Genomic DNA, 55,379 nt, shown 5'->3' with positions numbered 1-55,379 from the left:
TCATTTCATCCCCTGTTGTCCTCTGTTTTTTCATGCGGAGACGGACTCCTGGCGTTGTGCGGCCAATGCGCCGGCCGCACGCCGTAGGTTGTAGGCGCAGCAGGCCAGCACGATGTGCACCTGATTGCGCTCGAAGTTGAAGAAGCGCATCCGCCGGAGACCATAATGCTCCTTGAACACGGCGTACGGACGCTCGACGGCGGCGCGCACCTTGGCGATTAGTTTGTTGCGCAGCTTCTGCCGCGGCGGCAGTTCGGGATGATGCTTGTTGGGCCGATGCATCAGGCGGTCCTTGATGCCAGCTTCTTTAAGACGCGCGTGCCGGGCATGCGTGTAGTAGGCCTGATCGCCATAGACCGCGGCCTCATCGCCGCAGAACAGACGATCCGCTGGCTCGGTATCGGTGATTGAGGCGTCCGTCACATGGACGCGACGAATGAGGGTGTGACCTGCATCCACGCCCGTGTGGATTTTATAGCCGAACACGCTCTTTTTGCCTTTCCGGCCCCAGCGAGCATCGCGATCCGCAGATGGTTTGGGTGGCGTATCCTCGCCATCCTTGCGTGCCTTGCGGGGCGGAGTGGCTCGTGCCGCGATTAACGAGGCGTCGACCAGCGTTCCCTGCTTGAGGATCAGCTTCTTGGCCTCCAACTGCCGATTGATCTCAGTGAAGATCTTCTCGATCAGACCGTCCTTGGCGAGTTCCTGCCGAAACCGCCACAATGTCGTGTGATCCGGGGTCTGATCGTGCAGGCTCAGACCAACAAAGCGGCGGAACGACAACCGGTCTGCAATGGCCGCTTCCAGCGCGGGATCAGACAGATTGTGCCAGATCCCGGCGAGCAAGCAGCGAAGCAAGACTTCCGCCGGATAGCTGCTGTTGCCGGCACCATCGCCGCCCCGCTTGCCAAGCAGCGAGCGCAGCGGCGCCCAATCCACAACAGCCTCCACCTCATCCAGGATGCTGCTTCGCGGTGCCCGAACCAGGCCATCCGCCAAGCTCATCTGACCGACATTGCGCTCAACCATGGCTCCCCTCGCTAGAATCAGCCATGATTCAAAGAATCACGTGCAGCCGATTGTGCAAAGCCCTCACAAGGGGAGAGGGTAAGAACCGCGTCCGGGACACGAGAGTTGGCTACAACCCCGCCTTCGCGATCGCATCCGCAAACGAGCGGTCGACCACCTCCGTCGCATCGAGCTTCTGCTTGATCAAGCCCCAGCGGAAATAGAGATCGATCGTGCTCTGCTCGTCCGCGACCACGCCGTCGTCGATCGGAGCGATCCGGATCTTTGCGCGCGACAGCCAGTTCTGCGGGACGGCTGTCGGGATGTTCATCAGCTTGCCCCAGGTCTCGGCATAGCCATTCACGTTCGTCAGCGACCATGCGCGTGCCACCGTGAGGCGGCGGATGAAGTCCGTCAGCTCCGCGCGCTTGTCGCGGATCGCATCCGGCCGCGCCACCTGAAAACTCAAGCCCGGTGTCAGGCCCTCCGAGGTGATGATGCGGCGTGATTTGAACAGCACCTCCTCCTGGCTCACATAGGGCTCCCAGGTCGACCAGGCATCGACCGAGCCTTGCGTGTAGGCGATCTTGGCATCCGACGGCGCCAGGAATGCGAGCTGCACGTCGTTCGCACTCCAGCCATTCTTCTCCAGCGCTGCGAGGATCAACTGATGGCCGATTGAACCGCGGCCGGTCGCGATCTTCTTGCCGCGCAGATCGGCGAAGCTTTTGATCGGCGAATTCTCCGGCACGAGAATGGCAAGCCCCTCGCCCGTCTGCCGGATCGCGGCAATCGCCTTCACAGGCGCTCCGGAGGCGGCAGCGAAGGTGAAGGGCGCATCGCCAACGAGCCCGGTCTCGATGGCGCCGGCGCTCAGCGCCTCCAGCAGCGGCGCGGCGGCGGGAAACTCCTTCCACTCGATCTTGTAGGGGACGTCCTTCAATACGCCCGCCGCTTCCATCACGGCCTGCGAATTGCCCTTCTGGTCGCCGACCCGGAGGGTGGTTTGCGCCGCCGCCAGCTCGAACGAGCCGAACAGCAGCGCACCGGCCAGCATGAGGCGGATCATTCCGCCGCCTCGCCGCGTGCGACCTGGCGCTCGGCAATGAGCTTGCGCGTCAGCGGGATCAGCTCACGGCCATATTCGATGGCGTCGGGAAGCGGATCGAAGCCGCGGATCAGGAAGTGGCTGACGCCGAGATCGTAATAGTCGGCGAAGACCTCGGCGACCTGCTCGGGCGTTCCGACCAGCGCGGTGGTGTTGCTGTTGGCGCCGGTGAGCTTTGCGATCTCGGTCCACAGCCGCTTGTCGATGCGCGTGCCCTGGTCGGCCAGCGCCAGCAACCGCTTGGCGCCGTCGGTCGCGTGATTGGGCCGGCGATAGCCGGTCTGGTCCTGGAGCGCGGTGGCCTGCTCCAGAATCGTCTCGGCCTTCTGCCAGGCCTTCTCCTCGGTGTCGGCAAGGATCGGCCGCACCGACAGGCTGAAGCGCGGGCTTGGCCGCCCGTGCTTCGCGGCCGCCGCACGCACGCGCGCGGTGACGTCGCGCACCTGGGCGTAGGATTCGCCCCACAGCGCAAACGTGTCGGCATGCTTGCCCGAGACCTCGATTGCGGCATCGGAGCCGCCGCCGACGAAGGTGTAGATGCCCCCCTTCTGGAGCGGCTTCACCTGCGAGAAGCCGTTCTCGACGTTGTAGTACTTGCCGCTGTAGTTGAACGGCTTCTCGCTGGTCCATTCCAGCCGCACCACATCGAGGAATTCGCTGGTTCGGGCGTAACGCTCGTCCTTGTCGTCGAGCGTGTTGCCATCCTGGCGCAGCTCGATCGCATTGCCACCGGTGATGACGTGCAGCGAGACGCGGCCGCCATAGAATTGGTCAAGCGTGGCAAGCTGACGTGCCAGCAGCGTCGGCGCGGTAAAGCCCGGGCGCTGCGCGATCATCACCTTGAGCTTCTTGGTGATGGTCAGCACATGCTGGGCGACCTGGAGCGCATCCGGCGTGGTCGAATGGAACGCCAGCAGCGCACGGTCGAAACCGGCAAGCTCGTGCGCCTTCGCGACCGTCTCGATATAGGCCGGATCGAGCACCGGACCCTGGCGCACGATAGTCTCTGAAGCGTTGCTGTTCGCGATAAAGCCGATGAACTCGACCGACATGATCGTCTCCCTGATTGTTTGGCGAAAACCTAAAGGCCCAATGCGGCACGGCCGAGGCCGATACGGGTGGAATCGTCCTGCGGCGTGTGCACGCGGCCGCACAGAACGTCGCGATAGTGCCGCTCCAGCGGATTGGTGCGGCTGAGGCCGTGATTGCCGGTGAGCGACAGTGCGTCCTCGACCACGGCAACGGCATTGTTGGTCACGGTCAGCTTGACGGCATTGGATTCGCCCGTGGACAGTTCGACACCATCGTCGAAATCGCCAGCGAAGGAATCAAGCAACCGCGCACTGACTGCGAGACGGGCCTCGATGGCGCCAAGAATCTCCTGCGCGCGCGGCAAGGTCGCGAGCGGCGCGCCGAGGCTGGCGGGAACGCGCTGCTTCAGGAAGGTGACCAGCCAGTCGCGCGCAGCTCGCGCGACACCGTCATAGATCGCCGCAACGAAAACCGTGTGGACGGTCGCCTGTGTAACGTCGCGTGCACTCCAATCCGCGGGCTTGCGAACATCCACCTCGGCGTCGAGCGGGATGACGACGTCGTCGAAGATGACGTCATGACTGCCGCTGGCGCGCAGGCCGTGATGGTCCCAGGTCTCGACGATGCGCGTGCCCGGCAGGACCGCCGGCACCAGGAACTGGCCGACCCGCGGCTCAGCCTCGTCGGTCCGCGCCCAGACCAGATACCATTTCAGGATCGGCGAGCCCGTCGAATAGATCTTGTGGCCGGTCAGGCGCCAGCCGGTCTCGGTGCGCCGCGCGATCGTCGCCGGCAGGCCGCCGCGCGCGGGCGAGCCGAGCTCAGGCTCGACGCGCAGCGCGTTGACGAGGGCAAGGCCCTCGACCGTCTCGCGCGCAAGCTTGCGTGACAGACGTAGCGGCCAGGTCGGGCTCCGCCCCATCACCAGATGGTTGATGTAGTGCATCGACAGCACCAGCGCGGTCGACGGATCAGCCTTACCAATGATGCCGAGGACGCGCGCGGTATATCTTGCGTCGGCGCCTGCTCCCCCATGGGCCGCCGGCACCGTCAGCGACAGCAGGCTTGCTTCCGAGAGCTCCCGAAAATTCTCGAAGGGGAAGCTGCCGGAGCGGTCGTGTTCCGCTGCGCGCGCAGCGAAGGTTTCCGCCAGCGCCTCGGCGCGCGCGATGTAGTCGGGTTCGCTATGGGCTGTGCGCCCTTTGGCTATGGACGTTACCATGTGACATCTAATCCCAGAAGGCCGAGGATCTGGCGGCGCAGATCCGCAAGATATGGATCGCCGCGATGGCGCGGATAGGGCCGATCGACACGGATGTCGGCCTTGACCCGTGCCGGGCGGTCGCTGAAGACAATGACGCGGTTGGCGAGCACGAGCGCCTCCTCGGCATCATGCGTCACCAGCAACGTGGTAAAGCCCTTGCGCTGCCACAGCGAGACGAGCTCGGCCTGCATGGTGATGCGGGTGAGCGAGTCGAGCTTGCCGAGCGGCTCGTCAAGGATCAGGATTTTGGGATCATTGACCAGCGCGCGGGCCAGCGCGACGCGCTGCGCCATGCCGCCGGAAAGCTGGTGCGGATAGGCATTGCGGAAATCCGCCAGCCCGACGAGGTCCAGCGCGGCATCGACGCGGTGACGCTGGCTCTTCAAAATGCCCTGAGCTTCCAGCCCCAGCGCGACGTTGTCCCAGACCGAGCGCCAGGGAAACAGCGTCGGATCCTGGAACACGACGACGCGCGAAGGATGCGGACTTTTGATGCGGACCTCGTCCTCGCGCAGTGCTCCCGCCCTGGGTTTGTCGAGACCTGCGACGAGCCGCAGCAACGTCGACTTGCCGCAGCCGGAAGGGCCGAGCAGCGCGACGAATTCGCCGGGCTCGACCGAGATGCTGACGTCGCTGAGCACCGGCAGCTCGGCGCCGTCGATGTCGAAGGCGTGGCTCACCTGCTCGATGTCGAGCGCGGCGCCGGCGGCCGAATGCGTGACGGCTTCGGCGAGAGCTGCTTCTACCATTTCACGGTCCCCTTCTGCCAGACCAGCAGGCGGTCGCGGATCGCGAACAGCAGCGTGATCGCGCCGGAGCAGAGCAGCGACATCACGATCAGCGCCGCATACATGTTGGCGTAGGCGGCCCAGCCCTGCGCCCATTGCAGGTACCAGCCGAGCCCAGCCTTGACGCCGATCATTTCGGCAACGACGAGCACAGCGAAGGACGAGCCGAGGCCCATGAACAGGCCGACGAAGACATGCGGCAGTGCGGCGGGGATCGCGACCTTCAGCACCAGGAAGGAGGGCTTTGCACCCAGGGTGCGCGCGACGTCGTAATAGGCGCTGCTGACGCTCGCTACGCCCGACCAGGTCAGCACCGTGACAGGAAAACCGGTCGCGAGTGCGATCAGGAAGGTCGAGGCGCTCCAGCTCGACGGAAACGTGAAGAAAGCGATCGGCAGCCAGGCGGTCGCCGGCAGCGGGCCGATGAAGCGCAGCACTGGATGCACCCAATAGCCGACCGCGCGCGACCAGCCGATCGAGACGCCGGTCAAAAAGCCGACCGCAGCGCCGATGAGATAACCGCCGAGCTGAAGCTTGACCGAGGCAAAGACGCTGTCGAGCAGCTTTGGCAGATCGTCGGTATAGACCTCGATGATCGACTGTGGCGGCGGAAAGAATGGCAGCGGCAGCCAGGCGAACTTTGCGGTCGCGAGCTCCCACAGCGTCAGGAAGGCGCCGAGCGCGACGAGCCAGGCTGCGCGCTGGCGCAAGGCACGGCCTGCCGATCCCAGATAATCGGCGCCGACGGTTCCGAACAGGGCGACCGCAGCAACGATGAAGGCGGCAATACCGAGCGAATGCGTGCGCGACCAGTCGCCGACATCCTCCCACAGCAGACACGACAGGCCGAAGGCGATCCAGGCGATGCTCGCGGCAACGCCCGCGCCGGACTCTCGCACCCACGCAAGCAAGGGCGCGCGCGAGACCCGCGGCGCGCCCGACGCGAGGCCGTCAGACAGCGAATACGTCGACATAGATGCGCTCCGCGAATTTGGCGGTATCGGTGCTCTGCTTGAAAACCTGAACGCTCTTCAGATCATCGGCATAGGCCTTGAGCTCGCGCTTCAGCACCTCGCCCGTGGGATGATGGTGGTGCGTGTGATAGCGCACCATGCCTTCGATATCGGCAAGCGATGCCGCTTTCGGCGCGTAGGGCTGGAACGATTTTGCCGCCACCGCCGGGTTCTGCGAGGTGAACATCGCAGCGTCGAGCAGCGCCTGCGTGAGAGCGCGCGCGACCTGCGGCTCCTCGCGCACCAGGCTGCCACGGAGACCCACGATGCAGCAGCTCTTGTCGCGGTAGTCTCCGTCGAGGTTGGAGGCGACCTCCTTGTACTGGGCATCCTTCAGCCAGAGATAGGCCAGTGGATCGGACGACAGGAAGGCCTGCACCTCGCCCTTCTGGACCGCGACATCGAGCAAATTGCCGGGATAGGCGCGCCAGTCGACATCCTTGTTCGGATCGATGCCGAGTTTCGCCAATTGGATCGAGAAGAAGTTCTTGTCGGGACCGGCGAGGTCGCCGACCGCGACGATCTTGCCCTTGAGATCGGCAAGCTTGCTCACGCCGGAATCAGCGCGCGACAGCACGCGCATGCAGCCGCCATGGGTGCCGGCAGCGATCTTGACGTCAAAGCCCTGCTCCAGCGGCTTCAACCAGCGCAGCGCCATGCCGAGCCCGGCGTCGCTTTTTCCCGTCGCGATCGCCTCGAGCAACTGGTCGGTCGAGCCGGAGTAGTTGACGAGCTCGACGTCGAGATTCTGCTTCTGGAAGAAGCCGTGCTCGATGGCGACCGGCAGCGGCGCGAGGCAGACCGCGCCAGCGTTCCACGACAATTTCAGCTTGCGCGGCGCACCGGTAAGCGCGGGGGCATCGGAGGCCGTCTGGCACAGCGGGAATTCCGAGAGATCGATGCCGGGCGCGACCGCGCGAGGCGCAAAAGCCTGCGCGCCCAATGCGCCGAGCGGCGCGGCGAAGGCCGCCGCAAGCCCGGCCTGGAGCAGATGGCGCCGGTCGAGGCGGGATCCGCCGTGCTTGTTGTCGTTGCTCATCGGTCCCTGCTCCTGCGCTGGCACAGCTTCGCTGTCTGCGCAACGCCCCGCGTTGCGCATGTTCCGTGCGGAGCTGCGGTGAGAGAAAAATCTTGCTGTCGGCGATCACGCGCCGCTTGATGCGATGCGCAAATCATGCGGCGCGCTGGCCGCATCGTCAATGAAATGGAATTTCGAATGTGATGCGCGGCGAAGTCATTCTCTCCACCGGTACGCTCGGGAACGATGAAACGATTTTCGCCGCCGCTTTGGCTGGTTCTCCCAGCCACGACTCCGTCACCTGCACTATTTTCGCGCAATTTCGCGCGCGTGCACGGCACGTTCTCGAAAGTGGCCATTCGTTGAAACGTCCTTGCTCGTCGTGCGCGCAATACGGATGGCCATTTCATTGACTGCGCATCGCGCACTCATAGACTTGATCATCCAGCTGCATCGTTCGCTCACGCACCGTGAGCAACGCAACATGACGGATCATATGAGCATCAACTCCCACGACTATCCCATCACACGCAGGCTTGCGGTCTCGCTCTTCGCCGCGGCCGTGACCTTGTCGACAGCGGCCGCATCGTTCGCGGCCGACACGGTCGTGCTGCGCGTCGGCGACCAGAAGGGTGGCAACCGCTCGCTGCTCGATATCTCAGGTTATGCGAAGGACCTGCCCTACAAGATCGAATGGTCGGAATTCCCCGCCGCAGCGCCCATCCTGGAAGCGCTCAACGCCGGTGCGCTCGACGTCGGCTATACCGGCGATCTCTCCTTCCTGTCGGTCTACGCGGCCGGTGCGCCGATCAAGGCGATCGGCGGCACCAAGTCGGATGCGAAGACGCAGGCGATCCTGGTGCGCCAGGATTCGCCGATCAAATCTGCCGCCGACCTCAAGGGAAAACGTCTCGCCGGCACCCGCGGCGGCTGGGGTCAGTTCCTGATCGATGCGACGCTTGAGAAAGCGCAGATCAAGCTGGAGGATGCGACCTTTGCGCCGCTGGGTCCGGTCGACGCCAAGATCGCGCTGGTCGCCGGCTCGATCGACGCGTGGGCGGTGTGGGAGCCCTACGTCTCGTTCGCGACTTTGAAAGACAAGGCGCGGGTCATCGCCGATGGCGAGGGCCTGACGCCGACCATCACCTTCATCGTCGCCTCCGACAATGCCATCGCCACCAAGCGCGCGGCGGTGCAGGACCTGTTGCAGCGGCTGAACAAGGCGCGGCTCTGGTCGCTGGATCATCTCGGCGAATACGCCAAGAGCACGGCCGAGCTGACCAAGCTGCCCGAGGACGTGTTGCTGTCGGCCTACACGGCACAGCGCACCAGCCCGATCGTGATCGATGAGAACGTGGTGAAGGAAGTCCAGGAGGCCTCGGACCGCTCGACGCGCTACGGCATCCTGACGAAGAAGCTCGACGTCAGCCAGGCCGTGGACCGCAGTTTCACCGCCGCGGCGGCCGGATCGAACTAAACGGAGGCGGCGAGATGAGCGGGCTCCGTCTCAAGGCCGGCCCGCTGCATCTCGCTGCGATCGTGCTCGCGCATTTCGCCTGCATGAGCCTGATCGTCTGGCTATCTCTCTAGTCGGTTGCCGCCGATCTCAGGCATCGAAACCGGTATCCGTGTGCTCGTCCACACTCACACCCCTTCGCAATCCATTGATCCTGATCAATGGTCTGCCATGGGAAGCGTGAGCCGATGACCTCTCACTCTGAAGACGGGAGGTTAAAATGAAACATTGCAGGCCCGGAATGCTGATACTGGCCGCGTTGGTTGCCGCTCTTGGGCTATCAGGCTCATTTGAACGCTCATCCACCGACGGCCTCTCGCTGTCGATCAGCAGCGCAGAAGCCAGGGTCGGACGGCCCTTGACACCCGTCAGCGTGGCCGGCGTTGCGCGGCGCACCACGCGGCGCGCCGTTGTCGGTGGCGCGGCCGTCGGTGCGGCGGCTGTGGGCACATGCGCTCGCGTCTACGTCAACGGAGCCTATGTCTGTCGGTGACGAACCAGCGGGCTTGCCGGACAGCCGGCAAGCCCGAAAGTCTCGAATTTGCGTGCAGCGCACAAGACGCCCGGATCTGCCTTAATTGTGATCAGCCGGCGATGCCTCCACTACGCCGATGTGACACCGGTACGACGGCGCCAGAGGGCTGAGCGCGGCGGCAAAGCGTTAAGCTTCCTGCGCGTTCGCAACCAACAAGCATCTTCCCGATTTACCATTGGTACCGTTACTATCGGTTCCAATGATGCGCGGCCGAAAGGCTTTTCGCGAAAGCCGCTTTTCGCGAAAGTCTTGGCATGTGCCAAAGTGTGGGAGGATGACATGAGTGCCGCCGGAAATGAGCCGCTTGCCCGCCAGGCGCTGGCGTTCGTCCTCGCCGGCGGACGCGGCAGCCGGCTGCTGGAGCTGACCGACCGGCGCGCCAAGCCAGCGGTCTATTTCGGCGGCAAATCCCGCATCATCGATTTCGCACTGTCGAACGCGGTGAACTCCGGCATCCGACGCATCGCGGTCGCGACCCAGTACAAGGCGCACAGCCTGATCCGGCATCTTCAGATGGGTTGGAACTTCTTCCGCCCCGAGCGCAACGAGAGTTTTGACATCCTGCCCGCGAGCCAGCGCGTGTCGGAGAGCATGTGGTATGTCGGCACGGCGGATGCGATCTACCAGAACATCGACATCATCGAGTCGCACAACGCCCGCTTCATCGTGGTGCTCGCCGGCGACCACATCTACAAGATGGATTACGAGGTGATGCTGCGGCAGCATGTCGACAGCGGCGCCGACGTCACGGTCGGCTGCCTGGAAATGCCGCGCGCGGAATCGTCCGGCTTCGGCATCATGCATATCGACGAGAACGGCTGGATCCAGGAGTTCCTGGAAAAGCCGGCCGATCCGCCGCCGATGCCGGGCAAGCCGGACGTCTCGCTCGCCAGCATGGGTATCTACGTGTTCGACACGAAATTCCTGTTCGACCAGCTCAAGCGCGACGCCGAGGACCCGCACTCCAATCACGATTTTGGTAAGGACATCATTCCCTACATCGTCAAGAACGGCCGCGCCATCGCGCATCAGTTCTCGACCTCCTGCGTGCGGACCGGTACCGAACCGCGCTCCTACTGGCGCGATGTCGGAACGGTCGATGCGTATTGGGCCGCCAACATCGACCTCACCGACGTGGTGCCGGAGCTCGATTTGTTCGACCGCGCCTGGCCGATCTGGTCTTATTCCGAGATCACGCCGCCCGCGAAATTCGTCCATGACGAGGAGAGCCGGCGCGGTTACGCCGTGAGCTCGCTGGTCTCGGGCGGCTGCATCATCTCGGGTGCCTCGCTGCGCCGTTCGCTGCTGTTCACCGGCGTGCGCATCAACTCCTACGCCAGTGTCGAGAACGCCGTGATCATGCCCTACGTGAACGTCGGGCGCGGCGCCCGGCTGAAGAATGTCGTAATCGACCGCGGCATCGAAATCCCCGAGGGGCTTGTCGTTGGTGAGGATCCCGAGCTCGACGCCAAACGCTTCCGCACCACCGAGCAGGGAATCTCGCTCATCACCCAGCCGATGATCGACAGGCTGAATACATGACGCCTGTTCGCGTCCTCGCGGTCGCTTCCGAAGTCTATCCCATTATCAAGACCGGCGGCCTTGCGGATGTCGCCGGCGCGCTGCCGATTGCGCTGAAGGCGCATGGGGTCGAGATGCGCACGCTGATGCCGGGCTATCCCGACGTGATGCGGCTGCTCTCAGGCGCGGAGGAGATCCGGCGCTGGCCGGATTATTTCGGTGGCCCGGGCCGCCTGCTCGCGGGCGCGCGCGACGGGCTCGATCTGTTCGTCCTGGACGTGCCGCATCTCTACGAGCGACCCGGCAACCCCTACGTCACCGCTGATGGCGTCGACTGGCCCGACAATGGCGTGCGCTTCGCAGCGCTGTCGCGCATCGCCGCCGATATCGGCCACGGCCTTGTCCCCGCCTTCGTGCCCGATGTCGTGCACGCTCATGATTGGCAGGCGGGGCTCGCGCCGGCCTATCTGCACTATGACAACCGCCCGCGACCCGGCACCGTGATGACCATTCACAACATGGCCTATCAGGGCAAGTTTTCGCGCGAGCTGGTCGGTTCGATCGGCCTGCCCTGGGACTCCTTCAACGTCGATGGCGTCGAATATTTCGGCGGCATCAGCTTCCTGAAAGCCGGGCTGCAACTCGCCGATCGCATCACCACGGTATCACCGACCTATGCGCGGGAGATCCAGAGCGACGAGGGTGGCATGGGGTTCGGTGGCCTCCTGCGCGAGCGCGCAAGCGTGCTGAGCGGCATCCTCAACGGCATCGACATCTCGGTCTGGAATCCGCACACCGATCCGCACATCGCCTATCGCTTCAGCGCCGAGGAGCTGCCATTCCGTTCGGCCAACAAGGCAGCGCTGCAACAACGGCTCGGCCTCGATCCGCGACCGGATGCGCTCCTGCTCGGCGTCATCAGCCGTCTGTCGTGGCAGAAGGGGCTCGATCTCCTGCTCAAGGCGATGCCCACCATCCTCGGCGATGGAATGCAACTGGCCCTGCTCGGCAGTGGCGATGCTGAGTTACAGGATCGCTACCAGGGGACCGCACGCGGGCATCCGGGCCGGATCGCGGCCGTGATCGGCTATGACGAGGCGCTCGCGCATCTGATTCAGGCCGGCTCCGATGCGCTTCTGGTGCCGTCGCGGTTCGAGCCGTGCGGCCTGACCCAGCTCTGCGCGCTGCGCTATGGCGCTGTGCCGATCGTGTCGCGCGTCGGGGGTCTCGCGGATACCGTTACCGACGCCGCGACGGGCTTCACGTTCGGACCGGTCACATCCGAAAATCTCTCGGCGGCGCTGGCACGCGCGAGCTTGGCCTTCCATGACAAGCCGGCATGGCGACAATTGCAGCTGGCTGGCCTCGCGACCGACGTCTCCTGGCGCAACCGGGCGGGCGAGTACGCCACGCTCTATCGCGACCTCGTGGCATCCCGCCGCACGGCGTGACCACCATAGAATCCATGCTATTGAGCCCGCATGGAACCCTTCGCGATCAAGCTGATCGGCTTTGCAGCCGCCACCTGCACCACCGTCGCTTATGCGCCGCAAGTCATCAAAGTCTGGAAGACCCGCTCGGCGCGCGACATTTCGCTCGGCATGTTCCTGATCATGGTGCTGGGCCTGGCGCTCTGGCTCATCTACGGCCTGCTTTCAGGTGATGCGCCTCTCGTCGCCGCCAACGCCGTCACCATGCTGCTCGCCGGCGGCATTCTGGTGATGAAGCTGCGATACGGCTGAGACTCTTCACCCAAACACGTACGACGCCATCGCGACGCTTGCGACCTCATCGACGAAAACGCGTGTGCCGACATCGCTGCCGGCAGCACCGGCCGCCACCATCAGCGGCAGCAGATGGTCCTCGCGCGGATGGGCGAGACGCGCGCTCGGCGCGTTCTGCCAATCGACAAGCATCGCGTTGCGGCGCGCCGCATCCGGCGCACCGATGGCATCGTTCAGATAGGCCTCGAAATCATACGAGACCGGCTTGGACTCGGCGCGCCCGAAACCGCGCATATTGTGATAGGTGAGCCCGCTGCCGACGATCAAAATGCCTTCATCGCGCAGCGAGGCGACCGCCTGCCCGACCCGAATGTGCTCGGCCGCATCATAAGTCGACTTCAGCGACAACAGCACGATCGGCATGTCGGCATTCGGATACATCAGGCCGAGCGGCACGAAGGTGCCGTGATCAAAGCCCTGGTTGGGATCTTCCCGACAATCGAAGCCTGCGCGCGTGAGCAACGCCTTCACCTCGGCGGCGAGCTCGGGCTTTCCCGGCGCCGGATATTTGAGGTGATAGGTGTGCTCGGGGAAACCGTAATAGTCGTACACCATCGGCGGATGCGCCGAGGTCGACACGGTGAATGCCTCGGCCTCCCAGTGGCCGGTGATGACGAGCACCGCCTTCGGCTTCTCGGTGAGAAGCTGCGGCAGCCGGCCGAACTCCGCGGCGGTCTTGGCATATTGCACCCGCCTGTCCTCCATGAACGGCCAGGGGCCACCGCCGTGGGACAGGAAGAAGGTCGGTAATCGCGTCATGGATGTCGGCTCGCCGGTTTCGCAACATGCGCGTGTAACAGTCGCGCAATCGGTGGCGAGCATAGGCAAACCCGTATGGTTAGCAAGTCGTTAACGATTTGCCTCCCACAATCAAGCGTGGCCGAAGGAATCGGCCAGAAGACAAGCGAGTCGTTGAGATGAAGAAGTTTGCGCTGGGGGACGTCGTCAACAGTGACAAGGGCCGCCGCGGCGTCGTTCGTGCCGCCTACAGGTCGAAAGAAGGCCTGCAGTTCTATGCCGTCGAGAAGGACGGCGCGATGGACTATCTGGAGGAAGACCGGCTGAGCCCGGCGCCCCGCGTCGAACTCGCGGCTTAAATCCAACTCATTTTTTGCTCTCACGCGCGAGCCGGTCCAGACGCTCTACCCAAGGGTCGTCGCCACTCGTGATGTGATCATTCGCGATCAGCAACAGGCGGTCGCGGTCTGCGGCCGCGTCCCAATGCGGCAACTCGGCGCCGTTGGGATCGCCGCTCCTGGCAAAGTTGATCCAATAGGCACGCAAGCGGTTTGCGACCTCGCGATCCCGCCGCGAGAAGATGCCCGCACCGGGCACGCCTTCCACACCGAAGATGAATTGCAACTCCCGCCCGTCCCCCCCGTCGGGATTGCCGCGCCGGGCTTCCGGCACATAGGCAAAGCGATAGCGGAAGGTCGGCGCGCCGGTTGCGGCATGAAGCCGGGCCAGCAATCGCGCCGGCTCGGAGAAGACCTTGTCCGTGTAGAAACTGGCCGCGAGGTCTGACAGCCTTGCGGCGTCGGGATAGAGCCTGCGCAGCTCGTCGATGCTCTCGCCTGAGGACGACAGCTCGTTCTTGATCTCCAACTCGCCGTCAAAGCGTGTCTCATCGTCATTCGAGCCGATGATCATGGGAATGCGGCTCTCGTGTCCTGCGGCAAATCCCGCAGCGATGTCTTCCGTCACCAGGCTTCCATCTACCGCCGGCGCAAAACTGCGCGGCCCTTTTTCCAGTAGACGTTGTTCAGCGGCAAGCAGCCGCGCCGGTTCGGCTGCGCGCAAATCTGCCCCCTGACCGAACGCTGCGACGAACTGCCGACCCGCGGCGTCTGCCTCTTGTGACGGAGGCAGGCGCGCCCGACCAGGCACCGATTGCAGAATGGCCTTCTGAAACAGATCGCGCGATTGCGCGCACAGCATCAACAGCGCGATCGAAGTCGCGCCAGCGCCATTGCCGAACAGGGTGACGTTGTTGGGGTCGCCGCCGAAGGCCGCGATGTTGTCGTGCACCCAATGCAGGGCCGCGATCTGGTCCATCAGGCCGTAATTGCCGGAGCCGCCTTCCGACAGTGCGGGATGCGTGAGCCAGCCGAACGCGCCCAGGCGATAATTCATCGTCACAACGATGAGGCCGGCCTGCGCGAGCTTTGCACCGTCGAACAGCGGATCGTTCGCAGTGCCCGTGACGAAATCGCCGCCGTGGATGAACACCATCACCGGCAACGGGCCGTCGACGCCGAACGGACGAAACACGTTGAGCGTCAGGCAGTCCTCGCTCGCGCCCCGCAGCGATGGCTGGAGGCACGGCGCACCGTAGTCGTAGACGGTGCGCATCTCCGAACTCTCGGGCATCGCCTGCGGCGGACGCCAGCGGAGTGCGCCGACCGGCGGCGCCGCATAGGCAAGCCCTTTGAAGGAGGCCACCTCGCCTTCGACGGCGCCGAGCATCTGGCCCTCGCGCGTCAAGGCGAACGGGAACTGGCCGACCGGTTGGGCCACGGCCACATCGGCGCAGCAAAGGACGACGGAAACCGCAATAAGCGCAAGCAGGGATCGCATCTTCGGGGATCTCGATGCGCGGAAAGGTTCCCCGGGAGGTTACGTCTGCGGCCAGCGGCGAAGCAAGCTTCCCGATTGCGGACCTAGCCGCCCTTGGCAATAATCTCCGCCAGCGCGTGCCGCGCGATGATGCCGAGTTCTCCGAGCGTGGAATGGCCGGATCGCGCCGCCTCGATCAGGCGCTCGGCGATGAACCGGCGGCTGTCGTGATCGCCGCCATGCGGCAATTGCCGGCACGTCTCCTCCAGGACGACGTCCATGTTGGCTTTGGTCCGCTCACTCAACTCTGTCATGACGCCCGGTCGGTACGCGTGGCTAGTAACCGCAAGCATACACAGACGGATCGTACATGATTAGCCCGGGCAATCACGGCCATTGTGCATCGCGATGCGTGCATTGAAGCAACCTTCGCGCGGCCACGATGACGCCGCAAACGGCTACCGAGGATTGCACTTGTTCTGATGACAAGCCGAGCCTGCAGCGCTAGCCTGCCGGCAAAATAAAATACACGGGAGGAATACCATGCCTGACGCAATGGTCGCCGCACGTGAGTCCAAAGCGGCGAGTGGAACAGCTCAACAAGTCGATGTTGCCGTGGTCGGCGCCGGATTTGCCGGCCTCTATCTTCTCCATCGCCTGCGCAAGGCCGGCCTCTCGGCCGTCGGTCTCGACGAAGCTGGCGATGTCGGCGGCACCTGGTACTGGAACCGCTACCCGGGCGCGCGTTGCGATATCCAGACCATCGACTACAGCTATACGTTCGATCCGGAACTCGACACAACCTGGACCTGGTCGGAGAAATACGCGGCCCAGCCCGAGATCCTGCGCTATCTCGGCTTTGTCGCGGATCGCTATGATCTGCGCCGCGACATCCGCTTCAAGACCAAGGTCACCGAAGCCAAATGGGACGAGAAGGCCGAGCGCTGGCAGCTGACTACCGACAACGGTGCACCGGTCTCCTGCCGCCACTACATCATGGCCACCGGCTGCCTCTCCGCACCGAAGCCGCCGGAGATCGACGGCGTCAAGGATTTCAAGGGCGAGGTGTATTTCACCGGACGCTGGCCGCATGGCGGCGTCAATCTCGCGGGAAAACGCGTCGCCGTGATCGGCACCGGCTCGTCGGCCATTCAGTCGATCCCGTTGATCGCAGCACAGGCCGCGCATCTGACCGTGTTCCAGCGCACGCCGAATTTCGCGTTGCCCGCGCACAACGGCCCCTCTCCGTCCGATCGCATGGATCTATTCCAGAGCGACCGCGCGGCCTATCGCGAACAGGCACGCCAATCGATGACCGGCGTGCCATATCCGCAGCAGACGGTGGTAAGCTGGCAATTGAGCGATGCCGAACGCCGCGAGCGCTTCGAACGCGCCTGGGCCGCCGGCGACCTCGTCCACATCCTGACCCAGCTCTGGGCCGACCAGGGCGTCGATTTCGACGGCAATGCACTGATCGGCGAGCTGATCCGCGAGAAGATTAGCGCTGCCGTGAAGGATCCGGAGACGGCGGCAGCACTGATGCCGCATGATCATCCGTTCGGCGCAAAGCGTCCCTGCCTCGATACCAACTACTACGCGACCTATAATCGGCCGAACGTCACGCTGGTCAATCTGCGGCAGGAGCCGATCAAGACGATCACCGCAGGTAGCATCACCACCGGCAAGCGCAGCGTCGATGTCGACGTGATCGTGTTCGCGACCGGCTTCGACGCCATGACCGGCGCGATCCGCGCCGTGCATCCGATCACCGGACGTGGCGGCAAGTCGCTGACCGACGTATGGGCGCAGGGGCCGCAGAGCTATCTCGGGCTGACGGTCGAAGGCTTCCCGAACTTCTTCATGATCACCGGGCCCGGCAGCCCGTCGGTGCTGTCGAACATGGCGGTGTCGATCGAGCAGCATGTCGACTGGGTCGTGGATCGCCTCAAAGCATTGCGTGATGCCGGCTTCACCACGATCGAGCCGACCGAGACGGCGCAGGCCGGCTGGGGCCGGCACATGACCGACTGCTCGATGGTGACGCTGCATCGGCTCGCCAACACCTGGTACACGGGCGCCAACGTGCCCGGCAAGGTGCAAGGCCTGATGCCCTACACCGGCGGCGTCGGCCCCTATCGCAGCATCTGCGACGAGGTCACGAGCCGTGGCATGCTCGGCTTCAGGCTCACCGGCCCCGACGGCGCTGCGCAGTGCAATGACGGCGAGGTAGTGCAGCTGCAACCCGATGTGCGGCTGGTGCTGAACCTGCTCGCGTCGCTGAACCTGCCGCCGATCGAGTCGATGGGCGCGCAAGGCGCGTGCGCCTTCGTCAACGAGTTCAACAAGGGCCGCCCTGCGGGACGGCCGATCGGCGACATCGTCGACGGCACGCTGCCGGGCACCGACGGACCGCTTCCCTATCGTGTCTACAAGCCCGCAGCACCGGGGCCGCATCCGGTCGTGGTCTATTTCCACGGCGGCGGCTGGGTGCTCGGCGACGAACAGTCCGACGAGCCGTTCTGCCGCGACATGGTACGGCGGACCGGCATGATCTTCGTCAGCATCGGCTATCGCCATGCGCCGGAGCATCGCTTCCCGACGGCGGCCGAGGACGGCTATGCGGCAACGCGCTGGATCGCCGAGCACGCAGCCGAGCTCGGCGGCCAGCCGGGCCCGGTGCTGGTGGCGGGCTGGAGTGCAGGCGGCAATATCGCCGCCGTCACCTGCCAGCTCGCGCGCGACCGCGGCGGCCCGGAGATCGCCGGCCAGCTCCTGCTCTGCCCGGTGACCGACTGCAGCTTCGATCGTCCCTCCTACAACGACAATGCGACCGGCTATTTCCTGACGCGTTCGCTGATGTACTGGTTCTGGGACCTCTACTGCTCACCGGCCGACCGCACCGATCCGCGCGTCTCGCCGCTGCGCGGCAAGGTGGCGGGCCTGCCGCCCGCCTTCGTGGTGACCTGCGAGTTCGATCCCTTGCGCGACGAGGGCATCGCCTATGCCGAGGCGATGGCAGCCGCGGGCGTCCCGGTCGAGCAGCTCAAGGCGCGCGGGCATTTCCACTCGTCCTTTGCCATGGTCGACGTGGTGATCACCGGCGTCCAGGGCCGGACCCAGATGGCCGAAGCCCTGCGCCGCTTTGCCGGGCTTCCGCCGGGGGTCCGGCATGGCGACGAGAACAGCCATGGGCATGCCAGCCCGGGGCACAGGATCGCGGCAGCCGCAAGCTGAGGCGCACACATCGCCGGGGAACTATTTCCCGGCCGATGCGTTGTCGCTGCGTGGCATTGAGATGCAGCGATTGGTGTGGGCCCCGGCACGCAAGCCTTGCGTGCTGGGGTTCTTTTTGCGTGAGGCGGGGACGATGGGTGGCGTATCGGTTGATTCAAAGGTCGATTTCAGCGTGCTCGCCGTGCTGCATAAATGGCCATCGCTAGCAAACCAGCGAAGGCCGGAGCGGGAATCCTACCAGGTGAGCCAAGGCACGCTCGACCAGTGCATCTCGGCTTTCATGGAGAAGCCGGCGGCAACCCGGCATCTCTATGAGATCCACACGGCGCCGCAGCCGCCGCTGGTCACGGACATCTTGTCGGCCGAGCACGTCACCGAGCTGTCACGGCTGCGGGAATTCCTCTGAAGGCGTCCGCGCGACAAGCTTCTCACTTGCTTCTTATGACTTGCCAGGAACCTTCTTCCAGTTGTTCCCGTTATCGGGGATCGGAAGCCAAGAATCCAAAGAAGGCGTGAGTGCCTGAGATGCTTGAAGCCAGTGTGTCTCGTCCGACCGTGCCCTATGGCGCAGATCAGACCCTGTTCGTGGTGATCGATCGCCGCGACAAGGGAACTGAAATCCGCGTCGAGCGCAGCGACCTCGAGGCCACGATCGGCGAGCTCGTCGCCGGTTGCTTCAACGACCCCATCAAGGTGATCTCCTTCAACACGCTCGAACACTGGATGAAGGATATCTCGACCGAGATCGCCGGCGAAATTCGCGCGCGTTGCGATATCGATGGCATCCGGCTTCCGGACTACCTCAGCGACTTCGTCGAGAGCCACACCTGATCGCGCATCGTCTTCACCGATACGCTTCAATAACGCAGGCAACAAAAAAGCGCCGCTTCCGCGGCGCTTTTCGTGTGGCAACAATATTTGTTTGAGCATGATCTTACCGGAAAACCGCTCCGCACTCTTCCGGATCATGCATCTAGTGATGCCAGAACAATGCCAGCAGCAGAACGATCGGCAGCGGCACGCCAGGCAACCAAAGCAAAGCACCTCGTCCAAAACCCATGACGTCCTCCTCTTCAATCCTATTCATGACGCAGGAGAAGAGAAGAAGTTCCGCGCTTTGAGGCGAGGGCGAATGCGTTCAGAGCATGGATCGATCGCAGGCGTTACGCGCGCCGCCTGCCGGCGATGACCTCGATCTCGCGGCGGCGTTCGCCCGCGAAGGTCAGGAGCTGTTCGATCGTCCGCGTATCCGTGATCCGTTTGGCGAGCCGCTCGGCGCGTGCGGCCTGATCTTCGAGATACTGGATCGTGTTCAAGCGCCGCCTCCCCAAAAGCTCCGAATTTGGAGCCGCGATTTGTTTGGACAGCCATGGTGCGCGAGAAGCGGCTAACAGCCGGTTAAGCGCGACGCTTCGACGTCGATCGATCGCGCCTTATCGCACGACGTCGAGCCTGACATTGGCGACGCCCCTGTCGACCATGCCGAGCGCCTCGGCCGCGGAAGGAGAGATGTCGACCACGCGCCCACGAACATAGGGCCCGCGATCGTTGACCCTGACGGTCACGAAGCGGCCGGAGGAGACATCGGTGACGCGCAGCTTTGTGCCGAACGGCAGCGTGGGATGGGCCGCGGTCAATTCGTTCTTGTCGAACTTCTCGCCGCTCGCGGTCTCCGTATCCGAATAGAAGCTGGCAACGCCCTGCGACGCTGTCTGCCTGGCACTCGCTGCATCGTCAGACGGACGCGGCCTGTGGATCGGACGCGGATGCAGCGCCGCCACCCTGTGCGGACGCTCGATCGCGGTTTGCCTCGTGGTCGGAGCAAGATCGGCTTTCTGGCGGCCGGCCGGCGATTGCGCGCACGCCGCAAGCGATGCAGCACCAACGGCGACGAGCAGCAACCGACACGAGGATGTCAGCGAAATCCGGGCAGTTTCGGCATTTGCAAAGCGAGACATGATGCGCCCTCCGAACAACCCTGAGTTTCGGTGGGCAATCGGGGCAGAACCTTGGCTGAAGGAAAGCGGCCTTGCGGCCACCATCGTTTCGCGCCGGCTGTGGCGATTCCACCACAGTTGATGTTCTGAATCGGGACAGATTCGCGAAAAATCAGCTCGATACGATGCGCCAGAGGATCGGGCGCGTCTCCGGCCGGGCCTCGCCGGTCTCGGCGTCGCCCCTCAGAAGCCGCACCAGCTCACGCCGGTAGAGCAACCGCCAGCCGGTTTTCAGGCCGGCGAGAAAGTCGAGCTCCCGTTGTGTCAGTGCGCACATCATGGACCCGATCCGGTTGCGAGGGCCGCGTCGTCAACCGACGAGGCCCCCCATCGCTTTGACGTCCGCGCTGCCGGGGAAGACCGTCTCAGCAAGAATCTTTTCCTCGACGCGCAGATGATCCCTCAGCAGGCCCTTCAGCACGGCGCGCAAATCGGTGGTCGGCTTGAGATCGCGGTCCTCGAACAGCTGCGCCGACTTCAGTCCCGGCCAGTCCGCGATCACACGACCGCCCGCGAGCGCGCCGCCGATGAGGAAGGCGACTGTGCCGGTGCCGTGGTCGGTGCCTTGCGTGCCGTTGATGCGCGCGGTGCGGCCGAACTCGGTGACGACGGCGACGACCGTCTCGCCCCACACCTCACCCATGTTGCGTTCGATCGCGGCAAAGGCGCCGTCGAGCGCACCGAGCAGATTGTAGAGCTGGCCCGAGGCAGCACCTTCGGCGATGTGCGTGTCCCAGCCGACAAAACCCATGGCGCCGACACGCGGGCCGTCAGGCTTGGCAAGATAGCGCGCCGCGGTGCCGGCGGCTTCGGCGAAGTAGGCGCGCACACGCTCGATGCCGGGCGGCATCAATGTCGGATCGTCCGACATCGGATCGCCGGTGCCGGGCGCGCCGCCGAGCGAAGCGAGCTTCATCCGCGCCTGGAGCACGGTCGCGAGCTTCGGATCGGTGTGCTGGTAGAGATCGAGCAGGCGGTTCTGCGTGTCCTCGCTCGCCGGCAGCAATTTCTGCGGCACCCATGTCATCACCGGTGCCGAGCCGCGCACCACCAGCGGCGTCACCGAGCCGATGCCGAGCGCGCGGCTGCCGCGCGGGTCGACGCGGCCGCCCGATTCCAGCGCGAGCAGCGCACGGTTGAGCCATCCCGAACTGGTGGCGCCGGGCCTGGTGAACCCGCTCTCCAGAACGTCCTGGCCGTCGAAATGCGAGCGCTCGCGATAGGGCGTCGCGGTGGCGTGGACGATCGAGGCCTTGCCGCTCTTGTAGAGCCGGTGCAGGTTCGGCATCGCCGGATTGAGCGCAAAGAACGCATCGAGCGGCAGCGCGGGCGGCTTGCCGTCCAGCGCCAGCGCGCGATCGCCGCGCAGCGAAATCCAGTCGGGATCGCCGACGGGTGCGACCGCACCAAGACCGTCGAGCGCGCCGCGCAGGACGACGACGAGCAGACGCGGATCGCGCCCTTCGGCCCGCGCAAGCCGCGGCATCTGGCTCCATGCGAACAGCGCACCGGAACCAACCAGAAGCTCGCGCCGCGTGGGCAGATGATTGACGAAGCCCATGCTCACCTCCTCTGAAAATCTGCCGACATGAACAACAACGCCAGCGCCTGCTGCCGGCTCTCGGCGCGGCCGACGGCTTGCTTCACCTCGGGCGCGATCTCGGATGCGAAGACGTCCTCGATGATCGCTTGCGGATCGGCTGTGGCCGCCACACGCTCGGAAAAATTATTGGCGAGGTCGAGCCGCCGGCCCACGCCGTCGATCCAGCTTGCCTCGTCATCTGGATAGCCCTTGGGCGCCGACGGGCGCCACAGCCCCTCGCCGAGAAGATCCTGGCCTGCGGTGAAGCGTGTGGGATCGACGTCCTTGATGCCGGTCGCGCGCACCATGCCGACGACCCATTCGCCCGGACGCTTGAGCTTTGACGGCGGCCCGCGCCAGGCCTCGTCCGACGAGACCATCGTGATCGCGACCTGCTTGAGATCGCCCTCGGTGTCGCGGAAGGTCTTTGCCATCTGCTCGACCAGTGCCGGCGGCGGCTCGTCGGCCACGAAATGCCGTGCGAGCTTGGTCGCGACATGGGTCGCGGTCGCCGGATGTGCGGCGAGATCGCGCAGCACGGCGCGGCCCTGCTCGGCGTCCTCCTGCTCGTAGCGTTTGCCGAGCACAGTCTGCCCGCCGGGCTCGTGGAGCCGCGGGTTGAAGGTGAATTCGCCGCCGTGCTCGGGATTATCTCCGGGCGGAACCAGCGTCCATCCCGTCAACACATTGGCGAAGCTGATCACGTCGTCCTGGGTATAGCCGGTGCGAACACCCAGCGTGTGCAATTCCATGATCTCGCGCGCGATGTTTTCGTTGAGGCCGCGGCTGCGGTTGATGCCGGCGATCGAGTTCGCGCCCATCGAGCCGAGATTGTCGAGATAGAACAGCATCGCCGGATGGCCCTCGACGGCCAGAAGCAGATCGACGAAATGGCCGAGCGCATTGGCGCGAACGGCCTCGCGCTCATAAGCACCCGACATGCTCTGGATCTTGTAGGCCGAGATGCAGAAATGGTTGGACCAGAACCACACCAGCCGCTCGGCGAAGCCGATGTCGGCGCCGAGCGCGGCTTCCGTGCGCAGCTTGGCTTCCTGCAAATAGATCGGACGTCCGGGATCGGGGACAGCCTCGGCGGCCTGCTTGGCCGCCATTTCGGCCGCGTCTTTCTCGGTGCCTGAACTCTGCACCTGCCCTTGCGTTTGATCTTCCGACATGACCGGCGCCGCAGCCACCTGCTGCTTCTTCGCCTGCTGCTGCGCCTGCTTGGCGCGCGCCGCCCGCCGCGCATTGGCGTCGGCCACGGTGCGAAAGGCTTTCGCACTGGAGGGAAGGCTGGCGGCGGCGCTCAACACCAGCGGCCGGTCGAGTTCGGCGATCAGCGCGCCGCGCGGGTCGGTCCCGACAGCGGCGATTGATCCCGGTCGCGGCCCCATCCCGAAACGATGAAGCGCCAGCACTGCTTCGGCCTTTGCAGAATTGCTCATGGCGAACGCCCAATTCTCCAAGCTGCCCGACGGAAGCGAAGTCGCCACCATCAAGCTACGATCCGTAATGCTACGAAGTGTAACACTAGAGCTGGATCGGCGCAAGCCGAGATTGAAAGCCCAACCGTGCTGTCCCGACCGAGCCAACGCGCATCCGCAATCCGGCGGATGCGCGTGAGAGGTCTAGAAACTCGGCCCGAGCGCGATCTTGGTGATCGTGCCGTTCCTGACGCCGATGCGCCATTCCGCCGAGCCGTTGGCGAACTGGGCGATGTAGATGTCGCTGTCGAGCGCGGTGACGCCGCGGAACGAGATTGCGCGCAGCGTGCCGAGCCGGGTCAGGATCGCCTGATCGAACGGAAGCTGCTGACGCGTGAGATCGGCAACCTCGGTCGTCATGAGATCATAGTCCGGCTGCCCCTTGCCGACGCCGTCGATATAGCGGCGCAGCATATCCTCGCCATTGGCGATCGGAACGTCGCGGCGTGCCGCACGCCCCTGCCGCGCGGCGAGGTTTGACGCCTCGACATTGTGGAAGCGCGTCTGCCGGCCCGGCATCAAGACCTCGAGGCACCGCCCGGACTTGTCGGCAATCATCCACGGATTGTTCACAGTGGTCGTGAAAGCCCAGGAGGTGGCGGGCCTGACCACGCCCTGCGTCTTGCGATTGCCTGCGGCGTCGAGATTGAAGACCTGGATGTCCTCGCCCATGTCGTTGTAGATCATGACCCTGATCGGCGAGGTGCCGGCGCGCCCGCGAACGTCCGGCTCCTCGGCACAGGAGACCATGCCTCCGATCTCGCTATTGCCATCGGGACGGAGCAGCACGTCGCCGGCCTTGCCATCGGGATCGATCAGCAGGCGGAATTCCGCCGTGCCGTTCTCGAACTTCGCGCCATAGATGTCGTAGCCGCCGGGGCCGACACCACGAAAGAAGATCGATTCCACCGCGCCGAGCGCTGCGACCGTCGCAGTCAATTCGCCGAGCTGCAGGTGCACCTTGGCGGCGAGCGGCGCGCTCATGCGGTCGTAGTTCGGCGTGCCGTGGCGCAGATCCTCGATCCCGCGCAGGATCATCTCCTTGCCGCCGTCGGCAGGGACCTGCTCCCGGAAGCGATCCGGAACCTGCGCGATACGGCGTGCGAAGTCGGCCTCGATCGCCTGCGCCACGCCTGCGTCGATCCGCGGCGCAAGTCGGGCGCCGAAGACCGCATTCTGGACCAGCACGCGCGAGACCTTGGCCTGCCCGTCGCGCAGGAAGATCAGGAGATTGCGGCCTTGAATCGAGAAGACATCGGCACCTTCGGCCAGCAGCGTGGCACCGCCCTGCACGGTTTCCTGTACCTGGAGGCGATCGCCCTCGCGCCGCACGGTGAGCACGCGGTTCGGCGCGACCCTGTACCAGCCGACATATTGGTCGCGCGACGCCGGATCGGCGGCCGGCGTCGGCGTTTCAGCGACGCGAACCGCCCGCACGTCGCGGCCATTCATGTGCAGCATCAGTTCGGAAGACCGGCGCTCCGCATTGAGCGGGAACCTGATCTCGCCGAACGACGACGCGTAGGACGCCGTGCCGTCATTGCCGACCGTGAGGCGCAGCTTGCGCTGCCCGGTGAGCTGTCCATAGAGATCGTCACCCTCGCGGAAGATCGCGAACACCGAGGCCGGGCCCATCGCGTAGAAATTGACGAACGGGCGATAATGCTCAGCCGGCACCTCGCCGAGATTTTCCGCGACGGGCGCGGGATCCGGTGTGCGATAGGCGATCATGCCGGCGGAGATGATCGTGACCGGCACGATCGCCGCCGCGATCCACAACCGCTTGCGCCAGCCGACCGCCACGGGCATGGCGGCGGCCGCGATGATGCGCTCGACGCGGGCGCGCACGGTCGAGGCCCGCGCCATCGCGAGCTCCATGGGCCGTGGCTTCACGCCGGTTGCGACGTCCAGCAGGATCTCCGCATAGGACCACCGGTCGTCGATCACCTCGATCGCCTCGGCATCGCTGATGATCTCGGCAAGCTCGGCGAGCCGCGCGAGCTGCCACCACGAGAACGGGCTGAACCAGAACACCGCACGATTGAGGGAGGCGAGCAGCAGGACGTAGAAGTCGCGATTGGCGACATGCGCGCCCTCATGCGCGAGCACCGCGAGGCGCTTCTTGGCGTCCCAGCCGGCAAATTGCGGCGGCACCAGAATGGTCGAGCCGAAAGTGACGGGACCGCCGACGTCGCGGCTGACGCGCACGTCGGCATCGATCAGCTGCCCGCCCTTCATCGGTTTTGCCGCCCGCGCCATCCGCCAGGTCAGGCCGAGGCCGATGGCCAGCCGCAGCAGCAACAGGCCGGCGACGACGGCATAGGCTATGGTGGCCACAAGCCACCAGTTGATCGACGCGATACTCCTGGCCGGCGGGGCCATGTTCGTGCCGGGCGAGATCGGCAGCGCCGGCTGCGGCGTCTCGGACATCGAGATATCGGCCGGCCACAATTCGTCCGGCACCGGCGCCGACAAGGGCAGCCGGTCGATGGTGAGCGTCGGCCAATGCATCACGAAGGGCATCGCCAGCGACGCCAACAGCACGACGACCCACGCCGTCATCTGGACGTGCGGATTGCGCACGCGAAACAGATTGAGACCGAACCAGACGACGCCTCCCAGCACGAAGGAGCGTAGCGCCGCCTCAGCCAGAGTTGCGATCATTCTTTCTTCACTCCCCTCGCCTTCTTCGCCTTGGCCACCTGGTCGGCCAGCGTGCGCAATTGCTGCTGGTCGAGCATCGCATTGTCCACCATGCCGACGAGGACCTCCTCCATCGAGCCGTTGCAGAACCAGTCGACGATGCGCTGCACCGCCTTGGCCGCAACCTGCGCACGTGGTTCGGCAGCGTGGTAGACATAGGTACGGCCGTCCACGGTGTGGTTAGCATAGCCCTTTTCTTCGAGCCGGCGCAGCACCGTGCGGACCGTCGATTCCTTCAGCCGACGCGACAGCCTTTCGCGCACGACCTCGGCCGTGACAGGACCATGGGCCCAAACCAGTTGCATGACCTCGTGCTCGAGGTCGCCCAGGTCGGGCAAACGATCGTCCATGGTGGCCTACCTAACGGCTTGAGTTCTCTTGTAACGCTACAGATCGTCGCATATACGACCGCGCCGCGCAACGGCGATTCCACCTGAAATGGTATCGCCGTGCTGACCTAATGAGCGCGTTGCGACCCGCGAGGGCGGTGCGCTCCCTCTCCCGCTTGCTTGCGGGAGAGGTGACCGAGCCAGCCGCCAGATCGAGTCAATCAGAAGTCATCAGGCGTCAGTACCGCGGCTCGTACATCTGGGATCGCACCAGGCCCGTCACGTCATTGGGCGCGGGTCCGTCGGCCAGCCCGCGCTGGTAGGCGACGTCTGCGACCGCAGCGGCAATCCCAACGGAGACCTCGCGGATTCGCGGCAATGCCGGATAGAGGCTGCCCTGTGCGAGGTCGTCCTTGCCGACGCAATTGGCGAGCGAGTGAGCGGCGGCCATGAACATCTCGTCCGTGACCAGCCGCGATCCGCTAGCGATGACGCCGAGGCCGACGCCCGGGAAGATGTAGGAGTTGTTGCCCTGCCGCGGCACGAAGGTGCGGCCGTTGAGCGTCACCGGGTCGTAGGGGCTGCCGCAGGCGAACAGCGCACGGCCTTCGGTGTAGCGATAGGCATCCTCCGCCGAACATTCGGCCTTCGAGGTCGGGTTGGACAGCGCGAACACGATCGGATGCTCGTTGAGCTCGGCCATCGCCTTCAGCACCTCGGGCGTGAACGCGCCGCCGACCGCGGCGACGCCGATGATCGCCGTTGGCTTCAGCGTGTTGATCGCGGTGAGGAAGTCGGCGATTGGCGCCTGGTCTGTATGCGCATAGCGGAGCTTGTGGCCCGACAGGCCCGCCCGACCGCTGACGACAAGGCCGCGGGAATCCACCAGCCAGTTGCGCCGAAGCGACTCGGCCTCGGAAGCGCCCTCCGCCATCATGGCGGAGACGACGAGATCGGCGATGCCTGTGGCCGCCTCGCCCGCACCGAGGAACAGGATGCGCTGGTCCCTGAGCTTGCCGCCAGAGATGCGCAGCGCTGAAAACAAGCCGGCGAGTGCCACCGCCGCGGTGCCCTGGATATCGTCGTTGAAGACGCAGGCCTCGTCGCGATATTTGTGCAGCAGCTTGAACGCCGAGTGATTGGCGAAATCCTCGAACTGGATCAGCACGCCCGGGAACGTCTTTCGCGCCGCGACCATGAATTCGTCGACGAAGCTGTCATAGGCCTCACCCGTGAGCCGCCGCTCGCGCAGGCCGAGATAATAGGGATCGTTCAACAGCTCTTCGTTGTTGGTGCCGACGTCGAGTACGATCGGGAGACAATGCTCGGGATGCACGCCGGCGCAGGCCGAATAGAGCGAGAGCTTTCCAACGGGAATGCCCATGCCATTGGCACCGAGATCGCCCAGCCCAAGGATGCGCTCACCGTCGGTCACGACGATGAGTTTTGCGGGATTGGGCCAGTTCTTCAGGATGTCCGCGATCTGGCCGCGATCGCGCGAGGAGATGAACATGCCGCGCGGCCGCTGGTAGATCAGGCCGTATTTCTGGCAGGCAAGCCCAACCGTCGGCGTGTAGATGATCGGCTGGATCTCGTCGATATTGTCGACGACGACGCGGAAGAACAGCGCTTCGTTGCGGTCATGCAGTGCGTTCAGCGCGACGAATTTTTCGAGGTCGGTCGGCAGCGTGCGCAGATTCGTGAGCACGCGCGCGACCTGTGTCTCCATCGTCAGCACACACGGCGGCAGCAGGCCGCGCAAGCCGAGCATATCGCGCTCCGCTTCCGTGAAGGCGGTGCCCTTGTTGAGCAAGGGATCGCGCAGCAGCGCCATGCCGTGAGCGGGATCGGACGATGTCGGTTGGGCCACGACCCGGGCAGGTCTATTCACGAATTCCCCCAAGGAGTTTCTTATTGAACGATCGGCATTGTCGGCCACCGCACCATCGAGATCAAGGACGTTGCCCCTCAGGCAGCGATTGTGATCTCGCACCGCAGCGAGATTTTCGTGCAGCTCGCAGGCTGCGCGCGACGCAAAGGTTAACGTCGCAAGGCTATTCCGGCTTGATGTCGGCGGCCTTGACGACCGGCCACCATTTCTCGGTCTCGGCCTTCTGAAAGGTACCGAGTGCTGCGGGCGATTGCTGGTCCGATGGTGGAATCTCCTGCCCTAGTTCGGCAAAGCGCTGCTTCACGGACGGATCGGCAAGCGCGGCAACGATGGCCGTGTTGAGCTTGGTGACAATCTCCTTCGGCGTGTTCTTCGGTGCCCAGATGCCGTGCCAATAGGAGATATAGAGGCCGGGCAGGCCCGCCTCGTCGACGGTCGGGATATCAGGCGCGGATGCGAGCCGCGTCGGCGCGGTCACCGCGAACGCCTTGATCGAACCGTTCTTGTAGTGCGGCAGCGAGTTCGACGCCTGGTCGAACATGATGTCGATCTGCCCCGCGACGAGATCGATCATCGCAGGCCCCGCGCCGCGATAGGGCACGAACTGGAAGTCGGTGCCGGTCTTTTCCTTGAAGAAGACGCCGGCGACATGCGCGCCCGTGCCGGCACCGGCTGTCCCGGCGCTGGCCTTGCCGGGGTTCTCCTTCAGCCAGGCGATCAGCTCCTTGAGATTGTCGGCCTTGAGTGACTTCCGGCCGACGATGAGCTGCGTCCCCATCGCGACCAGCGCAACCGGCTCGAAATCGGCGACCACGTCATAAGGCAGTTTGAAGATCCCGCCGTTGAGCACATGCGTGCCCCAATGGCCGATCGTGATGGTCGTGCCATCCGCGGCCGCGCGCGCGACGCGAGCCCCCGCAATGCTGCCGGAGGCACCGGCCACGTTCTCGACCACGATCGTCGCATGCAGCTCGGCCGCGATCCGTTCCGACAGGATCCGCGCCAGCGTGTCAGTCGGCCCGCCCGCCGCGAACGGCACCACGAGGGTGATGGGGCGTGACGGAAACGACTGGGCGCCGCAAGGCGCGGTCCACAGCGCAGATCCGATCAACGCACAAATGACGATCACATGACGGCGCAATCCGGCCCACAGCCCCCGCATCATTCTCTTCCACCCTTTTTGTCGCCCGCATGTCATCTGCGGGCTGGAGCCGGAGTGAACGCTGCCGGATGAGCGGAGGCAAGCCGGAAAATTTATCGAGCGGCTATCCGGCCGCCCGTCTTGGCGTCAAATTGGCCGCGCTATCAGCCTGTGGCGCGATCTGCATCAGAATCGTCTGGGTGGCGGATGCGACCTCGATGCCGTTCTGCTGGAAACGCTGCTTCATGCGGCGGTTGAACTCGCGCTGGACCGGCCAGCGGCCCGCCTCCGTGCAGCGGATCTGGCCGACGATCGACACCATCGCGCCATCGACCTTGTCGATGCCCCAAAGATCGAGATCGCCGCGGATGACACCGCGGAATTCCGGCTCGCGGCGCATGTCATCGACAATATCCTTGAGGATCTGGCCAGCGCGGTCAGTGTCTTCCTTGTAGGCGACGTTGACGCTGACGGAGGCGTTGCCGGCGCCGCGGCTGGCATTGGTGATGGTCGTCACCGCGCTGAACGGCACGATGTGCACGGCGCCGTCGCCGGCGCGGAGGCGAATGGTGCGGATCGAGACGTTCTCAACGACGCCGGAGAGGCCCGAGACGCTGACGTTGTCGCCGACCTGGACCGTATTCTCCAGCAACAAAAACAGGCCGGTAATGAGGTCTTGCACGAGCTTCTGCGAGCCGAAGCCGATGGCGATGCCGACGATGCCGGCACCCGCGAGCAGCGGCGCGACATTGACGCCGATCTCGCTCAGCGCCGTGAGGCCGACGACGGTGGCGATCACGCACAGCAGCGCGGTCCGCAGCATTGGTTGGAAGGTGCGCAGCCGCGCGGCGCGGGCATAGTGTCCGTCGCGCGACAGCGTATTGATCTGGCGATCCAGCAGAGCGTTGCTGGCTTCCCAGATGGCCGCGGCAATGAACACGGCGAGGCCGATCGTGACAACCGCCGAGATCAGCCGGCTGCCGATCTGGCCGCCATAGAACCAGACGATGGCGTCGACGCCCCAGACTTCGAGCACGGCCACAAAGCCGATGAAGGCAATGACGCCCGAGACGATTTTTCGCAGCAGCGGCAAATAGCGGTTGGCGCGGATTTCCAGCCCCGGAAAGCGCTGGAGGATCTCCGGATTGATCCGAAAACCGCGGTCGATCAGGCTCAGCGTCACCATGATGGCGACGCGCGTGACCAGCACCACCGCGATGGTGCCAACGAAATATTGCAGCAGCAGTGAATAGCCGTTGCGGATGTTGAGCGCCCACACCGCCCACAGTGCCAGATCGAGCGCGATCGCAAGATAATGCCAACCGCCGGCGATGCGGTTGCGAAGACGTGCCGCGATCCCCTGCCGCTCGGCCGGCGCGCGGATGGCGTCCGCGACCTGGCGGCGGCATTGCAGGATGATGACGACGACGAAGAGATGCACGACCAGCATCACCATGCGCAAGAGCGCCGCGTAACCGGCGCGATGCAGGCCGAGCAACAGCGCCACATTGGCAAAGGCGATGCCCGACACGCCGACGCCGACGATACGGCGCGCCCAGATCTCGATATAGGCTGCCGTTTCGGCGCGGACGGGAAACAGGCCGAACGGCCCGGCCAGCGCGCGAACGACGCAAATGAGTCCGCGCGAGAACACATAGGCGTTGACGACGGCGAGGATCACGAGTCGGACTGTCGCGGGATTGCCGATCTCCGTTCCGAGCAGCGCGCTCGCCAGACCGACAAAAGCGAACACCGGGAGCAGCTCAAGCACGAGCCGTCCGAGCACGAAGGGCAGCCGCAGCAACAATTGCCAGACACGGGCGAGGCTATGGCGATGCTTGTGCAATTCCGGCGAAGGGGTGACATCGGCCACCGATGATGGCGGATCGGCAATGGGCAGCACCTGCGCCGGCAGGCGCGCGGTTTGCGGCACGCGTCCTTCGAGGAATACCACGGGACGCCGGATCAGGCGAAAGATCACCCACTCCGCCGAGAGGGCGCAGCCGAACACCAACGCGAGCTTCCAGGCGATCTCGATCAGGAGATTATAGGCGTCGGGATCATTCGCGGTTCGCACGATCCAGTAATAGAATGCCGGGAAATGCGTGAGCGTGCGGGCCATATCGGCGACTTCGCTCGAAATCTCGCCGATCTGCTCCGACACGGTGAGCAAGAGTTGCGCGCCGAGGCCGTCGGCCGAGAGCGGGATCGGCGATTTTGGCTCGGGCGCCGGCGGCGCGGACTGTTGCGGACCCGACGCGTTCGCAATCGCGCGCAACGTATCGATCATCTGCGCACGCTTCTGGTCATCCTGGAGCGTCTCCAGTGCACGCCTGGCTTCATCAGGCGACAGCGCAGCGGCATTGTTGGAGGCCGGCGCAGCCAGCTCGGCGCGGGCGGCAGAGAGAGAAGAGATTGCGAGGAAGAGGGCTGCGAGAAATGCCTGAACAAGCTTATGCGACACGGGGATTCCCTGGAAAAATGAAATGCACCGGCGGAATCGTGACCGCGCGAAGCACTGCGTCATGCCGGATCAGCGTTATTCGCCCCGATCCTGTGTCGGAAGTTTGCCGATGAGGCGACCATCTCTTGGCATTTCTCTTGGCATTTCCTTCGGCATTTCCCGCAACGCAGCCATGATGGAACCGCGCCATAGCCAATGGCGAAAAAGCATGCGAGAAAATCGCGGGATTTCGGGGGCCCTCACATGACGCAGTTCGACCGGCGCAGGCTTGTGCTCGCGGGAGCCGCGGCCCTGCTCGGCACGCGATCCGCGATTGCGCAGAGCGGACCGACCTTCATTTATCGCGGCATCACCGTCGACACCGGCGCCGCGCAGGTCTTATCGAACCTCAAGGAGATCGTGGCGTCGTTGAAGCACCAGATCGACATCGTGGTCGAGTGCGGCGCCAAGCCCGAGATCATGGCTTTCTTCAAAAGCCAGCCGGTCTCGGTCAAGCCCGGGCAAGGCGATGGCGGCGGCCATTTCTCCTCCAAGGTCGAAGGCGTCACAGTAGATGCGGCGGTCTTCGCGCCCGAGAAGCCCGTGCTGCTGCACGAGCTGCTCCACGCCTATCATTTTCGCGTCTTGCCGGCCGCGTTGCAGAATCCGGACCTCGTGCGCTTCTACGACATCGCCAGACAGAACGAGCTCTATCCGCCGGATTCCTATGTGCTGAAGAACGTGCAGGAGTTCTTCGCGGTGACGGGGAGCCTCTACCTCTGGGGCAATGTCGACCGTCCGCCCAACGACCGCGCCACGCTGCACGACAAGCAGCCGGTCTATTATCAGTGGCTCGGCGATCTCTTCGGCGTGCAGAAGAAAGCGTAGCGGTCACCCCAAAGCGCACAGCGCCGGGCAGGTAGGGGCTATGCCACACTGATGCAGCCCTCTAAACCTTGGCCCGGCGTGCCGTTCGCGGTTTCTGCCGCTATGCGATAGTCCGAACGAGCTCCATCGCACTTAACGCGGCTGGATCTGCGGAGGTGGTGTCATAGACCTCCCCTTGCTCTTGATGTGGACGTTACGCGTCGCTTGTTTGCGACCGCACTGATGGTCCTCCCGTGACATAAAACTGTCAAGCAGGATCGCGGGCTCCGGAATCACATTTGCAGACGCGTTCCGTCCTGTTCCCGCGACGTATTGGCCGCATGAGGCAACGGAATAAATCCCTCTCCGCAGCGTTTGTGTCGAAGAGGATACCCGCTTTTCCCGCCCTCATTCTTTTCCAGAAAGCCAGAGATGAAATCATTGTTCTGCATCGCCGTTCTCGCGGCCCTCGTGACCGGATCAGCCTCGGCGCAATCCCCGCCGCAGACCTCGACCAAAAAGGTCGACGGCACCGAGAACGTCTACATCTTCCGCTATGGCGGCCATCAGTCGATGTTCGTGGTGACACCGCAGGGCGTGATCGCGACTGATCCGATCTCCTACTTGCGTCCCGCTAAGCCTTATATCGACGCGATCAAGGCGGTCACCGACAAGCCGATCAAATACGTCATCTACAGCCATCACCATTATGATCACATTGCCGGCGGCCAGCCGTTCAAGGATCTCGGCGCCACCTTCATTGCGCACCGCCGCACCAAGGAGCGGCTGCTTGAGCTGAAGAAGCAGAATGCGCTCCTGGCCGACATCGTGATGCCGGACCAGGTGGTCGACGAGAAGAAGACCATCACGCTCGGCGGCACTACGCTGGAGCTCGACTATGTCGGCCGCAACCATTCCGACAATTCGCTGGTGATGCGGCTGCCGAAGGAGAAGCTGGTCTTCGTGGTCGACTTCGCGCCGATCGAATCGGTCCAGTTCCGCAACATCCCCGACAACGCCTCGCCGCTGGAATATATCGCCTCGCTGAAGAAGCTGGCGTCCCTCGATTGGGAGCGCATGATCCCCGGACATCCCTATGCCGGCGGCCGGCTTGGCACCAAGAAGGACGTCGAGGACGACATCGCCTACATGGAAGACCTCTCCGCCGAGGTGAAGAAGGCCGCCGACGCCGGCAAATGCTTCGACACCGCGATGAAGGAAGTGAAACTGCCGAAATACGAGAAATGGGCGAACTACGAGAGCGGCCTTCCCGCCAACGTCGAGCGCTTCTGCTACTGGTGGGGCCGCGGGTATTGAGACCGGGCTTGCGCTGAATCGTAGGGTGGGCAAAGCGAAAGCGTGCCCACCAATCTTCATCCCGGGAGAGGTGGTGGGCACGGCGCAAGCGCGCCTTTGCCCACCCTACGGGATCTGAGACCTAGCTGCGACCGGTGTTACGCTTTTATTGAGGGGCACAGGGGCGATGGTGACATCATGCTCCTGTTTTGCCCGACGGAGCAAACGGATTCTCTAAATCCGAATGGCACCACGCCAGCCGTCAAGCCCTTGATTCCGTTGTCGTCGGCTACTGTGCATGGGGTTGTTTTCGAGAAATCGGTGGGTGGGCAATCTCTAGCGCGAGTGCCGTCTCGTTCTCGGCGACCGCACCGCGGATGCCCGTGAAAAATAAGGATTCATCAGGCAGGTCGCGGGACGTCCGGACGCTGCGACCTGGCACTGGGCAAAATTGGGAAAGATGCAATCCATTCGCTCGCCCTCGAGCTCGCCGAACACATGCAGGCAGACCGGGGAGCGCGGATCATAGGTCTGCGCCCGCGCGGGCACGATCGTCAGGACCAACGCAAGCGCGCACACAGCGAGAATAGTCTTGGGAATAGTCTTGGCCACATCGACCTCGAATCAGGGACCTGCTTCAGCAGCTCGACCGTAGGACAACTGCGAAAGCCGGCAAAGCCCGGCGCCGCTTGAGCACTCGGCCGGCGTCACCGCTTCCCCTTCCCTTCCCGCTCCAGCGCCTTGCGCACGTTATCGAACTCCGCCACAGAGGCCTTGTCGGCGCGGGGGAAGCGCAGGTCGAGCTTTTCGAGCGCCGCGACGATCGCCGAACCGATCACGACGCGCGCGAACCATTTGTGATCGGCCGGCACGACATACCAGGGCGCATGCGGCGTCGCCGTGTGGCGGACGATGTCCTGGTAGACCGCCTGATAGCGCGGCCACAGCGCGCGCTCCTTGATGTCGTCCATGGAGAATTTCCATTGCTTGGACGGATCCTCCAGCCGGTCAAGGAAGCGCGCGCGCTGCTCCTCCTTGGACAGATTGAGGAAGAATTTCAGCACCACGGTGCCGTTGCGGCAGAGATAGCGCTCGAAAGCGGAGATGTCCTCGAACCGCTCCTTCCAGATGTTCTTGGTCACGAGCTTTGGCGGCAGCTTCTCCTTGGCGAGGATCTCCGGATGCACGCGGGTCACCAGGCATTCCTCGTAATGCGAGCGATTGAAGATGCCGATATGGCCGCGCTCCGGCAGGGCGATCACATGGCGCCACAGGAAGTCGTGATCGAGCTCCTTGGTGCTGGGCGCCTTGAAGGAATGGACCTCACAGCCCTGCGGGTTGATGCCCTCGAAGATCGCCTTGATCGCAGAATCCTTGCCGCCGGCGTCCATGGCCTGGAATACGATCAGCACCGACCAACGGTCCTGGGCATAGAGCTTTTCCTGGAACTCGACGAGGCGCTTCTTGTTGGCGTCGAGTATGTCCTGCGCCTTCTCCTTGTCGAGGTCGCCCTTCTCGCTGGTCTTGTGCTTGTTGAGGTGAAACTTACCGGCGCCATCGTAGCGGAACGGCGTGATGTAGCGGTCAAGTTCCTGGGCGAGCGATTTGGACGGCTTCTTGCTCATGAGCGCGGGATACCTTGCGTTGCGGCTTCAATCGGTCGAGCACGCTACCAAGGATGCCCTTCGGAAGGAATATGATGAAAAGCACCAGCAGCACGCCATAGACGAGGTTGTCCCAACCGACTGCCCTGGTGCCGAAGCCGATGCGCAGGGTTTCCGCCAGCATGATGGTGATGACCGCGCCGACGGTCGGGCCGAGCGAGACGAAGAGGCCGCCGACGATCGCTGCGAACACCATCTGGAGCGACACCGCGATACCGCTGACGGTGTCGGGCGTGATGAACATCTGGTACTGGCAGTAGATCGCGCCCGCCAAGGCTGTCATCAGCGCGCTGATCAGCGTGATCTTCAATTTTTCCGCGGTGACGTCGACGCCGGCGGCAGCAGCGGCGTCCTCGTCCTCCGAGATCGCCTCCAACGCATAGCGGCTCATGCTGCGGTCGACCAGGTGCCAGACAATGATGCCCGCGAGCCAGACCCCGAGTGCGATCAGATACCAGGTCGTCTTGTCGTCGAATTGCAGCGCGAGCAGCTTGCTGCCCGAGGCGCGGTTCGGCGTATAGCCGAGCGAGCCGCCGGTATAGTCGCGCGTGGCCGTGATGACCTGAAGCACGATGCCGGAGAGCGCGAGCGTCACCAGCACGAAATAGTGTCCGGTGATGCGAAAGCGGAAGCAGGGATAGCCGACGATCAGCGCCAGCACACCGGCCGCGACCATGCCGATGGGAATGCCGATCCAGGGCGACAGGCCGAGGTGATTCCACAAGAGCGCGGTGACATAGGCACCGATCCCCATGAAGCCGCCATGTCCGAGCGAGACCAGGCCGAACCGTCCCATCATCGACCAGGACGTGTAGGCGAACGACCAGATCAGGATCAGCACCAGGATATGCAAATGATAGGGATCGCGGTAGACGAACGGCAGCGCGATCAGCGCCGCCAGCCCTACGACCCACGCCACAAGCCGGCCCCGCCCCATCATCGGCGCCTCTCAAGCAGGCCCGCGGGCCGGATGAACATCATGACGATGAAGAAGGCGAAGGCGAGCACGTAGCCCCATTCGAGATCGGAGAACAGGCCGCCGAGTGAGATGATCTCGGCGAACACGAAGGCGGCAATGAAGCCGCCGATGAAATTGCCGAGGCCACCGAGCACGCAGATCAGGAAGGTGATCGGCCCGAACGAGAGGCCGACGAAGGGATGCACGTCATATTGCAGCACCAAGAGGCACGCGGCGAGCCCGGCCAGCCCGCCGCCGATCGCGGACGTAATGAGATAGATTCTCTTCGTATCAACGCCCATCAGCGCCATGATCTGCCGGTCCTGCGAGATCGCGCGGATCGCTGTGCCAGTGAAGGTGCGCGTCATGAACAGATAAACCGCGACCATGCCAATCAGCGCGGCCGCGAACGAGAGCAGCCGCGCGTAGCTGAAATTCATCTCGCCGAACGCCAGCACCGGCAGGCGAATGCCGAGATTGCGGAAGTCGATACCGAAGGCGACGGTGGCAAAGCTCTGGAGCACGAACAGCACGCCACCGGTCGCAAGCAGCTGGTTGATCGGCGGCGCGGTCAGCAGCGGCGCGATCACAAGATAATGCAGCAAGGCGCCGAGAATCGCGACGAGCAGGATCGTCAGCGGCGCGGCGGCGAAATAGCTGATGCCGTAGTACTGGACCAGGAAATACATCGCGTACATGCCGATCATCACGAGCTCGGCATAGCAGATCCAGGTCACGTCGATGACGCCGAAGATCAAATTGAGCCCGAGCGCAAGCAGCGCCAGCACGCCGCCGAGCAGGATGCCGTTGATCACGGCCTCCAGCAGATAGATGTCGAAAATATCCAGGAACCCCTGCATGCCGCTTGTCCGTTCCCTCACACCCCGAGATAAGCTTCCTTGACCGTATCGCTTGCCAGCATCTCGGCCGAAGTGCCTGATGCCCGGATCGTTCCCGCCTCGATCAGATAGGCACGGTCGACCACGCGCAGCACCTGCTGCACATTCTGCTCGACGATCAGCACGGTCAGTCCGCGCGCGCGGATGCGTTTCACCAGCTCGAACACCTGCTGCACCACGACTGGCGCAAGCCCTGCGGACGGTTCATCGAGCAGCAGCAGCTTTGGGTTGGACATCAGCGCGCGGCCGATCGCGCACATCTGCTGCTCGCCGCCGGACATGGTGCCGGCCATCTGATGGCGACGCTCCTTCAGCCGCGGAAACAGGTCGAACACGACATCCAGCCGCTCGGCATAATGGCCGCGTGCCTCCTTCATGAAGGCACCCATCTTCAAATTGTCGTCGACCGAGAGCTGCGGAAACAGCCGACGGTTCTCCGGCACATGGGCGATGCCGAGGCTGACGATCTTGTGCGGCGGTGTCGCGACGACGTCGGCGGCTTCCATTTTGATCGAGCCGCGCGAGGGACGGATCAGGCCGGAGATGACGCGCATCAGCGTCGTCTTGCCGGCACCATTCGGGCCGATGACGCCGACGGCTTCGCCCGCTCTGACGTCGAGATTGACGTCGAACAGCGCCTGAAAGGTGCCGTAGCCGGCGTTGACGGATCGCAGCTCCAGCATCGTCTAGCCTCCCGCGCGGCGGCGCGCGGCGGCGGCCGCGGTCTGCGTGGTCTCGGCATCAGTGCCGAGATAGACCTCGATGACGCGTGGATCACCCGCGACCGCGCTCGGCAGCCCCTCCGAGATCTTCTCGCCGTGATCGAGCACCATGACGCGGTCGACCACGCGCATCAAGACACCCATGATGTGCTCGACCCAGATGATGGTGATGCCGAGCTCGTCGCGGATGTTGCGCAACATGTCGGCCGCCTGCCCCATCTCGGTCTCGTCGAGGCCGCCCAGGCTCTCGTCGGCGAGCAGCAGTTTTGGCGCGGTGGCGAGCGCTTTCGCAAGTTCGAGCTTTTTCAGGCCGGCCGCGCCGAGGCCGTCAACGCTGGCATGGCGATCGGTCGGCAAGCCGACCATCGCGAGCGATCGCTCCGCCGCCTCCTCGGCTTTGACCCGGCTGTGGCGGCCCTGGCCGTAGAAGCCTGCGAGCGCAACGTTCTCGAACAGCGTCAGGCGGCGGAACGGCCGCGGGATCTGGAAGGTACGGCCGATACCGCGGTTGATGATCCGGTGCGGCGCGAGGCCCGCGATCTCGGCCCCCGCGAACAGGATCGATCCGGAGGTCGGCGCCAGTGTGCCGGAAAGCATGTTGAAGATCGTGCTCTTGCCTGAACCGTTGGGGCCGATCAGGCCGAGAATCTCGCCTTGCTCGACCTTGAATGACACGCTGTTGACGGCGGTGAAGCCGCCAAACCGCTTCATCAGCCCACTGACCTCCAGCACCGCCGCTCTCCGTTTCCCGAGTGTTGCGCTACTGGTTGCTGTAGGTGGTGCCCTTCGGCAGCGGCAGCACGGCCTCGCGCTGCGCCTGGCTCTTGGGCCATACCACCGAGGATTTGTCGTCGATATACTGGATCACGACCGGGAACGAGCGTTCGTTCTGGCCGGCCATCGGTGTGCCCTCGCCGTAGAACTTCACGCCGAAGCCGAGCATGGTGCCGCCTTCGGGGATGTCAGTCTCAAGCGCCGCCTTGCGCAGCGCGTCGGGATCGACGCCGCCATACTTTTTGATTGCACGCGGCAGCACATCAGCCATGAAGACGTAGGTGTTGGACGCGCCGATGCCGACATGGGCCGAGCGGATGGCAACGCCCGGCCTGATCTTGTCGAACTCCTCGCCGACCATCTTGATGACCGGTGAAAGTTTCGGGTCCATGGTCTTCTGGTTGGCGAGCCAGATCGAGATCGGGTCCGTATTGAAGAGGTAGGTGGCGTCCGCACCCATGCCCTCCTTCAGCTTCTCATAGACGCCGTAGCCCGCGCCATGCCCCATCAGCGCGCCGAACTTCAGCCCTTGCTCGCGAGCCTGGCGCAATAGAAGCGTGATGTCTGGATTGTAGCCGGTGTGGAAGATCACGTCTGGCTTGGCGCGCTTCAGCTTGGTCACCAGCGCGGATAGATCCGGCGCGGTCGCCGAATAGCCTTCCTTCAGCACGACGTTGAAGCCCGCCTTCCTGGCGCCGGCCTCGTTACCCTTGGAGACGTCGACGCCATAAGCGCCGTCCTCGTGAACGATGGCGACGCGCAGGTCAGCCGGCTCCTTGCCGAACTTCTCCTTGGCGTTCTGAGCGATGAAATCCATGGTCATCATGCCGAACTGGTCGCCGCTCGCCTGCGGGCGAAACACGTATTTGTAGTTCTTATCCGCGAATACGGACGACGAGATGCAGGTCGTCATCCACATGAACTTCTTGAGCTGCTCGACGCGGGCTGCGACCGGCACGCACTGCGCCGAGGAGAAGAAGCCGAGCACCATGTCGACCTTCTCCTGCTCGAGCAGGCGGACGGATTCGTTGATCGCGATGTCGGGCTTGCTCTGCGCATCGGCGTAGACCGCCTCGACCTTGTAGCCCTCGACGCCGGTCTTGCTGAAATGATCAAGGATGATCTTGGTGCCGAGATATTCGAGCTCGGAGCCGCCGCCCGCAAGCGGACCGGTCAGGTCGAAAATCACACCGATCTTGATTTTCTTGTCTTGAGCTTTGGCTGACACGCCCAAGCCCGTCGCTGCAATCGCGATCAACAGCCCACGTACCAAGCGGGCAGCCATGCGCAGGCGCATCTAAACCTCCCTGGACGATTGTGCATTGCAATTTTGTTGCTTTTGCTTTTCCAGCCATCACATGGGCAGAGCGATGCGATGTCAAGCCTCGCGCGTCAGCGCGCGGCGAACTGCTGCGCGATGAAGGCCGTGACAAATCGCGGCATGGTTGGGGTGAGATCATCCATTCCGCGCACGAGATGGATGGCCGAAAGCTCAGGTTCGTCCTGATCAGCCAGATTGGCTTCGATCCGGGCGCGAGCCGCTTCACCCGGCATGTCCAGGTTGAGAATCTGCATCATCGCAATCGCCTGGCCGGTGACGACGCAGTGCCAGTCCGCCTCCGCCGTGTAATCGCCGGGGATCAGGCCGGTCTCCTCCTCGATCTCGCGGACGACGCTGCCGGGAATGTCGAGCATCCCATCCCTGACGTCGTCCAGGTCGGGCGTGCCGGACGGGAAATAGATGCGTCCCGCAGTGGATGTGTGCTGCGCCATCTCGCCCATCACGAAGGCGCCGTCGGATGTACGTAGCGCGCCCATGCCGAAACCGTTGAACACGGCAGAATCGGGAAAGCCCCAATCACGCCAGGCGAGGAAGCTCGCGAAATCAGTCTCGAAATAAGTCGCGGCGAGATGGCCGTCCGAGAACATGGGATCACACCCGAGCAGGATTTGGCCATTCCAGATTTTTGGCCGCTCGCGCTGCCTCTCGGCGAAATGCGCTGCGATTTCGGCGCGCCGTTGCTCCGCGAACGGCCAGACAACCGGGCGAACAGCAAGATCAAGCGTCGTGACGCGATGAATGATCGGTGAGGTCATGACGCCTGATTACCGCGGAATCGCGTCAGCTATTTGACGTTCATCCCCGTGGTCTTCTTCGCCTGTTCGACATACTTGTTGGTAAAGGTCTTGCTGACGTCGATCTTGGCGTTGGCGACCTCCGGCGAGCCGACGCTAAATACCGCGAGCACGGCGTCCGCACCTTTCGGGTCCATCTTGCCGGTCTCCGAGAACATCGGGATCGTGTTCTTCAGCGCAGCGAGATAGAGATCCTTGTTCTTGCCGACCATCTCGTCGGGCATTTTCGCCATAATCTCTTCAGGCGAATGCGAATGGATCCAGGCGATGGTGGCGAGCATTGCGTTGGTCAGTGCCTGAGTTTCCTTCTCGTGCCCATTGATCCAGGCCACGGTCGAGTACAGCGCGCCGCCCGGATATTCGCCGCCGAACGTCTCGAGCGTGTCCTTTTGGGTGCGGGTGTCACTGAGGATGCGCAGATCCGCATGGCTGCCCTGGAGCACGGTGACGGAAGGATCGAGCATCACGGCCGCGTCGATCTGCCCCTGCTCCATCGCGGCGACAGCGGTCGCGCCAAGGCCGACGCCGATCACGGCGGTGCCGGCAGGATCGAGCCCGTTCTTCTTGAGCATGTATTTGAGGAAGAAGTCGGTGGAAGAGCCGGGCGCGCTGACGCCGACCTTCTTGCCAGCGAGATCCTTGATCGACTTGATTTCGTTCGTGTGCGAGGGCGAGACCACCAGCACAAGGCCGGGATAGCGGTCATAGACCACGAAGGCTTGAAGCTCCTGCTTCTTCGCTGCCAGATTGACGCAATGGTCGAAATAGCCGGAGACCACGTCGGCACTGCCGCCGAGCACGGCCTTGAGCGCATCCGAGCCGCCCTTGAGATCAACCAGCTCGACATTGAGGCCGGCCTTGTCGTATTCGCCGAGCTGTTTTGCCAGCACCGTCGGCAAATAGCACAGGCAGGCGCCGCCGCCGATCGCGATGGTCACCTTGCTTTGCGCCGCGGCAAAACCGGTGGTGAGCGTCAGCGCGAGCAGCGCGCCGGCGAGCCTGGCAATCGTGTTCTTCATTGGTTTCCTCCGTTCGGCTGGCGGCACCATAAAGCAGCGGGAATGGCTTGAGAAGCACTGCCTAAGTGCACTGGCCATCAGCCTTTCGGCGCAATAGCATGCCCAAACAAGAACAATTCTTGATGGGGAGGATATTCCATGAATCGCCTTGCAATCGGGCTGTCGATCGCCACCGCTTTTGCCGCCGGATGCGGCGTGACCCACCTGCTCCGGCCGGCGCTCGCCGCCGAGAGCATCCCCCCGCAGATCATCCACACCGGCGAGATGGAAGGCGACGCACTGGGGGACGCCAACAAGGTCGGCTTCCGCTCCAAAACGTTCATGACCGCCGACGGCGCCACCATCTCGATCCAGCTCGGCAATGTGCCCAAGCACATGCACCCCAACACCAACGAAATCCAGTACATCCTGGACGGGACCGGGACGATCTGGCTCGGCGACAAAGAAGTCACGGTCAAGCCCGGCGACCTCGTCATCATCCCCAAGGGGACGCCACATGGCGGCACCAAGCCGATCAGCGGTCAGGTCAAGGCCATCGCGATCAAGACGCCGCCGCAGGCTCCGGACGATACCAAGCTGCTGGACTAAGTCCTTCGCAAGCGAACCGCGGTTGAATGCTCGGGCTCGCGCCGATGCGCGGGCCCGTTTCGCGAACTCAAGCGCTAGATCGCGCGTGCCTGCTTCCGAATCTCGTTCGCTATCGGCTTGAGGGTGTCCCCCGAAAGCTGGCCGACAAGCGTATAGCCCATGCCACCATCCGCCCAGGCGAAGCCCGCGACATCACCGGTCGATTGCGGCACCATCGGCGTGTTCTGCTCCCCGCGGTTCATCGGACGCGTCAGCACGACCAGGCGATCGCCGTGATCGTCATCGTACATGAACATCGCGGCCGGACCGTGCGACGTCGCAACCAGGCGTCCGCCCATCAACCGATAGCCTGAGACGGAAAGGTCCGGCACCCTGACCGGCTGCTTAAGCCGGTTGGAGACCCATTGCGTGAGCTCGACACTGTCGGACGCTCGTATCTCGACCGGCCGTACGCGGTCGGGCGCATAGACGCCATAGGAGTAGGCGGCCTCCTGTGCAAGCGCAGACAGTCCATTCGACCCCTCTTGCAGCAGGCTATGCATGGTCCAACCACCAAGACCGCCGATGCCGAGAAGCAACAGCGCCGCGACCACGCCCCACGCCCGCAGAGGACGTCGCCTCGGGTTCTCGATGATGCGCGACAGATTCAGTTCGGCCGGCAAGGGCTCGTCGGCGATTGACGCAAGCGCGCCACGCAGCTGCTCGCGCTGGGTGGCGAAGGCCGCGACGCGTCTGGCAACATCCGGATGATCGTCCAGATAACGTGCGACCCCCGCGCGACGCTCGGGCTCGAGCGCCTGATCCACATAGGCATGAAGATCGTCCTCGGTAATCGGCCGCTGGCTCATTTCACGCTCCGCAATGCCACGACGTTCCCTGGTGCAACGCCGTCCATCTCCTGCTGTAACCTTTCCCGCGCACGCGACAGGCGCGACATCACGGTCCCAACCGGAACGTTGAGGACCGCTGCGGCATCCGCGTAGGAAAGATCCTCGACTGCTACGAGCAACAAAACAGCCCGCTGCTCTTCCGGGAGCTTCGCAAGCTTGCCCAGGACATCCTGGTAGATCAGCCTGTGCTCCTGTGCAGCCGCACTGACGAGCTCCTGCTCGCCTGCATCCTCGATTGGCATATGTCTGCCCCGGGCTGTGGCCTGGCGGAATTGCGTGACCGCCAGATTGTGAAGGATGGTGAACAGCCAGGCGCGCACACTGCCGTCGCGCCGCTGATGCCAGCGGCTGACGGCGCGCTCCAGGCAATCCTGGACCAGATCGTCGGCCGCTGCGCGATCTCGCATGAGCGCGCGCGCATAACGGCGGAGCGCGGGGATCAGCGGTTCGACCTGAACCAGCATGTCCTTCATGAGGCGCTCCGCCTGCTCTCCGTTGTCGCCCTAACGGACCTCATTGCGCCTCGATCTGGACCGCATCACCGGGCATGGCCGCGTCGCCGGACGCAATCACAAGATACCGCTTTGCAGCCGCCGCAGACTGGTCGACGATCTGCCGGATCGGCCCGACCGCGTTGACAATGGCAGATCCGGCCGGATTGGTCATGAACGCTGCCAAGGGCTGCAACGTACCACTTCCATCGCTATGCTCCGCCAGCGCCAACACATATTTCTGCTTGGGCTGAAGCCCTGTTACCGAAGCCTGCAAGACCTGAATCAGACCCTGATCGAACAGCGACACGCTGGTCGGCGCGTTGCGGTCCTTCGGACTGTCTTTCGACGCAAGCGCCAGATGAGCGACCTGACCGGCAACACCGAGTGCCTGCAAGTTCTGGCGGTCATCCGGATTGGACGCTGCACCAGGAACATAGGCGATCGCCTGCGGCGCCTGGCCGATCGGAACGTTCCCAACCACCTTATTGGTCGCCGTGTCGATCGCCGCAAGTGCGTCAGCGTTCTCCAACCCGACATAAATGCGCGTGCCGTCGCCGGACGGCCAGACGCCGTGGGGTAGATTACCAACCGGGATCGTCGCGACTTGCGAGAAATCGTCGGTGCGGAATACCTTCACTTCGTTCAGTCCGCCGATCGTCACATAAGCAAAGGTCCCTTTGGCGGTGTGCGCGAAGTTGACGTGATTCGTGATCGGACCGGTGTCGATCGTCTTGATCGCGTTGAACGGCGGCCTGGCGTTGAACACCTGGGTCCGGCCGACATCCTTCAGCGTGAACCAGACCTGGTTTCCGTCCGGCGTCGCCGCGATGTTCGGGCAGAACGGGCTCTCCTGCTTCACCGTGGCAATGATCTTGTGCTCGGCCACCGCGACCACGTCCGTCTCGGGATTGAAAGACGAGCAGATGTAACCGTACTTGCCGTCGGGTGAGAAAATCTGCATGCCCGGCCCGTTCGGGGTCGTGATGCGGGTCTTCTCCTCAAAACTCTTCGCATCGATCACGGAGATGTAGTTTTCGCCGCGGACGGTGACCCAGACCTCCTTGCCATCGGGTGTGAAGAATGCCTCGTGCGGCGACCGCCCGACATAGGTCACGTGCTTGACCGCGTTGGTCGCGGTGTCGATGAACGTCACCGAATTGGAGCCGATCGACACCACGGCAAGCGTCTTGTGGTCGGGCGCGAAACCCATGCCATGCACGAGCACCTGGCCCTTGTAGAGCGGGCTGAAATTGCCGGGCTGCGGGTCGCCGAGCCGGATCACGCCAAGCAGCTTGTTGTCGACGGGATCGGTAACCGAGACCGTATTCGAGAATTGCTCGGCGGCGTAGACGCGATCGTGATGGCTGATCGGAATATCGGCGGCGGACAGCGCGCCCGGCGCCTGCCCTGCCCATGCGAGCGAACCCGTCGCAAGCATCGTGGCTGCCAGAAGAATGCTCTTCCCGATTGTGTTTCTCTTCATGCGTGGCTCCTACTTCTTCATTCCGGCAGACATATCCATCTGCATGCCCGGATGATGATGGACGTTGGCGGCTGGAACGGATTGCGGCTGGGTCGGCGCTGGCGTGGTGTCGGTCGCCGGTTCGCCGATCGCGAGCTTCATGGCCGCGATCTCCTGCATCTGGTCGACGATGATTTCCTGGGCGATGCGCCGTAGCTGCTCGTTCTTGCCGTAGCGTAATTCGATCATCGCCATGTCGATTGCACCCTGATGATGCGGATTCATCATCGCGACGAAGTCGCGATCGACGTCGCCGGTCGGTTTGGTCGCCATGTCGTTCATCATCTTGGTCATGGCGGCCTCGTTCTCTTGCAGGAACGCACTCTCCTCGACACTGAGCGCTGCCGGCGGATGGGCCGGATGGGCTTCATGCGCGAATACAAGCGGAGGGAGTGCGAATGCGACGAGAATGCGCGCGCCAATGAGCGCCGTGCCGAGGCCGGGCCTGGGCCATCGGCACCCGCTTGCGAGCGCCGCGACGGCGCGGCGAAACTTTGACGGGTGCATCCTGAACTCCCATGCGGGTGATTGCATGGGGGTATGACGCATGGGGGCGCGTTCTATTCCAGCTGACCCATCACATAAACGTCAGCAGGCCAACGAAGCGATTCAGCCGCGCCCGTCCACGGTGGGCCGCCACACCAATAGTCTCCGCTCGACGAGCGTAACCCCGAAGTCGATCAGGATCACGAAGGCCGACAGCACGAACATGCCGGCGAACACGCCGGCGACGTCGAACACGCCTTCGGCCTGCTGGATCAAATAGCCGAGCCCTGCGGCCGATCCCAGATATTCACCGACGACGGCGCCAACCACGGCGAAGCCGACCGAAGTGTGCAGCGACGAGAACATCCACGACAGTGCCGACGGCCAATAGACGTGGCGCATCAACTGTCCCTCACTCATGCCGAGCATGCGGCCGTTGTCGAGCACCGTGCGGCTGACTTCCTTGACGCCCTGATAGACGTTGAAGAACACGATGAAGAACACCAGCGTCACGCCGAGCGCGACCTTGGACCAGATGCCGAGCCCCAGCCACAGCGCGAAGATCGGCGCCAGCACCACGCGCGGCAGTGCGTTGACCATCTTGACGTAGGGGTCGAACACCGCGGCGACCAGCGGCTGGCGCGCGAACCAGAAGCCGACCAGGACGCCACCGAGCGATCCGATCACGAAAGCAAGGATCGACTCCACCAGCGTAATCCAGAGATGCTTCCAGATCACGCCGCTCCAGAACCATTTGACGATCTGCTCGAACACATCGACCGGGTTGGAGAAGAAGAACGGCGGCAACAGGATCTTGCCGAAGATGGGAACGGTCGACAGCAACTGCCACAGCACGATGCAGACGATGGCGACCAGGATTTGCAGCGCAAGCAGCGTGACCCGCGACATCAGACCGCCTCCGCCGCCTGGGTGGATTGCGCGTAGCCCTTCATCACCTCGTCCTTGAGCACGCTCCAGATCTCGCGATGGAGCGCGTGGAACTCCTTGTCCAGCCGCACCTCGAAGATGTCGCGCGGACGGGCGAGCTGCACACGCCAGTCGCCGATGATGCGCGAGGACGGCCCGGCCGACATGATCACGACGCGGTCCGCGAGCGCGATCGCCTCTTCGAGATCATGGGTCACGAACAGCACGGCCTTGCGGTCGGCATTCCAGAGATCGAGCAGCAGATTGCCCATCACCTGGCGGGTTTGCGCATCGAGCGGCCCGAACGGCTCGTCCATCAGGAGGATCTTTGGATCGCGGATCAGCACCTGCGCCAGCGCCACGCGCTTGCGCTGGCCGCCCGAGAGCATGTGCGGATAACGGTTGGCGAAGGCCCCGAGGCCGACGGAGGTCAGCCATTTCTGTGCCCGCGGCAGCGCCTCGGCACGCGGCGTGCCCCTGATCTCGAGCCCGATCGCGACATTGTCGAGCGCCGTCTTCCAGGGGAACAGCGCATCGGCCTGGAACAGGTAGCCGGCGTCCCGGTTCAGCCCCGCGAGCGGCCGGTCGAAGATCTTGACGCTACCTGCGGCCGGCTTCAGCAGGCCGGCGGCGACGTTGAGCAGCGTCGATTTCCCGCAGCCGGTCGGGCCGACAATGGCGACGAACTCGCCCTGACCGACCGAAAGATGCGCCTGCTCCACCGCTGTATAGACCCGCCCGTCCGCCAGCCGGAACGCAACCTTGGCATCTTCCAGCGCCACTGCCGTGGGCGTTGTCATGTGTTTCCTCCAAACCCCGGACGATGCCTTAGCCTCTCGCGCGGCCAAGTTCAATCAACCGGACAAGCGTGCTAGGCATGGGTCTCGTCATCCCCGCCGCCATGGGCGGGTCAGCGAAGTGAGCCCCCGCCCGATGCCTTCCCGGCCGATGATTGGCTATGCGCACGTCACCAAGAGCTTCGGCCTCCTCAAGGCCGTGGACGACGTATCACTCGACATCGCCGAGGGCGAGTTTTTGGCCATCGTCGGCGGCTCTGGCTCGGGCAAGACCACACTGCTGCGGCTCGCCAACCGGCTGATCGAGGCCGACGGCGGCACCATCACGGTTGAAGGCGAGGACGTGCAAAAAATCGATCCGGTCGCGCTGCGGCGCCGGATCGGCTACGTCTTCCAGAGTGGCGGACTGTTTCCGCATCTGAGCGTCGCCGACAATATCGGGATCACGCCAAAACTGCTGGGCCAGCCTGCGGCGGACATCGCAATCCGCGTCGACGAACTGCTGGATCTCGTGCAGCTCGATCGTGCCTCGCATCGCGATCGGCTGCCCGAGGCGCTTTCCGGCGGCCAGCGCCAGCGCGTCGGCGTGGCGCGGGCGCTTGCCGCAAAACCCCGCATCGTGCTGATGGACGAGCCGTTCGGCGCGCTCGATCCCCTCACCCGCGATGCGCTCGGCGACGATTTTCGCGACCTGCACCGCAAGCTCGGCCTGACCACCGTGATGATCACGCACGACATGACGGAAGCGATTTTGCTGGCCGACCGCATCGCGGTGATGCGCAGCGGAAAGCTGCTCGCGCAGGGCACGCCGGCTGAACTTACGAAAAGCAGCGACGCCTATGTGCTGGAGCTGTTGCGGACGCCGCGGCGGCAGGTCGAGCGGCTGAATGCGCTGCTGCCACAAAGCGGTGCGGCATGAGCCTTTTCTCCGATCCGCGCTGGGGCGAGGCGCTGTCGCATCTCCCCGACTATCTCGGCAACCATGTGCGGGTGAGTCTCGCAGCACTTGCGCTCGGCCTGATCATCAGCCTGCCGCTGGCAATTCTCACCCGCAACCGTCCGGCGCCGCGGAGTGTCCTGCTCGCGCTCGCCAGCATCGTACAGACCGTGCCGGGACTGGCGCTGCTCGCGCTGTTCTATCCGCTGCTGCTGGCGGCAGCATCCGTGACGCTGAAATGGTTCGGCGTCTCCTTCTCGGCCTTCGGCTTCCTGCCGGCGATGCTGGCGCTGGCGCTCTATTCGATGTTGCCGGTGCTGCGCAACGGCATCACCGGGCTTAACGGCGTCGACCCCGCACTGATCGAAGCCGCTGAGGGAGTCGGCATGACGCCGCGGCAGTCGCTCGTGATGGTCGAACTGCCACTGGCACTGCCGGTGATGATGGCCGGCATCCGAACCGCCGCAGTCTGGGTGATCGGCACCGCGACGCTCTCGACGCCGATCGGGCAGACCAGCCTCGGCAACTACATCTTTGCCGGCCTTCAAACCCAGAACTGGGTGTTCGTGCTGTTCGGGTGCTTTGCATCTGCGCTGCTCGCACTCGCCGTCGATCAGCTGCTCGGCCTGATCGAGAGTGGGCTGCGTCATCGTAGCCGCCTGCGCGCGGGGTTCGGCGTAGTCGGAATCGCAGCGCTGGTTGCCGCGACGCTGGTGCCGACCATAGGCCGTTCGTCGTCGGGCTACGTGGTCGGCGCCAAGACCTTTGCCGAGCAATATGTGCTGTCGGCGCTGCTGAGAGATCGCCTCCAGTCGGCCGGTCTCTCCGCAAGCGCACGCTCCGGTCTAGGTTCGAGCGTGATCTTCGAGGCACTGAAGGCGGGCGATATCGATATCTATGTCGATTATTCCGGCACGCTCTGGGCCAACCAGTTGCACCGCACGGATATCAAGCCACGCGCGGAACTGCTGACAGAACTCAAGACTGCGCTCGCGAAAGACAACATCACCCTGCTCGGCGAGCTCGGCTTCGAGAACGCCTACGCGCTGGTGATGCCGAAGCAGCGCGCCGAGGCGCTTGGTATCCGCACCATCGCCGATCTCGCCGCACATACGTCGACCCTGTCGATCGCCGGCGACTACGAATTCTTCTCGCGGCCCGAATGGGCGGCCCTGCAAAAGGCTTACGGGCTTCAGTTCCGCGCCCAGCGCCAGATGCAGCCGGACTTCATGTATGCCGCGGTCGCCAGCGGCGAAGTCGACGTCATCGCCGGCTACACCAGCGACGGGTTGATCGCGAAGTACGATCTCGTCGTACTCGATGATCCCAGGCACGCGATCCCGCCTTACGACGCGATCCTGCTGCTCGCGCCGAAGCGCGCTGGCGACGAACGATTGCAGGCGGCGTTGAAGCCGTTGCTCGGCAAGATCGACATCACCACGATGCGCGAGGCGAATCTGCGCGCCGCCGGCAACGACGCGAATTCGTCGCCGGATCTCGTGGCGAAGTGGCTGTGGGAGAAGGTGAAACAGTAGGTCTGCCGCACGTCCCGTCATCCTGAGGTGCGAGGCGTGCACTGCGAAGCAGTGCGCGAGGAGCCTCGAAGGATGAACGGCCGCGATACAGCCGGGCCGTGCATCCTTCGAGGCCTCCGCTACGCTCCGGCACCTCAGGATGACGGCGATGAAGACTAAAGCCCGTGGATCATCCCTGCATTGATCAGCAGCCGATTCAGCCGCCGCGCTTCGGCGCCGTCCTTGCAGGCGTAGAATAGGCCCTTGCAGCGGAGCATGATCTGCTTCTGCTCGGCGAAGGACGGGTCGAGCGGAATGCCCGCGGCTTCCTGGATCACCAGCGGCAGATAAGGACCGTCGATCGTGTCCATCACGGCATCGCTCTTCACCGGCTCGAAATTGACGGCGTCGATCGCGTAATAGGTCGCGTAGAGGCGCGGATCGTAGTCGTCGAGCTTCTTGCCGATGGCGCCTTCGTCGAGCCCGGGCTCGAGAATCTGCGGCGCGAATTCCGGCTGGTGGTCGCCATAGCGCACGATCAGGAAGGGCTCGCCGGGGAACGTCTTCTTCAGCCCGGCGATGAAGGTCTTAAATTGCTCGGCGCTCATCGCTTGCCGGCGGAGATATTCGTCGATGGACGGCGCGTTGCCCGGCGCCTTCCAATTCGGCACCAGGTCGGGGCGAAAGCGCGTCTCCCAGGGGAAATGATTGGCGCCGAGATAGATGAAGGTGAACAGCGGCTTGTTCGGCGTGCGCTCGCCCATCAGCCGGAGCGCCTTGTCGTAGAAGAAGCTGTCCGGCTCGACGTCCTTCGCGCCGAGATCCTTCGAGTCGAAGAAACGCTCGACGCCGGTCGTCATCTGGAAACTGCGTGCGCCCATGAAGCCGCCATAAGCAGGATAGAGCGACATCGTGTCGTAGCCGCAGCGGCGCAGCGCCAGCGGCAGGCCGCGCTCGACGCGGCCCGATGCGATGCGCGTCACGAAATAGGCGAAACGGCCGAATGAGCGCGAGGAGAGGCCTGCGAGCACGTTGTATTCGGTGAACCAGCTAGGGCCGCCATTGCTCTCGGCCAGGAACGTGCGCTGCTTGCCATCAAAGGATTTGAAGTGGCTGCCATAGCCCGGCGGCACCTTGATGCCAGCAGCGGCGCGGATGTCGAAGCTGGATTCATCATGGACCATGATGATGTTCGGCCGACGGCCGGCGGGATGACAGGCATCGACCAGCGGCATGTTGAGCCGTTCGTTGGTCGAGGCGGCCGACTCCATGAAGCCGTATTGCGCGAAGTCGGAGACCGCGCTGACGCCGGAGCGGAAGAACTTTGAGAGATAGCCGTCGTCGTAATAGCCGCGCCAGGCCTCGTCCGGATGATAGAGCGAATAGCCCACAAGTGCGGCGAGACACGCGAGCAGTGAGGCAAGCGCCGGCAGGCGGCGGATGCGGAACGGATCGAGCCACCACAACGCATACATCAGCGGCAGCGTGACGAGGCCGGCCCCGATCACCGACCAGCGCAGGTTCGGGAAGATCGTGAACAGGAACGCGACGGTGTCGCGGTCGATCATCATCAGGTCGATGAAGTTGACGGTCATCTGCACGACGTCGTGCTTGAGCCGCGACAGCAGTATCAGCACGACGACCATGGTCAGCGACAGCGCGCCCGACAGCGCCGGCCGCCGCAGCAGCGTGATCCAGAAGAAGTTGAGGATGCCCCAGGCCAACACGAAAGAGAGCCGCGAGCCAAAATCGGTCTCGGTCTCGTACATCAGCGCAAGGGCTGCGAGATGCGGCGCGGCAACTGCAAGCAGTCGCCAGACGCCGAGCGCGGCGACGCTCGCCAGCACGGCGGTGGCGGCAGAAGGACCTGGATTGGGCGCGGACGCCATCGACGACACGCAACTTCTGGTCCGGCGCGGTGATGCCAAGCCGTGAACCGGCCTGTAGCTTTCGGCGCAGCCGGAAAGCCTGCACCGTGTCATAAAACTGTAATTGAACGGTCATGGACAAGCAACGCGTGTGGTGGTCCGACCTTCGCTTAATGTTAGCAGGCGGCGAACGGCCGCATGCCACGCACGCTAGCGCTTGGCGATCCCCGCGATGAACAGGTCGATCACCCCCTCCGCCATCCGTTCGATCTCACCCTCCTCCACCCCCCAGCGCGGGAAATGGCCGTCGAGATTCATCCGGGCAAAGCCGTAGACCAGGGCGCGGCCGGCGATCTGGATGCGCTTGAGATCGCCCGACCACAGCAGGCCCTGCTCCGCCGCCTCAGCCAGCATCCGCTCGGTCAGCGCGACCAGCTCGGCATTGTCGCGTGTCAGCCCGGCCGAGCTGCCATGGGTGAAATAGCGCCCGGTGGAGATGATCTCGAAATGCGCGGGGTTGCGCATCGCCCAGCGCAGATAAGCCAAGCCGAAGGCACGGAAGCGAGCCAGCGGGTCGGGCGCCGCCGCCTCGCCCAGCGCGGCCTCGATCTCGAGGCGAAAGCGCCGCTGCGCCTCCTCGGCCACCGCCGCCATCAGCGCGTCGCGATTGGGGAAGTGCCGGAACGGTGCCCCCGGCGACACCGCGGCCCGGCGCGCGGCCTCGCGCACCGAGACCTCGGCGCCCTCGGCCGCCAGTTGCAGCGCGGCATCGATCAACACGCGGCGGAGGTCGCCGTGGTGATAGGGCCGGGCTTCGGATGTTTGGCGACGGGCGCGAGGCTTCGGAGTTTGGCGGACAAGCTTAGGCATTCTGAGAGCCACGAAGGAGGTGCGCTCCCTCTCCCGCTTGCGGGGGAGGGTTGGGGGTGGGGGTCGTGCCGCGAGCGAGATTCCCCAAGTGGAGAAAGCCCCCACCCGGCGCTTCGCGCCGACCTCCCCCGCAAAGCAAGCGGGAGAGGTTGCAGCGAATTCGCGGCAACAGCCGAGCCTAGCATCACCCGAACGTGAATGTAAGCAGCGATTACACCATTGACGGCCAAGTCGCCACGAAATGTAATCGGCGATTACATAGGGGAGGAAATCATCATGTCGCAACGTCAAGGCTGGTTCGAAGGCTGGTGGCTGCTTGCCGCCTTCACCCTGAGCCTGATCGCTCTCAGCCTGTGGATCGCCTCGATGCGGCAGTTCGAGGTCGAGGGGGTCCGCATGGTGATCCGCTTCACCGCACGAAGCTCGCTGCTCCTGTTCTGTCTCGCCTTCAGCGCCGCTGCGCTGGCGCGGCTGTGGCCCAATGCCTGGACCCGCTGGCAGCGCCGCAACCGGCGTTATCTCGGCCTCAGCTTTGCCACTTCCCACGCCATCCACGCGGTTGCGATCGTCGCTTTCGCCAAAATGGATCCGGCGGCCTTTGCAGAGGCGACCTCGGCCGCGTCCTACATCTTCGGCGGCATCGGCTATGCCGTCATCGTCGCCATGAGCGCGACCTCGTTCGATCGCGCAGCCGCACTGCTCGGACCACGCGCGTGGCGCGCGCTGCACCTTGTGGGCGGCTATTATCTCTGGTTCCAGTTCATGGTGTCGTTCGGCAAACGCGTGCCGGCGATGCCGCTCTATGCCGCGTTCCTCGTTCCACTGCTCGCCGTGATGGCATTGCGGATGATCGCGATGGCCTCAAGCCCGACCCGGCGTACGGCCGAAGCGCAATAATGCGCGCGCAAGAAGGCGTAGCAGGTGTCGCTTCTTAAGTTGAAGTCGCACGCAAGCGTCGCACAGCGAGATTGATGACGGGATGAGAGAGTGGATGAAGAGACGAGTCTTCGACTCTGAAGACGCTGGCGTTTTGGTACCCGGAGTCTTGCGAGAACTGCTGAAAAACGACGCGAGACCAAGAATGTGGTTTAAGCGTCAGTTCTTGCTGCTCAGCGAGCACATGAACTCGCGAAGAATTTGAATGAAGCAGCAATGCTTCGCGCGAGAAGGAAAGAGCGAGATCGCTGTTTGCGATCTCGCTCAGATATAATCGCGAAGATTTAAGATTTGGTTTGGCGAGCGAAGCGTTGCTTTTTCGCTCTCGCAAAACTTAGTTCTTCGACTTGTCGACCAACGCGCCCTTCTTGATCCAGGGCATCATGTCGCGGAGCTTCGCGCCGACTTCCTCGATCGGATGTGCAGCGAGCTTGGCGCGGGTCGCCTTGAACGAGGTCTGGTTGACCTTGTTCTCGAGCATCCAGTCGCGGGCGAACTTGCCGGACTGGATGTCGTTCAGAACGCGCTTCATCTCGGCCTTGGTTTCCGAGGTGACGATGCGCGGACCGGTGACGTATTCGCCATACTCTGCGGTGTTGGAGATCGAGTAGTTCATGTTGGCGATGCCGCCTTCATAGATCAGGTCGACGATCAGCTTCACCTCGTGCAGGCACTCGAAATAGGCCATCTCCGGGGCGTAGCCGGCTTCGACCAGGGTCTCGTAGCCGCCCTTGATCAGCTCGACCAGGCCGCCGCAGAGCACAACCTGCTCGCCGAACAGGTCGGTCTCGCACTCTTCCTTGAAGGTGGTCTCGATGATGCCGGCACGGCCGCCGCCGACGGCCGAGGCGTAGGACAGGCCGAGATCATGGGCGTTGCCCGAGACGTCCTTGGAGATCGCGATCAGGCAGGGCACGCCGCCGCCGCGCTGATACTCGGAGCGCACGGTGTGGCCGGGGCCCTTCGGCGCGATCATCAGCACGTCGAGGTCGGCGCGGGGATCGAGCAGGTTGAAATGGACGTTGAGGCCGTGCGCGAAGACGAGCGCTGCGCCCTTCTTCATGTTGTCGTGCAGGTGCTCGCGATAGATGTCGCCCTGGAGCTCGTCCGGGGTCAGCATCATGACGAGGTCGGCCCATTTGGCGGCTTCGGCGACTTCCATCACCTTGAAGCCAGCGGCTTCCGCCTTCTTGGCCGAGGCCGAGCCCTTGCGGAGCGCGATCGCGACTTCCTTGACGCCGGAATCCTTCAGGTTCAGCGCGTGGGCG

Annotated in this window: 53 protein-coding genes (1 of these 53 only partly in view); 15 read left to right on the top strand and 38 right to left on the bottom strand. The window is 64.0% G+C overall.

All coding sequences use genetic code 11. The features are described 5' to 3' along the window. Positions 1–30 precede the first annotated feature (30 nt). From UP06_RS24815 to UP06_RS24785, 7 genes are all read right to left on the bottom strand, one after another. A complete protein-coding gene (locus tag UP06_RS24815; RefSeq protein WP_044999899.1) occupies positions 31–1,029 on the bottom strand; it encodes an IS5 family transposase in 999 nt (332 codons plus the stop codon). A 109-nt stretch (positions 1,030–1,138) separates the two neighbouring features. Next, positions 1,139–2,077, bottom strand: a complete 939-nt coding sequence (locus UP06_RS24810; protein WP_045006267.1) for an ABC transporter substrate-binding protein — start codon at positions 2,075–2,077, stop codon at positions 1,139–1,141. Continuing rightward, the gene (locus tag UP06_RS24805) at positions 2,074–3,168 is read right to left on the bottom strand and encodes an LLM class flavin-dependent oxidoreductase (protein ID WP_045006266.1); all 1,095 of its coding nucleotides are present in this window, start codon (positions 3,166–3,168) and stop codon (positions 2,074–2,076) included. The genes UP06_RS24810 and UP06_RS24805 overlap by 4 nt, the downstream gene beginning before the upstream one ends. 29 nt (positions 3,169–3,197) lie before the next feature. After that, positions 3,198–4,370, bottom strand: a complete 1,173-nt coding sequence (locus UP06_RS24800) for an acyl-CoA dehydrogenase family protein (RefSeq protein WP_045006265.1) — start codon at positions 4,368–4,370, stop codon at positions 3,198–3,200. Further along, positions 4,364–5,161 (bottom strand): ABC transporter ATP-binding protein, encoded by a 798-nt coding sequence (locus UP06_RS24795; RefSeq protein WP_045006264.1) that lies wholly within the window; start codon positions 5,159–5,161, stop codon positions 4,364–4,366. Before UP06_RS24795 ends, UP06_RS24800 begins: the two co-directional genes overlap by 7 nt. Beyond that, on the bottom strand, positions 5,155–6,174 hold the full coding sequence (locus UP06_RS24790) for an ABC transporter permease (protein WP_045006263.1): 1,020 nt from the start codon (positions 6,172–6,174) through the stop codon (positions 5,155–5,157). Before UP06_RS24790 ends, UP06_RS24795 begins: the two co-directional genes overlap by 7 nt. After that, positions 6,152–7,252, bottom strand: a complete 1,101-nt coding sequence (locus UP06_RS24785; protein ID WP_045006301.1) for an ABC transporter substrate-binding protein — start codon at positions 7,250–7,252, stop codon at positions 6,152–6,154. The genes UP06_RS24790 and UP06_RS24785 overlap by 23 nt, the downstream gene beginning before the upstream one ends. 475 nt (positions 7,253–7,727) lie before the next feature. Here UP06_RS24785 and UP06_RS24780 point away from each other — a divergent pair, with 475 nt between their 5' ends. The 5 genes from UP06_RS24780 to UP06_RS24765 all read left to right on the top strand — a co-directional run bounded on the left by UP06_RS24780 (position 7,728) and on the right by UP06_RS24765 (position 12,545). Beyond that, positions 7,728–8,708: an ABC transporter substrate-binding protein gene (locus tag UP06_RS24780; RefSeq protein WP_045006300.1), complete on the top strand. Its 981-nt coding sequence runs from the start codon at positions 7,728–7,730 to the stop codon at positions 8,706–8,708. Positions 8,709–8,967: 259 nt separating this feature from the next. After that, the gene (locus tag UP06_RS42195) at positions 8,968–9,240 is read left to right on the top strand and encodes a hypothetical protein (RefSeq protein WP_082078575.1); all 273 of its coding nucleotides are present in this window, start codon (positions 8,968–8,970) and stop codon (positions 9,238–9,240) included. A 321-nt stretch (positions 9,241–9,561) separates the two neighbouring features. Next, a complete protein-coding gene (glgC, locus tag UP06_RS24775) occupies positions 9,562–10,824 on the top strand; it encodes a glucose-1-phosphate adenylyltransferase (RefSeq protein ID WP_045006262.1) in 1,263 nt (420 codons plus the stop codon). Next, positions 10,821–12,254, top strand: coding sequence for a glycogen synthase GlgA (glgA, locus tag UP06_RS24770; RefSeq protein ID WP_045006261.1), 1,434 nt, complete (start codon positions 10,821–10,823; stop codon positions 12,252–12,254). Before glgC ends, glgA begins: the two co-directional genes overlap by 4 nt. Positions 12,255–12,284: 30 nt before the next feature. Further along, a complete protein-coding gene (locus UP06_RS24765) occupies positions 12,285–12,545 on the top strand; it encodes a SemiSWEET transporter (protein WP_045006260.1) in 261 nt (86 codons plus the stop codon). A gap of 6 nt (positions 12,546–12,551) precedes the next feature. Here UP06_RS24765 and UP06_RS24760 read toward each other — a convergent pair whose 3' ends face one another. Beyond that, on the bottom strand, positions 12,552–13,346 hold the full coding sequence (locus UP06_RS24760) for a DODA-type extradiol aromatic ring-opening family dioxygenase (RefSeq protein ID WP_045006259.1): 795 nt from the start codon (positions 13,344–13,346) through the stop codon (positions 12,552–12,554). 158 nt (positions 13,347–13,504) lie between these two features. Between UP06_RS24760 and UP06_RS24755 the strand changes: the two genes are divergently transcribed. Next, a complete protein-coding gene (locus UP06_RS24755; protein ID WP_045006258.1) occupies positions 13,505–13,684 on the top strand; it encodes a hypothetical protein in 180 nt (59 codons plus the stop codon). A 7-nt stretch (positions 13,685–13,691) separates the two neighbouring features. Here the strand turns inward: UP06_RS24755 and UP06_RS24750 are convergent, their stop codons facing one another. Together UP06_RS24750 and UP06_RS24745 are read right to left on the bottom strand one after the other, a co-directional pair. Next, positions 13,692–15,164, bottom strand: coding sequence for a carboxylesterase/lipase family protein (locus UP06_RS24750; RefSeq protein WP_045006257.1), 1,473 nt, complete (start codon positions 15,162–15,164; stop codon positions 13,692–13,694). An 83-nt stretch (positions 15,165–15,247) separates the two neighbouring features. Further along, the gene (locus UP06_RS24745) at positions 15,248–15,496 is read right to left on the bottom strand and encodes a hypothetical protein (protein ID WP_045006256.1); all 249 of its coding nucleotides are present in this window, start codon (positions 15,494–15,496) and stop codon (positions 15,248–15,250) included. A 190-nt stretch (positions 15,497–15,686) separates the two neighbouring features. Here UP06_RS24745 and UP06_RS24740 point away from each other — a divergent pair, with 190 nt between their 5' ends. The 3 genes from UP06_RS24740 (at position 15,687) to UP06_RS24730 (ending at position 19,208) form a co-directional block, all read left to right on the top strand. After that, positions 15,687–18,377, top strand: coding sequence for a flavin-containing monooxygenase (locus UP06_RS24740; RefSeq protein WP_045006255.1), 2,691 nt, complete (start codon positions 15,687–15,689; stop codon positions 18,375–18,377). A 133-nt stretch (positions 18,378–18,510) separates the two neighbouring features. Then, entirely contained in the window at positions 18,511–18,783 is a 273-nt protein-coding gene (locus UP06_RS24735) for a hypothetical protein (protein WP_045006254.1), read from the top strand. Between the two features lie 119 nt (positions 18,784–18,902). Beyond that, positions 18,903–19,208, top strand: coding sequence for a hypothetical protein (locus UP06_RS24730; protein ID WP_045006253.1), 306 nt, complete (start codon positions 18,903–18,905; stop codon positions 19,206–19,208). A gap of 332 nt (positions 19,209–19,540) precedes the next feature. On the opposite strand, the gene UP06_RS41620 is transcribed toward UP06_RS24730, so the two are convergent. The 10 genes from UP06_RS41620 to UP06_RS24690 all read right to left on the bottom strand — a co-directional run bounded on the left by UP06_RS41620 (position 19,541) and on the right by UP06_RS24690 (position 31,968). Further along, positions 19,541–19,693, bottom strand: coding sequence for a hypothetical protein (locus tag UP06_RS41620; protein WP_197087372.1), 153 nt, complete (start codon positions 19,691–19,693; stop codon positions 19,541–19,543). Positions 19,694–19,810: 117 nt separating this feature from the next. Further along, positions 19,811–20,335 (bottom strand): septal ring lytic transglycosylase RlpA family protein, encoded by a 525-nt coding sequence (locus UP06_RS24725; protein WP_045006299.1) that lies wholly within the window; start codon positions 20,333–20,335, stop codon positions 19,811–19,813. A 151-nt stretch (positions 20,336–20,486) separates the two neighbouring features. Then, positions 20,487–20,654 carry a hypothetical protein gene (locus UP06_RS41615; RefSeq protein ID WP_197087370.1) on the bottom strand — a complete coding sequence of 56 codons (168 nt, stop codon included), beginning with the start codon at positions 20,652–20,654 and terminating at the stop codon, positions 20,487–20,489. A 30-nt stretch (positions 20,655–20,684) separates the two neighbouring features. Then, positions 20,685–21,935 (bottom strand): DUF1501 domain-containing protein, encoded by a 1,251-nt coding sequence (locus UP06_RS24720; protein WP_045006251.1) that lies wholly within the window; start codon positions 21,933–21,935, stop codon positions 20,685–20,687. Between the two features lie 2 nt (positions 21,936–21,937). Then, entirely contained in the window at positions 21,938–23,401 is a 1,464-nt protein-coding gene (locus UP06_RS24715) for a DUF1800 domain-containing protein (protein ID WP_045006298.1), read from the bottom strand. A gap of 183 nt (positions 23,402–23,584) precedes the next feature. Beyond that, on the bottom strand, positions 23,585–26,104 hold the full coding sequence (locus tag UP06_RS24710) for a M56 family metallopeptidase (protein ID WP_045006250.1): 2,520 nt from the start codon (positions 26,102–26,104) through the stop codon (positions 23,585–23,587). Beyond that, a complete protein-coding gene (locus tag UP06_RS24705; protein WP_045006249.1) occupies positions 26,101–26,493 on the bottom strand; it encodes a BlaI/MecI/CopY family transcriptional regulator in 393 nt (130 codons plus the stop codon). Before UP06_RS24705 ends, UP06_RS24710 begins: the two co-directional genes overlap by 4 nt. A gap of 217 nt (positions 26,494–26,710) precedes the next feature. Continuing rightward, entirely contained in the window at positions 26,711–28,342 is a 1,632-nt protein-coding gene (locus tag UP06_RS24700) for an NAD-dependent malic enzyme (RefSeq protein WP_082078574.1), read from the bottom strand. 184 nt (positions 28,343–28,526) lie between these two features. Further along, positions 28,527–29,525, bottom strand: coding sequence for a Bug family tripartite tricarboxylate transporter substrate binding protein (locus UP06_RS24695; RefSeq protein WP_045006297.1), 999 nt, complete (start codon positions 29,523–29,525; stop codon positions 28,527–28,529). 103 nt (positions 29,526–29,628) lie between these two features. Continuing rightward, positions 29,629–31,968 (bottom strand): mechanosensitive ion channel domain-containing protein, encoded by a 2,340-nt coding sequence (locus UP06_RS24690; RefSeq protein ID WP_045006247.1) that lies wholly within the window; start codon positions 31,966–31,968, stop codon positions 29,629–29,631. Positions 31,969–32,211: 243 nt separating this feature from the next. Here UP06_RS24690 and UP06_RS24685 point away from each other — a divergent pair, with 243 nt between their 5' ends. After that, positions 32,212–32,835 carry a hypothetical protein gene (locus tag UP06_RS24685; RefSeq protein ID WP_045006246.1) on the top strand — a complete coding sequence of 208 codons (624 nt, stop codon included), beginning with the start codon at positions 32,212–32,214 and terminating at the stop codon, positions 32,833–32,835. A gap of 411 nt (positions 32,836–33,246) precedes the next feature. After that, positions 33,247–34,131 carry an MBL fold metallo-hydrolase gene (locus UP06_RS24680; protein WP_045006245.1) on the top strand — a complete coding sequence of 295 codons (885 nt, stop codon included), beginning with the start codon at positions 33,247–33,249 and terminating at the stop codon, positions 34,129–34,131. A gap of 315 nt (positions 34,132–34,446) precedes the next feature. On the opposite strand, the gene UP06_RS24675 is transcribed toward UP06_RS24680, so the two are convergent. The 9 genes from UP06_RS24675 to UP06_RS24635 form a co-directional block, all read right to left on the bottom strand. Continuing rightward, on the bottom strand, positions 34,447–34,689 hold the full coding sequence (locus UP06_RS24675; RefSeq protein ID WP_050032009.1) for a DUF3551 domain-containing protein: 243 nt from the start codon (positions 34,687–34,689) through the stop codon (positions 34,447–34,449). 128 nt (positions 34,690–34,817) lie between these two features. Continuing rightward, positions 34,818–35,735 (bottom strand): polyphosphate kinase 2 family protein, encoded by a 918-nt coding sequence (locus UP06_RS24670; RefSeq protein ID WP_045006244.1) that lies wholly within the window; start codon positions 35,733–35,735, stop codon positions 34,818–34,820. Next, entirely contained in the window at positions 35,695–36,714 is a 1,020-nt protein-coding gene (locus tag UP06_RS24665; protein ID WP_045006243.1) for a branched-chain amino acid ABC transporter permease, read from the bottom strand. Before UP06_RS24665 ends, UP06_RS24670 begins: the two co-directional genes overlap by 41 nt. Further along, positions 36,711–37,592, bottom strand: coding sequence for a branched-chain amino acid ABC transporter permease (locus UP06_RS24660; protein WP_045006242.1), 882 nt, complete (start codon positions 37,590–37,592; stop codon positions 36,711–36,713). The genes UP06_RS24665 and UP06_RS24660 overlap by 4 nt, the downstream gene beginning before the upstream one ends. A gap of 17 nt (positions 37,593–37,609) precedes the next feature. Beyond that, positions 37,610–38,314 (bottom strand): ABC transporter ATP-binding protein, encoded by a 705-nt coding sequence (locus tag UP06_RS24655; RefSeq protein ID WP_045006241.1) that lies wholly within the window; start codon positions 38,312–38,314, stop codon positions 37,610–37,612. Positions 38,315–38,317: 3 nt separating this feature from the next. Further along, positions 38,318–39,085 (bottom strand): ABC transporter ATP-binding protein, encoded by a 768-nt coding sequence (locus UP06_RS24650; RefSeq protein ID WP_045006240.1) that lies wholly within the window; start codon positions 39,083–39,085, stop codon positions 38,318–38,320. A 28-nt stretch (positions 39,086–39,113) separates the two neighbouring features. Continuing rightward, entirely contained in the window at positions 39,114–40,424 is a 1,311-nt protein-coding gene (locus tag UP06_RS24645; RefSeq protein WP_045006239.1) for an ABC transporter substrate-binding protein, read from the bottom strand. Positions 40,425–40,519: 95 nt separating this feature from the next. Next, positions 40,520–41,224: a hypothetical protein gene (locus UP06_RS24640; RefSeq protein ID WP_045006238.1), complete on the bottom strand. Its 705-nt coding sequence runs from the start codon at positions 41,222–41,224 to the stop codon at positions 40,520–40,522. A gap of 29 nt (positions 41,225–41,253) precedes the next feature. Next, the gene (locus UP06_RS24635; protein WP_045006237.1) at positions 41,254–42,282 is read right to left on the bottom strand and encodes an ABC transporter substrate-binding protein; all 1,029 of its coding nucleotides are present in this window, start codon (positions 42,280–42,282) and stop codon (positions 41,254–41,256) included. A gap of 138 nt (positions 42,283–42,420) precedes the next feature. Between UP06_RS24635 and UP06_RS24630 the strand changes: the two genes are divergently transcribed. After that, entirely contained in the window at positions 42,421–42,870 is a 450-nt protein-coding gene (locus UP06_RS24630; protein ID WP_045006236.1) for a cupin domain-containing protein, read from the top strand. 74 nt (positions 42,871–42,944) lie between these two features. Here the strand turns inward: UP06_RS24630 and UP06_RS24625 are convergent, their stop codons facing one another. The 6 genes from UP06_RS24625 to UP06_RS24600 form a co-directional block, all read right to left on the bottom strand. Beyond that, positions 42,945–43,718 carry an anti-sigma factor family protein gene (locus UP06_RS24625; RefSeq protein WP_045006235.1) on the bottom strand — a complete coding sequence of 258 codons (774 nt, stop codon included), beginning with the start codon at positions 43,716–43,718 and terminating at the stop codon, positions 42,945–42,947. Continuing rightward, positions 43,715–44,233: a sigma-70 family RNA polymerase sigma factor gene (locus tag UP06_RS24620; protein ID WP_156163198.1), complete on the bottom strand. Its 519-nt coding sequence runs from the start codon at positions 44,231–44,233 to the stop codon at positions 43,715–43,717. Before UP06_RS24620 ends, UP06_RS24625 begins: the two co-directional genes overlap by 4 nt. A gap of 40 nt (positions 44,234–44,273) precedes the next feature. Then, a complete protein-coding gene (locus UP06_RS24615; RefSeq protein ID WP_045006234.1) occupies positions 44,274–45,737 on the bottom strand; it encodes a YncE family protein in 1,464 nt (487 codons plus the stop codon). Positions 45,738–45,746: 9 nt separating this feature from the next. After that, on the bottom strand, positions 45,747–46,283 hold the full coding sequence (locus tag UP06_RS24610) for a DUF305 domain-containing protein (RefSeq protein WP_045006233.1): 537 nt from the start codon (positions 46,281–46,283) through the stop codon (positions 45,747–45,749). Positions 46,284–46,385: 102 nt separating this feature from the next. After that, complete coding sequence (locus UP06_RS24605) at positions 46,386–47,171, bottom strand: ABC transporter permease (protein ID WP_045006232.1); 786 nt, start codon at positions 47,169–47,171, stop codon at positions 46,386–46,388. Beyond that, positions 47,171–47,989: an ABC transporter ATP-binding protein gene (locus tag UP06_RS24600; protein WP_045006231.1), complete on the bottom strand. Its 819-nt coding sequence runs from the start codon at positions 47,987–47,989 to the stop codon at positions 47,171–47,173. Before UP06_RS24600 ends, UP06_RS24605 begins: the two co-directional genes overlap by 1 nt. A 133-nt stretch (positions 47,990–48,122) precedes the next feature. Between UP06_RS24600 and UP06_RS24595 the strand changes: the two genes are divergently transcribed. Together UP06_RS24595 and UP06_RS24590 are read left to right on the top strand one after the other, a co-directional pair. Further along, positions 48,123–48,905: an ATP-binding cassette domain-containing protein gene (locus tag UP06_RS24595; protein WP_045006230.1), complete on the top strand. Its 783-nt coding sequence runs from the start codon at positions 48,123–48,125 to the stop codon at positions 48,903–48,905. Further along, positions 48,902–50,458, top strand: a complete 1,557-nt coding sequence (locus tag UP06_RS24590; protein ID WP_045006229.1) for a glycine betaine ABC transporter substrate-binding protein — start codon at positions 48,902–48,904, stop codon at positions 50,456–50,458. The genes UP06_RS24595 and UP06_RS24590 overlap by 4 nt, the downstream gene beginning before the upstream one ends. A 155-nt stretch (positions 50,459–50,613) precedes the next feature. On the opposite strand, the gene UP06_RS24585 is transcribed toward UP06_RS24590, so the two are convergent. Continuing rightward, on the bottom strand, positions 50,614–52,326 hold the full coding sequence (locus UP06_RS24585) for an LTA synthase family protein (protein ID WP_045006228.1): 1,713 nt from the start codon (positions 52,324–52,326) through the stop codon (positions 50,614–50,616). Positions 52,327–52,515: 189 nt separating this feature from the next. After that, positions 52,516–53,085, bottom strand: a complete 570-nt coding sequence (locus tag UP06_RS24580) for a TetR/AcrR family transcriptional regulator (RefSeq protein WP_245305532.1) — start codon at positions 53,083–53,085, stop codon at positions 52,516–52,518. Between the two features lie 366 nt (positions 53,086–53,451). Between UP06_RS24580 and UP06_RS24575 the strand changes: the two genes are divergently transcribed. Further along, positions 53,452–54,072 carry a hypothetical protein gene (locus UP06_RS24575; RefSeq protein WP_045006226.1) on the top strand — a complete coding sequence of 207 codons (621 nt, stop codon included), beginning with the start codon at positions 53,452–53,454 and terminating at the stop codon, positions 54,070–54,072. A gap of 373 nt (positions 54,073–54,445) precedes the next feature. On the opposite strand, the gene ilvC is transcribed toward UP06_RS24575, so the two are convergent. Next, positions 54,446–55,379, bottom strand: the 3' portion of a protein-coding gene (ilvC, locus tag UP06_RS24570) for a ketol-acid reductoisomerase (protein ID WP_045006225.1). 86 nt of this gene lie beyond the right edge of the window; the window shows 934 of its 1,020 coding nt (coding positions 87–1,020); its start codon lies beyond the right edge, outside the window; the stop codon is at positions 54,446–54,448.

This window comes from Bradyrhizobium sp. LTSP857 (assembly GCF_000938285.1).
In the GTDB taxonomy this organism is placed as follows: domain Bacteria; phylum Pseudomonadota; class Alphaproteobacteria; order Rhizobiales; family Xanthobacteraceae; genus Bradyrhizobium.
This window is presented reverse-complemented; position numbering and strand designations above follow the sequence as displayed.

Excerpts from the sequence above, each read along its gene's own strand:
- UP06_RS24815 (WP_044999899.1), bottom strand. The coding sequence starts at position 1,029 with ATGGTTGAGCGCAATGTCGGTCAGATGAGCTTGGCGGATGGCCTGGTT.
- UP06_RS24810 (WP_045006267.1), bottom strand. The coding sequence starts at position 2,077 with ATGATCCGCCTCATGCTGGCCGGTGCGCTGCTGTTCGGCTCGTTCGAG.
- UP06_RS24805 (WP_045006266.1), bottom strand. The coding sequence starts at position 3,168 with ATGTCGGTCGAGTTCATCGGCTTTATCGCGAACAGCAACGCTTCAGAG.
- UP06_RS24800 (WP_045006265.1), bottom strand. The coding sequence starts at position 4,370 with ATGGTAACGTCCATAGCCAAAGGGCGCACAGCCCATAGCGAACCCGAC.
- UP06_RS24795 (WP_045006264.1), bottom strand. The coding sequence starts at position 5,161 with ATGGTAGAAGCAGCTCTCGCCGAAGCCGTCACGCATTCGGCCGCCGGC.
- UP06_RS24790 (WP_045006263.1), bottom strand. The coding sequence starts at position 6,174 with ATGTCGACGTATTCGCTGTCTGACGGCCTCGCGTCGGGCGCGCCGCGG.
- UP06_RS24785 (WP_045006301.1), bottom strand. The coding sequence starts at position 7,252 with ATGAGCAACGACAACAAGCACGGCGGATCCCGCCTCGACCGGCGCCAT.
- UP06_RS24780 (WP_045006300.1), top strand. The coding sequence starts at position 7,728 with ATGAGCATCAACTCCCACGACTATCCCATCACACGCAGGCTTGCGGTC.
- UP06_RS42195 (WP_082078575.1), top strand. The coding sequence starts at position 8,968 with ATGAAACATTGCAGGCCCGGAATGCTGATACTGGCCGCGTTGGTTGCC.
- glgC (WP_045006262.1), top strand. The coding sequence starts at position 9,562 with ATGAGTGCCGCCGGAAATGAGCCGCTTGCCCGCCAGGCGCTGGCGTTC.
- glgA (WP_045006261.1), top strand. The coding sequence starts at position 10,821 with ATGACGCCTGTTCGCGTCCTCGCGGTCGCTTCCGAAGTCTATCCCATT.
- UP06_RS24765 (WP_045006260.1), top strand. The coding sequence starts at position 12,285 with ATGGAACCCTTCGCGATCAAGCTGATCGGCTTTGCAGCCGCCACCTGC.
- UP06_RS24760 (WP_045006259.1), bottom strand. The coding sequence starts at position 13,346 with ATGACGCGATTACCGACCTTCTTCCTGTCCCACGGCGGTGGCCCCTGG.
- UP06_RS24755 (WP_045006258.1), top strand. The coding sequence starts at position 13,505 with ATGAAGAAGTTTGCGCTGGGGGACGTCGTCAACAGTGACAAGGGCCGC.
- UP06_RS24750 (WP_045006257.1), bottom strand. The coding sequence starts at position 15,164 with ATGCGATCCCTGCTTGCGCTTATTGCGGTTTCCGTCGTCCTTTGCTGC.
- UP06_RS24745 (WP_045006256.1), bottom strand. The coding sequence starts at position 15,496 with ATGCTTGCGGTTACTAGCCACGCGTACCGACCGGGCGTCATGACAGAG.
- UP06_RS24740 (WP_045006255.1), top strand. The coding sequence starts at position 15,687 with ATGCCTGACGCAATGGTCGCCGCACGTGAGTCCAAAGCGGCGAGTGGA.
- UP06_RS24735 (WP_045006254.1), top strand. The coding sequence starts at position 18,511 with ATGGGTGGCGTATCGGTTGATTCAAAGGTCGATTTCAGCGTGCTCGCC.
- UP06_RS24730 (WP_045006253.1), top strand. The coding sequence starts at position 18,903 with ATGCTTGAAGCCAGTGTGTCTCGTCCGACCGTGCCCTATGGCGCAGAT.
- UP06_RS24725 (WP_045006299.1), bottom strand. The coding sequence starts at position 20,335 with ATGTCTCGCTTTGCAAATGCCGAAACTGCCCGGATTTCGCTGACATCC.
- UP06_RS41615 (WP_197087370.1), bottom strand. The coding sequence starts at position 20,654 with ATGATGTGCGCACTGACACAACGGGAGCTCGACTTTCTCGCCGGCCTG.
- UP06_RS24720 (WP_045006251.1), bottom strand. The coding sequence starts at position 21,935 with ATGGGCTTCGTCAATCATCTGCCCACGCGGCGCGAGCTTCTGGTTGGT.
- UP06_RS24715 (WP_045006298.1), bottom strand. The coding sequence starts at position 23,401 with ATGAGCAATTCTGCAAAGGCCGAAGCAGTGCTGGCGCTTCATCGTTTC.
- UP06_RS24710 (WP_045006250.1), bottom strand. The coding sequence starts at position 26,104 with ATGATCGCAACTCTGGCTGAGGCGGCGCTACGCTCCTTCGTGCTGGGA.
- UP06_RS24705 (WP_045006249.1), bottom strand. The coding sequence starts at position 26,493 with ATGGACGATCGTTTGCCCGACCTGGGCGACCTCGAGCACGAGGTCATG.
- UP06_RS24695 (WP_045006297.1), bottom strand. The coding sequence starts at position 29,525 with ATGCGGGGGCTGTGGGCCGGATTGCGCCGTCATGTGATCGTCATTTGT.
- UP06_RS24685 (WP_045006246.1), top strand. The coding sequence starts at position 32,212 with ATGACGCAGTTCGACCGGCGCAGGCTTGTGCTCGCGGGAGCCGCGGCC.
- UP06_RS24680 (WP_045006245.1), top strand. The coding sequence starts at position 33,247 with ATGAAATCATTGTTCTGCATCGCCGTTCTCGCGGCCCTCGTGACCGGA.
- UP06_RS24670 (WP_045006244.1), bottom strand. The coding sequence starts at position 35,735 with ATGAGCAAGAAGCCGTCCAAATCGCTCGCCCAGGAACTTGACCGCTAC.
- UP06_RS24665 (WP_045006243.1), bottom strand. The coding sequence starts at position 36,714 with ATGATGGGGCGGGGCCGGCTTGTGGCGTGGGTCGTAGGGCTGGCGGCG.
- UP06_RS24660 (WP_045006242.1), bottom strand. The coding sequence starts at position 37,592 with ATGCAGGGGTTCCTGGATATTTTCGACATCTATCTGCTGGAGGCCGTG.
- UP06_RS24655 (WP_045006241.1), bottom strand. The coding sequence starts at position 38,314 with ATGCTGGAGCTGCGATCCGTCAACGCCGGCTACGGCACCTTTCAGGCG.
- UP06_RS24645 (WP_045006239.1), bottom strand. The coding sequence starts at position 40,424 with ATGCGCCTGCGCATGGCTGCCCGCTTGGTACGTGGGCTGTTGATCGCG.
- UP06_RS24640 (WP_045006238.1), bottom strand. The coding sequence starts at position 41,224 with ATGACCTCACCGATCATTCATCGCGTCACGACGCTTGATCTTGCTGTT.
- UP06_RS24635 (WP_045006237.1), bottom strand. The coding sequence starts at position 42,282 with ATGAAGAACACGATTGCCAGGCTCGCCGGCGCGCTGCTCGCGCTGACG.
- UP06_RS24630 (WP_045006236.1), top strand. The coding sequence starts at position 42,421 with ATGAATCGCCTTGCAATCGGGCTGTCGATCGCCACCGCTTTTGCCGCC.
- UP06_RS24625 (WP_045006235.1), bottom strand. The coding sequence starts at position 43,718 with ATGAGCCAGCGGCCGATTACCGAGGACGATCTTCATGCCTATGTGGAT.
- UP06_RS24620 (WP_156163198.1), bottom strand. The coding sequence starts at position 44,233 with ATGAAGGACATGCTGGTTCAGGTCGAACCGCTGATCCCCGCGCTCCGC.
- UP06_RS24615 (WP_045006234.1), bottom strand. The coding sequence starts at position 45,737 with ATGAAGAGAAACACAATCGGGAAGAGCATTCTTCTGGCAGCCACGATG.
- UP06_RS24610 (WP_045006233.1), bottom strand. The coding sequence starts at position 46,283 with ATGCACCCGTCAAAGTTTCGCCGCGCCGTCGCGGCGCTCGCAAGCGGG.
- UP06_RS24605 (WP_045006232.1), bottom strand. The coding sequence starts at position 47,171 with ATGTCGCGGGTCACGCTGCTTGCGCTGCAAATCCTGGTCGCCATCGTC.
- UP06_RS24600 (WP_045006231.1), bottom strand. The coding sequence starts at position 47,989 with ATGACAACGCCCACGGCAGTGGCGCTGGAAGATGCCAAGGTTGCGTTC.
- UP06_RS24595 (WP_045006230.1), top strand. The coding sequence starts at position 48,123 with ATGCCTTCCCGGCCGATGATTGGCTATGCGCACGTCACCAAGAGCTTC.
- UP06_RS24590 (WP_045006229.1), top strand. The coding sequence starts at position 48,902 with ATGAGCCTTTTCTCCGATCCGCGCTGGGGCGAGGCGCTGTCGCATCTC.
- UP06_RS24585 (WP_045006228.1), bottom strand. The coding sequence starts at position 52,326 with ATGGCGTCCGCGCCCAATCCAGGTCCTTCTGCCGCCACCGCCGTGCTG.
- UP06_RS24575 (WP_045006226.1), top strand. The coding sequence starts at position 53,452 with ATGTCGCAACGTCAAGGCTGGTTCGAAGGCTGGTGGCTGCTTGCCGCC.